This window comes from Cryobacterium sp. MDB2-A-1 (assembly GCF_004402675.1).
Lineage (GTDB): Bacteria > Actinomycetota > Actinomycetes > Actinomycetales > Microbacteriaceae > Cryobacterium > Cryobacterium glucosi.
This window is the reverse complement of sequence record NZ_SOFK01000026.1, coordinates 1-56,484: the sequence shown is the minus strand read 5'-3', so window position 1 is coordinate 56,484 and position 56,484 is coordinate 1. Positions and strand designations below refer to the sequence as shown.

Sequence of the window (56,484 nt, the reverse complement as noted above, 5' to 3'; positions counted from 1 at the left end):
AACGACCTGGTCGGGGCGGGCGCCACCATCGTGAAGGTCGGCGTCGGACCCGGCGCGATGTGCACGACCCGGATGATGACCGCCGTCGGCCGGCCGCAGTTCTCCGCCGTGCTCGAGACCGCAGCCGCCGCGCGCGAACTCGGCGCGCACGTCTGGGCGGACGGCGGGGTGCGCTACCCCAGGGACGTGGCGCTCGCACTCGCCGCCGGCGCGGCATCCGTCATGATCGGCTCGTGGTTCGCCGGCACCATCGAGGCGCCTGGCCTGCTCGACACGGATGCCTCCGGCGCGGTCTACAAGGAGAGCTGGGGCATGGCATCGACCAAGGCCGTTCAGGAACGCTTCGACAGGCTCGACCCGTACGAGCTCGCACGGAAGACCCTCTTCGCAGAGGGCATCTCGAGCTCGAAGATCTACCTCGACCCGCTCCGTCCCTCACTCGAGGACCTGCTCGACATGATCACCTCCGGTGTGCGCAGCTCGTTCAGCTACGCGGGCGCGACCAACCTCGACGAATTCCACGAGCGCTCCCTCGTCGGGATCCAGTCGGCCGCCGGCTACGAGGAGGGCAAGGCCCTCCCCGTCTCCTGGTAGCGGTCGCTTCCTGACAATCGGGTCCGGGTGTGCCACGCGCACCCGGTCCCGCACGGGACCTGCACGGTATAGTTGGATGAATAATGGACGACCCTCCTCCTGCGAATTCGCCCAGTGACCGTTCTCCCCGTGAGAACGGTTTTCCCCTTGTGACGACAGCTGCAACGACAGCTGAAACGACAGCGGACGCCGGGCCCCGCGATGTTTGAGTGGGTCATGCTCGGCGTCGGCATCATCCTGACCATCGGCACCGGCCTCTTCGTCGCGAGCGAGTTCTCCCTCGTGAATCTCGAGCGCAGCGACCTCGAGGCCAGGCAGGCCCGCGGAGAGACGCGGCTCGCGAAGACCATCGCGGCCCTGAAGATCACCTCGACGCATCTCTCGAGCGCCCAGCTCGGCATCACCCTGACCACGCTCCTCACCGGCTACGCTCTCGAGCCCGCGATCAGCAGCCTGCTCGCGCCGCCGCTGCTGGCTGCGGGGTTCCCGAAACTCGTCGTGCCCGTCGTCGCCTCGACGGCCGCGATCGTGATCGCGACCCTCGCCTCGATGATCATCGGCGAGCTGGTGCCGAAGAACTTCGCCCTCGCCCTGCCGATCAAGACCGCGAAGCTCGTGATCCCGTTCCAGACCCTGTTCACGACCGTGTTCCGCCCGGCCGTGACCGTGCTCAACGGCAGCGCGAACGCCGTGCTCCGGTCGATCGGGATCGAACCCAAGGAAGAGCTGTCCGGAGCGCGCACCGCAGAGGAGCTCTCCTCGCTCGTGCGGCGTTCTGCCAGTGCCGGCCTGCTCGAGAAGGACACGGCGACGCTGCTGCACCGCACCCTGCTCTTCTCCGGCCACACCGCCGCCGACGTCATGACGCCCCGCCCGCGCGTCGCGAGCATCCAGCGCAACGCCTCCGCCCAGGCCGTGATCGACCTCACCCGCCAAACCGGGTATTCGCGGTTCCCCGTCGTCGACGAGGGCGTCGACGACGTCGTCGGCATCGTGCACGTGAAGCAGGCCGTCGCCGTGCCGCGGCACCGCCGGGCGGATGTCCCGGTGTCCGCACTCCAGTCCGAGGCCGTTCGCGTGCCGGAGACCATGAAACTCGACGGCCTCCTCGTCGAACTCCGCGGCCGCGGCTACCAGATGGCCGTCGTCGTCGACGAATACGGCGGAACCGCCGGTGTCGCGACCCTCGAGGACCTCGTCGAGGAACTGGTCGGCGAGGTCGCCGACGAGCACGACCGCACCAGGGCGGGGGTCGTGCGTTCGCCGGACTCCCTGACCTTCCCCGGAATGCTCCGCCCGGACGAACTCCTCGAACGCACCGGCGTCGTGGTTCCTGAGGACGGCCCGTACGAGACGGTCGCGGGTTTCGTGATGAGCGAGCTCGGCCGTTTGCCCGTCGTCGGCGACGTCGTCGGCATCGCAACGGGAGAGCTCTCGGTCGAACGTCTCGACGGTCGCCGGATCGACCGCATCCGCTTCACGCCCACGTCGGAGCCGGAACCGGAGACCGAGTCCGAGCCGGGGACCACGGTCGCGGTCGCACCCGTACCGCTGGCGACGCCGGCGACGGCACCCTCTGCGCCCACCCGACCCACCGCGGCGAAGCCGAAGGAGCGCCGTCATGAGTGACTGGGCAGGAATCGTCTGGCTGTTCGTGCTGCTCGCCGGAAATGCCTTCTTCGTGGCCGCCGAGTTCGCGGTCATCTCCGCGAGGCGCTCCCAGATCGAGCCGCTCGCAGCCGTCGGCCGGATGGGCGCCCGGACGGCGCTCTACGCGATGGAGCACGCGACGCTCATGCTCGCGACGACCCAGCTCGGCATCACGGTGTGCTCGCTGCTGATCCTGAACGTTTCTGAGCCGGCGATCCACCACCTGCTCGAGGCGCCGCTCGCCCTGACCGGGCTGCCGGACGAGGCGCTCACCGCGATCGCGTTCATCGTGACGCTTCTGCTCGTCTCCTACCTGCACGTCGTGTTCGGCGAGATGGTGCCGAAGAACCTGTCGTTCTCGATCCCCGACAAGGCCGTGCTCGTGCTCGCGCCTCCGCTCGTGTTCTTCGGACGCCTCGTCAAGCCCCTGATCGTGGCGCTCAACTCGACTGCCAACGGTGTCCTGAGGCTGTTCCGGGTCGAGCCCAAGCACGAGGCGAACAGCACGTACACGCTCGAGGAGGTCGCGACGATCGTGTCGGAGTCGACCAGGGAGGGCGTGCTCCGCGACGGAACCGGTGCGCTCAGCGCGACGTTCGAGTTCACCACCCGCAAGGTGCGCGACGTCGCGGTCCCGCTCGCGGACCTGATCAGCCTGCCGGAGTCCGCAAGCCCGGCCGACGTGGAGAAGGCCGTCACCAAGCACGGTTTCTCGCGCTACGTGCTCGTGACCGCCGAAGGGGAGCCGACCGGCTACGTGCACCTCAAGGACGTGATCGACCTCGACGGCGACGCGGGAATCCCCGTCACGGGCAGCACCGCCGGGAACGGCCTCGGCAGCTACGCCGATCCCATCCCGGCCAAGCGCATCCGCCAGCTCGTGTCGATCTACGAAGGCACCGACCTCGAGGACGCGCTCGCGACCATGCGCCGCTCCGGGGCACATCTCGCCCGCTCGTTCACCGCAGTCGGGGCGACGACGGGGGTGCTCTTCCTCGAGGACATCATCGAAGAGCTCGTCGGCGAAGTGCAGGACGCGACCCGGCGTCTCTGAGCGGCGTCGAGGTACCGGGTTCGACGGACGCTGCGGGCAGGCCGGGACCTCGACGGCGGGTGCTCGAGGGCGTAAAATGTGCGCCGAAAGAAAGTGAGGCAGACTCATGTTGAGCCAGTTGGAAGCTTATTCGGTACTGCCGGCGAAGGACCTGAAGCGCGCGAGGGAGTTCTACCGGGACAAGCTCGGGCTCGAACCGGCGGAGGAGCACGAGCACGGGCTCGTCTACCGCACGCCGTCCGGGGCCAGGGTGCAGGTCTACGAAACCGAGAACGCCGGCACGGCCAGGAACACCGCGCTCGGCTGGATGACAGACGACCTCGAGGCCGAAATGGCCGCGCTGCGCAGCCGCGGAGTTGTGTTCGAGGAGTACGACGTGCCGGGACTCAAGACCGAGAATGGCATCGCAACGGACTCCGAGGGCAAGGCTGCCTGGTTCCGGGATTCGGAAGGGAATTTCATCTGCGTGTCCCAGTCGGTGTGAATGGCCAGACGGCGTGAAGGGCCAGACGCCCTGAGCGTCTGGCCGGAGTGAGCGCCGGGTCGGTGGGGCGCTCAGGCCTCCGGCCAGCGGGCGCGCAGGTACTGCGGCGGCCAATAGTCGATCGTCGCCCCGAGTTCGTGGGCTGCCCGCAACGGGAAGTGCGGGTCGCGCAGGAGTTCCCTCGCGAGCATGACGGCGTCGGCCTGCCCGCTCGCGAGGATCTCCTCGGCCTGCGCCGGGGTCGTGATGAGTCCGACCGCGCTCACCGGGACATCCGCTTCGCCCTTCACGAAAGCGGCGAGCGGCACCTGGTAGCCGGGACTGAGCGGGATCTGCACGCCCGTGACGTTGCCGCCGGAGGAGATGTCGAAGAAGTCGGCGCCCGCGGTGCGCGCCCAGCCGGCGACGATGGCGGTCTCCTCCGGGGTCCAGCCTCCCGGGGCCCAGTCGGTGGCCGAGAAACGCACGAAGAGCGGATGCGACTCGCCGACCGCCGCGCGGACGGCCGCGACGACCCGCAGCAGCAGCCTGGCGCGGTTCTCGAGGGAACCGCCGAACTCGTCGGTGCGGTCGTTGCTGAGCGGGGAGAGGAACTGGTGCAGCAGGTACCCGTGTGCCGCATGGATCTCGAGCACGTCGAAGCCGGCTTCGATGGCGCGGACGGCCGCGGCGGCGAAATCGTCGACGACCATGTCGATGCCGCGGGCGTCGAGGGCGACGGGAGCCGCGTAGCCGGGGAACGGGATGGTCGACGCCGACAGCGTCGGCCAGCCGCCCTCCGCCGCGGGGACGGTGCCGTGCCGGACGGCGCCGTGGCTGTCGGTGCCCCAGGCCGGCCAGGTCGATGCCTTGCGGCCGGCGTGCGCGAGCTGGATGCCGGCGCGTGCGCCCTGTCCGTGGATGAAGCGGACGATGCGGGCCCAGGCGTCGGCCTGCTCCGTGTTCCAGATGCCGGTGTCTCGGGCGGTGATGCGACCCTCCGGGCTCACCGCGCTCGCCTCGGCGATGACGAGGCCGGCCCCGCCCGCCGCGAGGCCGCCGAGGTGCACGAGGTGCCAGTCCTCCGGCACGCCGTCCTCTTTCAGGATCGAGTACTGGCACATCGGGGCGACCCAGAGCCGGTTACGCACGGTCAGGCCCCGGACGGTCAGGGGGCGGAAGGCGAGGGGCTGGGCGGGCTGCTGGGCGGGGGTGGGCTGGGTCAGTGGCACGCAAACCAATCTATCGTGGGGTCATGAGTGGTTTCGCGGGATGGCAGGCCTGGGACGATGAGCGGGCGCGAGAGTGGATCGCCGTGCCAGGGGCATCCGCAGACAAGTACAGCAGGGGGGTTCTCGGCGTGCGCACGGGCTCACGCGCCTACCCGGGCGCCGCCGTGCTCGGGGTCGAGGCGGCCATGCGCACGGGGCTCGGGATGGTGCGCTACCTCGGCCCGCGCCGGGCCACGAGCCTCGTGCTGCAGCGCAGGCCCGAGATCGTCACAGCGCAGGGGCGGGTGCAGGCCTGGTTGCTCGGCTCCGGGATGGACGCCTCCGAGCGCTCGCCGGCGACGCTCGAGGCGCTCGAGGGCGCGTTCGCCGAGGGGGTTCCCGTCGTGTGCGACGCGGGCGCCCTCGACCTCGTCGGCAGTCACAGCGGCCCGACCGTGATCACCCCGCACTACCGGGAGCTCGCCGGGCTGCTCTCCGGCGCGGGCTCCGGGCGGCGTGTCGACGTGACGCCCGCGGAGATCGCGGCGGACCCGGGGGAGTGGGCCGTGCGCGCTGCCGACCTGCTCGGCGTGTCCGTTTTGCTCAAGGGGGCTGTGACGTACGTCGCCTCGCCCGGCGGTGCCAGGCTCACGGTGACCGGTGCCCCGCCGTGGCTCGCGACGGCCGGCGCGGGGGACGTGCTCGGGGGCATCCTCGGCGCACTCTTCGCCACCCACGCCGCGGCGCTCGAAGCGGATGCCGAGGCCTGCGCCGTCCTCGCGGCGACCGCGGCGCTCGTGCACGGCCTCGCGGCGGCCCGGGCGTCCGCAGGCGGCCCGCTTGTGGCCCTCGATGTCGCCGAGGCCATCCCCGCGACGATCGCGGCCCTCCTCCGCCCCTGACCCGGACCGAATCAGCGGCGCGGGATGCGGGCGAGGAAGGCGCGGGTGCGGGGCTCGCGCGGGGCGTCGAAGACCTGCTCCGGCGGCCCGAACTCGAGGACCCGGCCGGCGTCGATGAACGCGACCCGGTCGGCGACGTCCCGCGCGAAGCCCATCTCGTGGGTCGCCATCACGATCGTCGTTCCCGACTGCTTGAGCTGCCGCACGAGGTCGAGGACCTCGCCGACGAGCTCGGGATCGAGCGCGCTCGTCACCTCGTCGAGGAGGAGCAGTTCGGGGTTCGTCATGATCGACCGCACGATCGCGGCACGCTGCTGCTGGCCGCCGGACAGTCGGTCGGGGAAGTCGCGGGCCTTCGCGGACAGGCCGATCTGGTCGAGCAGCTCGAGGCCGCGCGCCTCGGCCGTGCGGCGCGGCACCCGGTGCACGATCCGGCTGGCGAGGGTGACGTTGTCGAGCACGCTCAGGTGCGGGAAGAGGTTGAACTGCTGGAACACCACGCCGATCCTGGCGCGCACGGCGTCCCCGTTCGCGCGCGGGTCGCTGATGTCCCGGCCGGTGAGCCAGACCTGCCCGTCGTCGACGCGCTCGAGCAGGTTGATCACGCGGAGCAGGGTCGACTTGCCGGACCCGCTCGCCCCGATCAGTGCGACGACCTCGTGTTCGTGCACGACGAGGTCGATGCCGCGGAGCACGGGAACCGAGCCGAAGCTCTTGTAGACGTCGTCGACCCGGAGGACCGGAACGACGGCATTCGCTGCCTCGCTCATACGACCCCACCGACCTGCTCGCGGCGGCGCATCCGGGCGGACAGCCAGTCCGTGAGGCGGATCATCGGCAGGGCGAGCAGCACGAAAAGCAGCCCGGCGAGCACGTACGGCGTGAAGTTGAAGCTCGCCGCCGTCTCGATCTGGGCGGCCCTGACCGCGTCGACGGCGCCGAGCACGCTGATCAGGCCGACGTCCTTCTGCATCGCGACGAAGTCGTTCATCAAGGCCGGCGTCACCTTGCGGAGCGCTTGCGGCAGCACGATCGTGCGCAGGGTGCGGCCGTGGCTGAGGCCGAGCGAGCGACCGGCGAGCACCTGCGAGGGGTGAACCGCCTCGATCCCGGCGCGCCACACCTCGGCGACATAGGCCGAGTACGTCAGGACGAGTGCGATCGTGCCCCAGACATACGAGGGCAGCTTCGGGAACACCCCGAGGCCGGGCAGCCCGAAGCCGACGAGGTAGAGCACGATGATGAGCGGCAACCCGCGGAACAGGTCGGTGTACCCGGCGGCGAGGGCGCGCAGCGGGAAGAAGACCGCGCCGCGCAGGGTGCGGAGTGTCGCGAGCAGCAGGCTCACGATCAGCACGCCGACGGCGGCGACGAGCAGCACGCGGATGTTGAGCAACAGTCCCTCGAACACGCGCGGCCAGGCCTTCACCGCGACGGCGGGGTCGAAGAAGGACTGCTGTACCCGGGTCCAGCCCGGCGTGTTGACCACGAACACCCAGATCACGATCGCGAAGAGGACCGTGCTCACCGCGCTCAGCAGCACAGACCGGGCGGTCTGCGTGCGCCGGTACGCCCGGCGGCCGAGCTCGACCGCGCTCGACGGCCGCGTCGGCCGACCGGTGTCGGTGACCGTGTCGGTGACCAGGTCGGGACCGGCCACTGGACCTTCCTCCGGTGTCACTTCAGGACGGGCGCGTCCGCGTTGCCGGCGAGCCAGGTATCGGCGAGGTTCGCGAGGGTTCCGTCCGCGCGCAGGGCGTCGACGGCGGCGCTCACGGCGGCGGTGAGTGGGCTGTCCTTGGCGAGGACGAGGCCGAATGCGTCGGTACCCGCCTGGGCGCCGGGCGTTGCGCCGGGGGTGGGGGTCTGGCTGCTCGACCCCGCTGCGGCATCGGGCAGCTGCCCGATGATCGTGCCGCCGTCGAGTTCGACCCCGGTGAGGTAGAACGCTGTCGGGAGGTCGACGACGATCGCGTCGACGGTGCCGTTCTGCAGTGCGAGCTTCGCGTCGTCGTTCGTGTTGAACGCCTGCACGCCCTGGGTCGGTGCGATCAGCTTCTCCGCTTCCGTGAAGCTCGTCGTGCCGGTCGCGGCCCCGATCAGGAGACCCTTGAGTCCGGCGAGCGAGGTCACGGCGGCCGCCGGAGAGGTGCTGACGGTGATCACGGCCTGGGTGGTCTCGTAGTACGGAGAGGAGAAGTCGACCTGCTGGGCGCGCTCGGCCGTGATCGAGAACTGCTGCAGGTTGAAGTCGAAGGCCTTCGGCCCCGGAGCGATCGCCTCGTCGAAGGTGCTCCGCACCCAGGTCACGTTCTCCTTCGCGAAGCCGAGCTTGCCGGCGACGGCGTAGGCGACGGCGGCTTCGAAGCCCTTGCCGGATGCTGGTGAGTCGTCGATAACCCAGGGGAAGTACGCGGGTTCCCCGGTTCCGATCGTGAGCTTGCCCGGTGTGAGGTACGACGTGGGATCGGGGGAGCTCAGCGATTCCGCGTTCGTGGACGGGGCGCTGCCCTGGGTGGGGCTCGCTGCCGAACAGGCGCTCAACAGGAGCGCACCCGCCACGGAGAGGGCGAGCACAAAAATGTGACGGGACCTGCGGCGATTCACCATATTGACCACTCCTCGAGATGACTGTCTCTGGCCATCATGACGCATGTTTTCGCGGTCGTCGGCACCCACCAGCGAATGTGACGGTCTCGTTAAGAACACCGGGGTGTGGGAAAGTGGAACGTGCCCGATTCCCTCCCCCCGAAACCACCGGTGCGGTTCGCGTCGGGGCCGAGCCTGCGCATCCTGCTCTGGGCCGGATTCATCGCTGTGCACGCCTGGCTCGTCTACATCTGCTTCGCCGCGATCGGCTGGCCGCTCGGCGATGTCGACGTCGTCTACCTCGGCTGGGCGACCGACGCCGCGAGCGGAGTGGCCCTCGTCGGCATCACCGCGCCCTTCGTCTACCCCCTGCTCGCCGTCGTGCCGATCTTCGCGGCCCTCGCCTTCGGCACCGCCTCGTACACGGCGACCTGGCTCGGCATCGTCACCCTCCTCAACGCGGTCGCATTCGCGGCCCTGACCGGCCGGCGCCGCGGGCCGCGCGCGCTCCTCGCCGCGGGCTGGTGGCTGGCCTTCCTCCTGCTGCTCGGTCCGATCGCGCTCGCCAGGATCGACTCGATCACGGCCCCGCTCGTCATCCTCGCCGTTTTGTGGCTGCGGACCCGGCCGGTCTGGGGCACCGTGATCCTCACGCTCGCGACGTGGGTGAAGATCTGGCCGATCGCTGTCATCGCGGCGCTTGTCATCGCATCGAAGCAACGGATGCGCGCCGGCTACGCCTTCCTCGCCACGAGCGCCGTCATCGTGGTCACGGCGCTCAGCCTCGGCAGCGGCCTCCGCGTGTTCAGCTTCATCTCCGAGCAGGCCAACCGCGGCATCCAGATCGAGTCTCCCGTCGGCGCCATCTGGATGGTGCAGGCCGCGCTGCGGATCCCGGGCAGCTACATCTACTACGACCACGACATCCTCACCTTCCAGGTCGTCGGCCCAGGATCTTTCATCGCCGTCGCGCTCATGACGCCGGTCCTCGCGCTCTGCATCGCAGCGGTGCTGCTGATCGCGGTGCGGGCGACACGGGCAGGGGCGAGCTTCGAGAGGCTGTTCCCGCCGCTCGTCCTCGCGCTCGTCGTGACGCTGATGGCCGTCAACAAGGTCGGCTCTCCGCAGTTCGTGATCTGGCTCGCCGCGCCGACCATCCTCGGCATCCTCCTGCGAGGGCGCGGCTGGCGTACCCCGACCATCCTCGTCACGGTCATCGCCGGGCTCACCCAGGTCGTCTACCCCTACCTGTACGACTGGCTGCTCGTCGCCAACCCGCTGATGGTGCTCGCCCTCTCCATGCGCAACGTGCTCGAGTTCGTCGTGCTCGCCTGGGCCGTCCGCGAGGTGTGGACCCTCGGCAGCAGCTCCGCCCAGCACGGCAGCCGCCACGGGAACGGCAACGCCGCCCCGCACGACCCACCGGCGGCCGGCCTCGACCGCCCGATCCTCATCCCCAGGGAGTAATCATGCTCGTCGCCTTTTCCGTCTCGCCCTCCGGAGCCCAGGATGCCGAGGGTTCCGTGCACGACGCCGTCGCCGCGGCCGTCCGGATCGTCCGCGACTCGGGCCTGCCGAACCACACCGACTCGATGTTCACGACGATCGAGGGCTCCTGGGACGAGGTCTTCGCCGTCGTCAAGGCCGCCACGGAGGCCGTCGGCGCCTTCGGGCCGCGGGTGTCCCTCGTGCTCAAGGCGGACATCCGCCCCGGTCGCACCGGCGAGCTGACCGGCAAGGTCGAACGCCTCGAGGTCGCGCTCGAGAACGCACGGGCGGCCGGAGGCGCGGCATAGCAGGCACCGCACGGGCAGGCGGATGCTGCCGGGCGCTTCCCGCCGCAACCGTCCGGCCCTAGGCTGGACCGCATGCCCCCACCCACCGACGGGTCGGCGATTCTGTCTCCGGCCCGCATCCGCCTTGCCCTGCTCTCCCTCGCCCTCGGCGGCTTCGGCATCGGCGCGACCGAATTCGTGGCGATGGGGCTGCTGCCGAACCTCGCGCGGGATCTCCTGCCCGGCCTCTACGCGACAGCGCCGGACGCTGCGAACGCCCAGATCGGCTGGCTGATCTCGGCGTACGCTCTCGGCGTCGTCGTCGGAGCCCCGACGATCGCGGCCGCAGCGGCACGCTGGCCGCGCAAGCAGCTGCTGCTCGCCCTGCTCGCCGCGTTCACCCTCGCGACGATCGCCTCCGCCCTGCTGCCGACGTTCGGGCTCGTGCTCGTGGCCCGGTTCGTGGCCGCGCTCCCGCACGGCGCCTACTTCGGCATCGCCTCGCTCGTCGCTGCCGACCTGATGGGCCCGGGCAAGCGGGCGCGCGGCGTCGCGCTCGTGCTCAGCGGCCTGACCATCTCCAATGTGATCGGCGTGCCCGTGATCACCTGGATCGGGCAGGTGTCCGGCTGGCGGGTCGCCTACCTCGTCGTCGCCGCCGTCTTCGCGGTCACCTTCCTCGCCGTGATCCTGCTCGTGCCGTTCCAGGCGGGTAACGCGCTCGCGACGATGCGCAACGAGCTGAAGGCGTTCGGTCGGCTGCAGGTCTGGTTCGCGCTCGGTATCGGGGCGATCGGCTTCGGCGGCCTCTTCGCCGTCTACACCTATGTCGCCCCGCTCGTCATCGAGGTGACCGGCCTCGGCGCGGGCGCCGTTCCGCTCGTGCTCGTGGTCATCGGCCTCGGCATGACCGTCGGCAACCTGCTCGGCGGCCACCTCGCCGACAAGAGCGTCCGCCGTACCCTCTACGGGTTCTTCGCAGTGATGATCGTTGCCCTGGTGGGACTTGCCCTGTCCGCCCAGTTCCTGCCCGGACTCCTGGCCGGCGTCTTCCTCGTCGGCGGCGCGGCGGCCGGGCTGTCCCCGGTCATCCAGACCCGGCTGATGGATGTCTCGCACGACAGCCAGTCCATTGCGGCTGCGCTCAACCACTCGGCCCTCAACATCGGCAACGCGCTCGGCGCGTTCCTCGGCGGCCTGGCCATCGCCGGCGGCCTCGGCTACGTCGCCCCGGTCTGGATCGGCGCGGTCCTGAGCGTCATCGGACTTTCGCTCGCGGTCGTGAGCTTCGCGATCGACCGGTCCTGGCGCCGCAACGGACGGCACGTGCCGTACGGCACCGCCCTCATCGAGGTCGTCACGGACGCCGTTTAACGCCGAAGTCGGAACCTTTCGCGACTCGGGTCGGCGCGGTCTGCGCCTGCGACGGTCACGGAAGACTCCGACAGAGGGTCGGGAGCTCGAGCTCAGTCCGTCTGCAGCAGGATCCCGTCGTGAATCGCGCGCTTCCGCAGCGCGACCTTGGTTCCGACGTCGAAGCCCGCAAGACGGTACTTCTCGCGGATCCGCTTGAGGTAGGACTTGGCGGTCTCCTCGGAGATGCCGAGCTGGTGGGCAACGGCCTTGACGGGCTCGCCGGCACCGTAGAGAGCCATCACGCGGCGTTCCTGTGCGCTCAGTCTCGGCGAACCGCCGCCCGTTCCGGCGCTGAGCGCTTCGTCGAGTTCAGCGGAGATGTACGACTCCCCGTCGAAGGCTGCCCGGATCGCGTCGACGATCATGCCGGCTTCTTCGCTCTTGACGAGGTAGCCGAGTGCCCCGGCGGCGAGTGCCTCGCGCACGAGGCCGGGCTCCGAGTACGTGCTCATCAGGACGGTCTTGACACCGGCCGTCTTGAGGGTCGAGATCTTGAGCGAAACCGGGATGTTGTCCTTGAGATCGAGGTCGAGGAGAACGACGTCCACCGGGAATTCGGGGTGGGTGAGAAGTTCCGGCCACGTCGTCACAGCGGCGACCATGTTGATGTCGTCTGCGGCGCCGCGGATCCACTCCGTCAACGCCCCCAGCAGCATCCGGTGGTCGTCCACGAGAGCAAGCCGGATCGGATTCTCCCGACTGGGCGCCGCCGCCCGGGTCGTCGTGCTGATGTTCGTCACTGTTGCCTCCTATTGCCTGTGCATCCGACTGGAAGCCCGGCGATGCCGGACCAGAAAATTTCACGCATCTGCGGGATTGTCAATGCTGCACTCGATCTCCACGTGGAGACTGCCACCCCGGCTCGACGCGATGTGCGGGCCAACTACCCGGATAGCTTGCCACGTCTCGGGGTCGACCCGGCGCCGAGGCACACCCGTGGTGGCCAATTCGATGGGGAATCGTAACTTCTGCCGGTCGATCAGGCCATTCGTCGGGCGGATCGGACCGAGGGAGAGGGCGACGGATGCCTCGGGGCGCTGGGTGTCGCTGATCAGGAGCCAGATGGTGCGCAGCAGGGCGTCGCGCTGGGCGGGATCGAGCAGCCCGGCGAGCCCGGCCGGGTCGTTGAGGCTCACCGAGGGGCCGAGGAACTCGGACTCCGTGATGGCGTGGTACAGCCAGGTCTCCCTGCGGCCCTGGATGAGGTGCAGCCGCAACTGGGTCGCGAGCGAAGACGCGGTCGTCGACTTGGCCGCGTTGAGGGGGAGCGCGGTGCGGCCCTTGGACACATCGTCGAGCAAGGTCTCCGCGTCGAGGTCGATCCGCGCGAGTTCCTCGGAGGCGAGCATGCCGACGGCGAACCGCGGCTGGGAGACCGTGCTCTGTACGAGCACGAGGTCCAGTTCGCGCTGCACCATCCGGTGGAACGAGCGGACGATCGCGACGCCGAGGAGCGGGGGTATCACCGCGAGCCCGAACGCGACGAGCTCCGGCGCGAAGGACAGCGGGTTGCTGCGCGGCTCTGTGATCGCGAACACGGCGAGGAGCGTTCCGAGGACGGCTGTGGAAGAGACGACGTCCCTGCCTCGCCGAACGGTCACGAGCGCGATCAGCAGGCTCCCGACCGCGGCGGCGGCGGTCGGGAAGACCCCCCGGTCGGCGCCGGCGTGCGAGCCGGCCAGGTCGAGTGCGATGACGACCGCGCCGGACGCGAGGGCCGCCGCGAACAGCCAGTCGGGCATCCGTGCGGAGAGTCGCTGAACGACGGCGATCGCGAACGCCGTCGCCGCCACGAGGATCACCCACGCCACGAGGGTCGGGACGGGAATCGTGTACCGGGGCCACTGCTCGACGTACTCCCAGAACAGGTAGGCCGCGACGATGCCGCCGGCGACGGAGAGGCCGATCCCGAGGTGGCGTCCACCGAGGCCGCTCTGGTTGGCGCGCGTCGTCTTGACCGTTCGCTCCGGCCTGCGGAAGCTGCGGCGGCGATCCTGGCGCTCCTGGCGTCCGTGTTCTGCGAGCGGGCCGGCTTCGGTGACGGCGCGCCTGGCCGGTCGACGGATGCCGCGCTCCGGCTGCACGGTCACGCCGCGGGTGCTCACTTGGGCACCTCGAGTACGACCGTCGTTCCCGAACCCGGGGACGAGAACAGCCGGGCGTTGCCGCCGACGTCGCGGAGCCTGGCGACGACGGACTCGGCGAAACCGAGGCGTTCCGGGCTCACCGCCGCGAGGTCGAAACCGACGCCGGCGTCGGTCACCATGGCACGGACTGTCGTGTCGTCGTCCGTGATCGTGACGTCGGCGCGGGCGACCCCTGCGTGCCTGCGCACGTTCTCGAGGCACTCGCCCAGGGCGAGCAGGAAGGAGTCCAGAACGGTGCTCGGCAGCAGGACCTGGCCGCTCCCGTGCCAGTCCACGTCGAGCCCCATCCGCTTGAAGCGCTGTTTCACGGACTCGAGGGTGCTGCCGAGGGTCGACTCCGACGCGGGTTCGAGCGTGTAGACGCCGGAGCGGTGCGGGGTCGGGAGCCCGCCGAGCCGGAGCTGCCTGAGCAGCCGGGCGTCATCGCCGGCCTGCTGACGCAAGGCGGCGGGGCTCACGCCGACGCCCGAGTGCGCGAGCAGGGTGAGGGTCGCGAGGACGGTGTCGTGCAGGAGCCTGGCGTCCTGCCGGCGTTGGGCCTCGAGCTCGCTCGCGTGCCGTTCGGCGAGGTGCGCACGGCCGATTTCGGCGATGCGCTGCATGACGCGGGGGATGCTCTGCGCGATCCACCATCCGGCGATCGCGATCGCGAACCAGCCGGTGATCGTGAGCATGACCGGGACGAGTGCGTCGGTGCTGAGCCGCGCGGCAGCGAGCACGCTCGCGAGCGTCGCGCCGAAGGCGACGCCCAGCATGATCAGCCGGCGCGAGGTGGTGACGAGTACCAGGGCGATGGAACCGATGGCGGGCGAGGCGACGCACGCTATCACTGCCTGTTCGCCGAGGTTGAGTCCCGATGTTCCCGTGCCGACGAAGCCGATCACGAGGATCATGGCCACCCCGCAGACGACGAGGAGTGCCGCCCATCGCAGGTGACCGTTGCGGCCGAGCAAGTACTGGGCGCCGACGATGACAAGGAGCAGGGGAAGGCTCAGGGTGAGCGCCAACCGGTCGAGGCCGCCCGGTATCAGAAGCGCCAGGAACGTGGCGATGGAACCAGCGAGCCCCGTCAGCTGCGCGCCCCTGCGCAGCAGTCGATCCCGTTCCTTGAAAATGCGTTGCATACCCGTCGCATTACCCCTCGTCGTGCTCCAGAAAGCACCATATCCGGATGCGGCCGGTTTCGACGCGCGCGTGGCGCTCAGTTTCACGAATGTGCCTTGTTTACGGGCCACGCGTGCGGGGGGTTCGCCGGGAACGGGGCGAACCGGGGGTATTTGGGCGCGTGCAGGGGGAACAGTTAGGCGCCTCGAGCTTTGTCGGGTCAGCATCCGTGATTCCTCAGGTCGTTTTCACCCTAGCAGCCTCGTCGATTCCCCCCGGTCCGGTGCCCCCCGTTTCGGTCCCGCCCTGGTCGAGGCGGAACGGTGGATAGTCGTCCCGGAAGAGTCCGGTGTACACCACCACACGGAACACCCAGCGGTCGATACCGAGGATGAAATCGAACAGGGACTGCCGGTAGTGGCCCGTGAACAGCAGCATCAGCCCCGCAATGAGCACGAGGAGACCGAGGAGTGATACTCCGGTCGTCGTCGAATAGGTGGTGTCCCCGATCGTGTAGCGAGCGGTCGGGGTGCTCGTCAGGGCGGACACGATGAGGATCTGTGGAATCGCGAGCAGCCACCACTTGACCAGGACAAGCCCCCGGGACAACCGCTCGGGGTAGTCGATGTCGAGGTCGGCTGGGTAGTCGGCCGGGGCGAGAGTGAACGGCGGGTACCTGTCGGTGCCGAGCGCCGAATACGCGTAGAAGGCGACGCGCCAGCTCCAGCGCAGCACGCCGACGTTGAACGTGAAGAGGGCCAGGGGATACCGGCCAGTGAACAGGATGGCGAAGCCCGCGACGATCGTCGTCACGAACGTGGCGAACCAGAGGAAGAACAGCACCACGACGTGCGGGAAGATCAGGATCCATTTCACGAGCCACAATCCCCTGGACACGTCGGGCTGCAGTGTGCCCTCGAGGCGCGCGGGGTAGACCGGACCAGGTGGACCCGTCGCTGCGACAGCGCCCATCGCTCCGGCAGCGCCCATCGCTCCGGCAGTGCCCGTCGTTCCGACAGCGCCGTCGTGGTCGTCCGGCCCCTGTGCGGAGTCGCGCCTCCCGAGGCCCAACGCGCCGAAGACCACGAGGAGCACCCCGGCCACGAGCAGCAGCCCGCCGCCGAGCAACAGGGCGACCGCCGCAGGCACGAAGAGGCCGGACCGGACGCCGGCCCGCGCCTCTACGTCAACGCCCTGCGTCGCATCCGCGTTCATGACGACGACGGCCCAGTCGCCGCTCACGACCGGCCAGACCAGGCGCTGCGTTCCCGGCCCGGAGGCCGCGACCGTCCACCAGGTCTGGCTGCCCGGACGGGCAGGACGTCTGCTGCCGGGCACCTCGCGGTACTCGGTGCGGAATGGCGTGGAGTTCACGGAGGTGAGCTCGCTGTGCGCGACGGAGGCGAGGTAGCGTTCCACCTCCGCCCGCGGTGCGATGCCGATGAAGACCCCGGTGCCGCGGACGCTCGTCGCCTCGAGCATCACGGTCGCGAGCCCGGAGGGCATCCCGCCGGACCCCGCCTGGGTGCTGGTCCCGGTGCCTGAGTCGCTCTCGATCGTGAGGTTCGGTGAGGTGATCGCATACGAGGCCACGGAGAATGAGCCGCTCGGCGTGGTCAGGAACCCGTCCCTGCCCTGTTGTGCCGCGACCGTTGCAACGGCGACTCCGCCCGCGAGCAAGCCGATGCCGGACACGGCGAGCAGCGTTCCGACGATGACCATGACGACGTAGCCGGCTTTCATCACGGGACTCCTCTTCGCTGGGCGGTCTGTACAAGGCAGGCAGTGGCCGGGCTCCCTGTCAGGGTCGTCCGGAATGCCTGCCCTGTCAATCGCAGGGCGGTAGCGGAAAAGTCGGTGTGATAGCCGGCGGAACCGGCCGACGTCCAGCCGTCGTGAAGGTCAGCGGAGCAGGCGGCCGAGTTGCTCGCCGACGGCGGCATTCTCGATCAGAAAGCCGTCGTGGCCATAGCTCGAGGAGAGCACGACGGGTTCGGTGCCGTCGAGGCCGTTGCGGAGGTGTGCCGCGATCCGGCGTTGGCCCTCGACGGGGAACAGCCGGTCGCTGTCGATTCCGACGACGAGGGTGGTTGCTTCGATCGAGGAGAGGGCCTCGGCGAGGGAACCCCGGCCGCGGGTCACATCGTGGGAGTTCATCGCCTCGACGAGGACGATGTAGCTGTTCGCGTCGAAACGTCGGGTGAACTTGTTGCCGTGGAAGTCGAGGTAGGACTCGACGGCGAACCGGCCGCCGGAGCCTAGCGGGGAGATCCGGCTCTGCCAGCCGCGCTCGAAACGCTCGTTGAGCTCGGACGGGCTGCGGTAGTTCAGCAGGGCCATCCGCCGGGCCAGGGCGAGCCCGCGGGTCGGACCGTCGCCGTCGACGGCGTCGTAGTAATCGCCGGACCGGAACAGCGGGTCGCTGCGGATGGCTTCGATCTGCACCGAATTCAGGGCGATCTGATCGGCCGTCGTCACGGGCGGGGCCGCGAGGATCGCGAGCCTCTCCACCCGGTCCGGCCGGTCGATCGCCCATTCGAGGGCGTGCATTCCCCCCATCGACCCGCCGACCACGAGGGCCCAGGCGTCGATCCCGATCCGGTCGGCGAATGCGACCTGGGCGGCGACCTGGTCGCGGATGGTCAGGTAGGGGAAGCGGATGCCCCACTCCGAGCCGTCAGGGGCGAGGGACGACGGGCCCGTGCTGCCCTGGCAACCGCCGAGCATGTTCGGTGCGACGACAAAATAGCGGTCGGTGTCGATGGCCAGGCCGGGGCCGACGATGCCGCCCCACCAGCCGGCGGTCGCGTGGCCGGGCCCTGCCGCGCCGAGCAGGTGGCTGTCCCCGGTGAGGGCGTGCAGCACGAGCACCGCGTTGTCCCGCGCGGGGGAGAGTTCGCCCCAGGTCTCGTAGGCGATCCGGACGGCGCCCAGTCGCCCGCCGGCCTCGAGGTCGAGTGCGCCCACGTCCTGGAACCTGCGGTTGCCGACGGGGTCGCCGTCGCGCCACGCGCCCGTCGCCGGGGGCTTGCCGAACAGCGAGCGCGCCTGAGCCTCGGTGATGAAGCTGGACGGGACCGTGTCCGCCGAGGTCTGCCATTCCATATGCCCTCATTCTGCCCGGTCTGACGCGCCAACGTCCCTTTGTTACGCGCGGCTTGTTTCGTGCGGCTGGAGACGTGCGGTTGGAGACGTGCGGTTGTTGCGGCGCTCATCCGGCCCCCTTGCCCACTTCTCGGACAGGTGTCCGAGAAGTGCTAGACTGTCCTGATGACCCGCACCGAGTATGTCCGAGAAAGCGTGGTGCGCGGTACAATCAGCGCCGTGCGTGCCTCGGACCCCCGGGCGGAACGCACCAGGCAGGCCATTTTCACAGCGGTCCGCACGCTCATGACCCAGCGCGTCGCATCCGTCTCGGTCAGCGACATCGTGCGCACGGCCTCGATCAGCCGCAGTTCGTTCTACGCGCACTTCAGCAGCCTCGACGATCTCGCGACCGGGTTCCTCCGCGAGCAGTTCGCCGAGATCGGCGTGACCGGGTTCGACCTGCTGAGCGACGACCTCACCGGGGCCCAGGCCGCACGGGTCGGTTACCAGCGGCTCATCTCCCACATCGTGGAGCACTACCCGCTGTACTCGAGTGTGCTCGACCTGCCGATCACCCGCACGGCATACGACGACGAGATCGAAGCGTACTCGCGCCGCCTCGTCGAATCGCTCGTCGTGCTCTCCGGCACGCCCAGGGTCGTGCACCCCGAGTCCTTCGCCACCTACGTGGCCGGGGGAGCGCTCACCCTGATCAGCGCCTGGATGCGCGGCCAGCTCGACGTCACGGACGACGAGATCGTCGACCAGCTGGTCGAATTCCTCCCCGAATGGCTGGTCGACGCGGCCTGACGCCGCGAACCCGGCACCCCACACACCACCACACAACCGACCGACGATGGTCGCGAGAACCCCGCATCACCAACGAACAGAGGCAGCATATGAATTTCACCGTGGGAGAAACCCTGGTCTACCCGCACCACGGCGCGGTCACCATCACCGAAATCACGACCCGCGCCGTGAAGGGGATCGAGAAGAAGTTCATGACCCTCACCGTGCACGCGAACGACCTGACGATCAAGCTGCCGATCGAGAACGCCGAGCTCGTCGGCGTGCGCGACGTCATCGACAGCGCCGGCGTCCAGGCCGTGTTCGACGTTCTCCGCGAATCCTTCGTCGAGGAGCCGGGGAACTGGTCGCGCCGGTACAAGGCCAACCAGGAGAAGATGGCGAGCGGCAGCGTCTACCGTGTCGGCGAGGTCGTCCGCGACCTGTGGCGTCGTGACCAGGAGCGCGGCGTGTCCGCCGGCGAGAAGAACATGCTCGTCAAGGCCCGCCAGGTGCTCGTCTCCGAACTCGCACTCGCCCAGAGCTCGACGAGCGAAGAGGCATCCGCCGTCCTCGACACCGTGCTCGCGAGCTCGATCCCCGCGACCGGCACCACGGCGGCCTAGGGATCACTCCGGCTCGCCGGTCCAGCCGAGGTTGCGGGCCACCCGCTCGAGGGTGGCCAGGGTCGTGGCGTAGTCGGCAGGGCTGACGTCCTGGGTCGCGGCATCCCGGTTCACCGATACGACCTCGGCGAGGCGCTGGTAGGCGAGCCTGCCGCGGTCGGTGATCGCGTACCCGGACTCCGACACCGTGACCCAGCCGCTCTCGACGAGTTCGGCGAGGTGTTCGACGACGGTCTCACCCTCGGTGTCGAGGAACGGGGCGACCCCGCTCGTGAGCTGCTCGACCGAGGCCGGTCCGCGGGACAGCATCCCGAGCAGCTGCCACTGCCGCCTCGTCACCCCGTGTTCCTCGAGGGTCGTCGCGAATTGCTCGTTGATCAGTTGGTCGACGAGTTTGAGCCAGTATCCGATCGGTCGCAGGTCAGTCATACCGACAGGATATTCACGGACCCGTCATCCGGATCGTTCTCTGAACCAATTCGACGGAGATTGTGCCTCGCGCGGCCCGAAAACGGCCTGCAACGTACAATTCCGGCAGAATCTCCGTCGAATCGGTCAGGGGTGCTGCGGTGCGGGTCAGGCGTTCGCGCGCGAGGCCTCGACTACGGCGCGGGCGGCGGCGAGCCCGTGCTCGAGGTCGGCCTTAAGGTCGGCGATGTTCTCGATGCCGACGGACAGGCGCACGAGGCCGGGGGTCACGCCGCTCGTGAGCTGCTGCTCCGGCGTGAGCTGGGCGTGGGTTGTCGAGGCCGGGTGGATCACGAGCGAGCGGACGTCGCCGATGTTGGCCAGGTGGCTGAAGAGCTCGAGGTTGTCGACGAGCGCGCGGCCGGCATCCACCCCGCCCTTGAGCTCGAAGGAGACGACCGCGCCGACGCCCTTGGGCGCGTATTTGTTGGCGGTCGCATACCAGGGGCTCGACGGCAGGCCGGCGTAGTTGACCGAGGCGATGTCGGGGTGGCTCTCGAGCCATTCCGCGATGTCCTGGGCGTTCTGCACGTGGCGCTCGATGCGCAGGCTCAGGGTCTCGATGCCCTGGATCAGCTGCCAGGCGCTCGCGGGGGCGATCGCGCTGCCGAGGTCCCTGAGCAACTGAACGCGTGCCTTGATGATGTACGCGATGCCGTCGCCGACAGCGCCCGTGTAGCTGACGCCGTGGTAGGACGGGTCCGGCTCGGTGAGGCCGGGGAACTTCTCGACGTTCTTCGACCACTCGAAGGTGCCGCCGTCGACGATGACGCCGCCGATGATCGTGCCGTGGCCGCCGAGGAACTTGGTGGCGGAGTGGACGACGATGTCGGCGCCGTGTTCGAAGGGGCGGATCAGGTACGGGGTCGCGATGGTGCTGTCGACGATGAGCGGGACGCCGTTCTGGTGGGCGACGTCGGCGACGAGCGAGATGTCGAGCACGTTGATCTTGGGGTTGCCGATGGTCTCGGCGAAGAACAGCTTGGTGTTCGGGCGCACGGCGCGGGCCCACTCTGCTGCATCGTCCTGGTCCTCGACGAAGGTCGTCTCGATGCCGAGCTTGGCGAGGGTGTACTTGAAGAGGTTGTAGGTTCCGCCGTAGATCGAGCTCGAGGAGACGATGTGGTCGCCGGCCTGGGCGATGTTGAGCACGGCGAAGGTCGATGCGGCCTGGCCAGAGGCGAGCAGCAGCGCCGCCGTGCCGCCTTCGAGCGCGGCGATGCGCTCTTCGACGACGGCCTGGGTCGGGTTCATGATGCGGGTGTAGATGTTGCCGAACTCGGCGAGGGCGAAGAGGTTCTGGGCGTGCTGCGCGCTGTTGAACACGTAGGACGTGGTCTGGTAGATCGGGGTGGCGCGTGCGTTGGTGACCGGGTCGGGGTGCGCGCCAGAGTGCACCTGCTTGGTTTCGAACTGCCAGGCGGCCGCGTTGTCGCTCATGAAGAACTCCCTGTAATCCGTGACGAGCGTGGACCGTCCATCGCTCTTGGGTGCGAGTTTAGGCACGCGCTCGCGGGGTCGGCAATGTCGCCGAAACACGGCGTCATCTACGGGTGTGCCCCGGTCCGCCGCTCGTGTACACAGCGGGGTGGCTCAGTCACCTCGAGCTCAGCTGGCAGCTGCCCGAGGAGCGGGCGTTCTACGAGAGTCTGGCGGCGGACCGCCGGCTCATCCGGTACGACCGCGCCGGATGCGGCCTGTCGGCTCCGACGAGCCGGCCGCCGTCGATGGACTTCGAGCTGGAGCAGCTCGCCGCGGTCGTCGCGAAGCTCGGTCCGGAGCCGTTCGACCTCATCGGCACGTCGATGGGTGCGCTGGTCGCTGTGGCGTGGGCGGCGGCGCATCCGGATACCGTGCGACGGCTGGTGCTCCACGGCGGCGCGTCCGTCGCCTGTGCGGAGACGCTCACGTCGATAGCGGATGGGTGACGGGAGTCGCCCGCCCGATCCATCTCGGTGCACGAGTCCAGGTCTGGGAGGTGAGGATCAGCGACGGCCGCGACCGTCTCGTCTGCGTTTCGCGGTGCACGCTCGCGGTGATCGACAGGCCGAGCGACTACGTATCACCGCAGCTGCGCCCCTCGAGGAGCGGATCGCCGAACTGAGCGCGCAGGCGAGCGATGGCCGGGCGAACGACAGGGAAGCACGGCGTCATCTACCGGGTGTGCCCCGGGTGTGCCCCGACCGCTGCTCGTGCCGCCAGAATAGGACCATGGCAAACAAGCGAGTTGTAGTGACCGGTGCGAGTTCGGGAATCGGGGCGGCCACGGTGCGACTGTTCCGGGCCCACGGCTGGGACGTCGTCGGCGTGGCCCGGCGTGCCGACCGGCTCGCGGCCCTCGCAGCGGAAACCGGCGCCGATGTCTTCACGGCCGACCTGACGGTGCAGGCGGACGTCGACGCCCTCCGCGACTATCTCGCGGCATCCGGCCCCGTGCACGCCCTCGTGAACAACGCCGGCGGTGCCCGCGGCCTCGACAGCGTCGAGACCGCCCCTGTCGAAGACTGGGCCTGGATGTTCGAGATCAATGTGCTCGCGGTCAAGCGGGTCACGAGTGCCGTGCTCCCGCTGCTGCGGGAGACACTCCGAGAGGAGGCCGCAGGCCTCCGCACGGATGCCGCTGGCAGCGCGGACATCGTCACGGTCACCTCCATCGCCGGGCACGTCGCGTACCTCGGCGGTGGCGGATACAACGCCGCCAAGTTCGCGGCCCACGCCCTCGTGGAGGTGCTGCGGCTCGAGCTCAACGGCGAGCCGATCCGGGTGATCGAGATCGCGCCCGGCATGGTCAAGACCGAGGAATTCGGCCTCGTCCGCTTCGGCGGCGACACGGAAAAGGCCGCTGCCGCATACGCCGGCGTGGAGCACCCGCTCACCGCGGAGGACATCGCCGAGACGATCGTGCTGAGCGTCGAACTGCCCGCCCACGTCAACCTCGACCTGATCACGGTCAAGCCCGTCGCCCAGGCGGCCCCGACGCGCGTCGCGCGCGGCCCCCTCGTCCCGAAGGACTGACCCGCTGCATCCGCTGGCCCGGCCAGACCCGGCCCGTGAACCGCACTCTTCCGGTCGAGAGTCACCCGTGGAGCGGGAACTCTCGACCGGAAAGGTAGCTGCGGGCTAGTGCTCGACGGCCTTCTCGGCGCCGTGGCCGGTGAGGGAGCGGACTGACATCTCGGCGGCGAGGAGAGGGTCCTCCTTGCGGGTGCTCGTGACGGAGCCGAGCCAGCCGAGGAAGAAGCCGATCGGGATCGAGACGATGCCGGGGTTGCTGAGCGGGAACCACGCGAAGTTGACCCCCGCGCCGAACATCGACGTCGGCGTGCCGGAGAACACCGGGGAGAAGATGATCAGGATCATCGCAGCGGCGAGGCCGCCGTACATGCTCCAGACCGCTCCGCGGGTGGTGAAGCCGCGCCAGAACAGCGAGTAGAGGATCGTCGGGAGGTTCGCGCTCGCCGCGACGGCGAAGGCGAGCGCCACGAGGAACGCGATGTTCTGGCCCTGCACGCCGATGCCGCCCGCGATCGCGAGGATGCCGATCACGATGACGGTGCGGCGGGCGACCTTCACTTCGCTGTCCGGGTCGCCCTTGCCCTTCTTGATCACGCTCATGTAGATGTCGTGCGCGAACGAGGTCGCCGCGGTGATCGTGATGCCGGCGACGACCGCAAGGATCGTCGCGAAGGCGATCGCCGAGATGAAGCCGAGCAGGAGCGGTCCTCCGAGCGCGAGCGAGAGGAGCGGCGCCGCGGAGTTGACCCCGCCGGGAGCCGCCGCGATGACGTCCGCGCCGACGAGCGCCGCTGCGCCGAAGCCGAGCACGAGGGTGAAGAGGTAGAACGCGCCGATGAGCCAGATCGCCCAGACCACGGAACGACGGGCCTCCTTGGCGCTCGGGACCGTGTAGAAGCGCATCAGCACGTGCGGCAGGCCCGCGGTGCCGAGGACGAGCGCGATCGCGAGGGAGATGAAGTCGAGCGGATTGTGCCCGTACTTGAGCCCCGGCACGAGGATGGCCTCAGCGGGCTTGCTGATCGAGGCCGCGACGGCAGAGTCGAGCAGTCCGGAGAAGTTGAAGCCGTTGATCGCGAGCACCCAGATCGTCATCCCGAGGGCTCCGATGATCAGGAGGAACGCCTTGATGATCTGGACCCAGGTGGTGCCCTTCATCCCGCCGATGAGCACGTAGAGGATCATCAGGCCGCCGACAACGACGACGACGACCGACTGGCCGAGCTTGTCGTTGATGCCGAGCAGCAGCGACACGAGGCCGCCGGCGCCGGCCATCTGGGCGAGGAGGTAGAAGAAGCACACGGCGAGGGTCGTCGTGGCTGCCGCGACCCTGACCGGGCCCTGCTTGAGCCGGAACGAGAGCACGTCGGCCATCGTGTACTTGCCGGTGTTGCGCATCAGCTCTGCGACGAGCAGCAGCGCGACGAGCCACGCGACGAGGAACCCGATCGAGTACAGGAAGCCGTCGTACCCGCTGATCGCGATCGCTCCGACGATGCCGAGGAAGGACGCCGCCGAGAGGTAGTCTCCCGCGATCGCGAAGCCGTTCTGCGGTCCGGTGAAGGACCGGCCGCCGGTGTAGTAGTCCGCGGCGGAACGGTTGTTGCGGCCGGCCCGGATCACGACGATCAGGGTGACGGCCACGAAGGCGAGGAAGATCGAGATGTTCAGGACGGGGTTGGTCTCCGTGGCCTTCACGGCGGTCTGGACGATCATGGCGCCGGCGCTCATTTCTGCTCCATCTTTTCGAGCTCTGCGCGGAGCGCTGCGCCCATCGGGTCGAGGGTCTTGTTCGAGAAGGACACGTACCACATGGTGATCGCGAAGGTCGTGACGAACTGGCCGAGGCCGAGCACGAGGCCGAGGTTGACCGATCCGACGACCGGGATGGCCATCACGGCGGGCAGGTAGGCGGCGATGAGCACGAACCCGAAGTACCAGACCAGGAAGAACACGGCGAGCGGGATCACGAACCGGTTCCTCCTCCTCTTCAGCTCGAGGAAGCGGGGCGATTGGGCGAAAGCGACGTAGTCGATCGACGACGGCGTCGCTCCCGGTCGTGCATCTCTCAGTGATTCCGTCATGGGGGCTCCTTTGCTCCGGTGAGGATGGTGCTGGGTAGTGCGGTCTGGGGGGAGAGGATTCAGTTGGTGTGGGCGGTGCCGTGCACGGCGAGCTTGAGCGCGTCGAGCACGGCAGGGTCCTCGATCGTCGGGGGAACCGTGTACGGCTCGCCGTCGACGATCTGGCGGATCGTCTTGCGCAGGATCTTGCCAGAGCGGGTCTTCGGCAACCGGTCGAGGATCGTCACGTCACGGAAGGCGGCGACCGGGCCGACGTGCTCGCGCACGAGTCCGACGAGTTCCTTGGCGAGGGTGTCGTGGTCGATCGTCGCCCCGGCCTTGAGCGTCACGAAGCCCGCGGCGCGCTGGCCCTTGAGCGGGTCGTGCACTCCGAGCACGGCGCACTCCGCGACCGACGGATGCAGGGTGAGTACCTCCTCGAGGGATCCGGTCGACAGCCGGTGCCCGGCCACGTTGATCACGTCGTCGGTGCGGCCCATCACGTAGAGGTAGCCGTCGGCGTCGAAATGGCCGGAGTCGCCCGTCGCATAGTAGCCGGGGAAGGCGGAGAGATAGGCGCTCGCATACCGCTCCGCGCTGCCCCAGACACCGAGCAGGGTTCCGGGAGGAAGCGGCAGGCGGATGGCGATGTTGCCCTCCTTGCCGACCTTCGTCACGGGCCGGCCCTTCGAGTCGAGGATCTCGATGGCGTAGCCCGCGACCGGGAACGTCGCCGATCCCGGCTTGGTCGGGATTTCCTCGATGCCGCGCGGGTTCGCGCAGATCGCCCAGCCTGTCTCGGTCTGCCACCAATGGTCGATCACCGGGCAGTGCAGCCCGTCGTTCGCCCAGTGGTACGTCTCGGGGTCGAGTCGTTCCCCGGCGAGGAAGAGGCCGGTCAGGCTCGAGACGTCGTACTTCTGCAGCTCGGCGAGCTCGGGGTCGACCCGGCGGATGGCCCGGATCGCGGTCGGGGCGGTGAAGAGCACGGTGACCTTGTAGTCCTCGACGACCCGCCAGAAGGCGCCGGCGTCCGGGGTGCCGATCGGCTTGCCCTCATAGATGACGGTCGTCGCCCCGACGAGGAGCGGCGCGTAGACGATGTAGGAGTGCCCGACGACCCAGCCGACGTCCGAGGCCGCCCAGAAGACGTCTCCGGGCCCCGCGGCGTAGATGTTGCGCATCGACCAGGCGAGCGCGACGGCGTGTCCGCCGTTGTCGCGCACGATGCCCTTCGGATTCCCGGTCGTTCCCGAGGTATAGAGGATGTACAGCGGGTCCTCAGAGCGGAGGCTCACGGGTTCGGCAGGGGTCGCGGCATCCTCTTCGGTCGCCCAGTCGAGCCAGGTGACGGCGTCCGTGCCCGTGTCCGTGTCCGTGCCCGCGACGGCGTAGTCCGCCGCGCTCCCGGGGATCGACTCGCGGTCCCGCACGATGACGGTGCGGACCGAACCCTGCGACCGGTCAAGAGCCTTCTTCACGAGCGGCAGGTATTCGACGACGCGGCCGGGCTCGAGCCCGCCCGACGCGGTCACGATCACGGTGGGCCGGGCGTCGTCGATCCGCACGGCGAGTTCGCTCGCCGCGAAGCCGCCGAAGACCACGGAGTGCACGGCGCCGATCCTGGCGCACGCGAGCATGGCCACGATCGCCTCCGGGATCATCGGCAGGTAGACGATCACCCGGTCGCCGACGCCGACGCCCTGGGCGCGCAGCACCCCGGCGAACCGGGAGACGCGGTCGAGCAGCCGGCTGTAGCTGATGCTGACCCGGGTGCCGCTCATCGCGGAGTCGTAGATGACCGCGGCCTGGTCGCCGCGGCCGGCGAGCACGTGCCGGTCGAGGGCGTTGTAGCTCGTGTTGAGCTCGCCGTCCGGGAACCAGCGCCAGGTCCCGGGCTCGCGCTCCTCGAGCGCGGTGCGCGGGGGCACGGTCCAGTCGATGAAGGCGGATGCCTCGAGCCAGAAGTCGGCGCGGGTCGCGGCATCCGTCGAGCGCAGCCAGGAGTCGCGGTAGCTCCCCGCCGTGCCTGTCGCTGTGTATGTCACTGTGAACCTCCCCATTGAAGCTCCTATGTATACATAGAATTCAGGAAGTCTTGCACACGCCGGGTAAAAAGGGAATAGCATGGCGTCTGTGTATACAGAAACCCCAACGTCGGGGAACACCACTCCGGTGGGTACCCGCACGGCCGCACCGCCGGTCGCCGTCGTCAGCGCGAGCGAACGCGCCTACCGCCAGCTGCGCGACGAAATCCTCGACGGAGTCCTCGCCCCGGGCGCCGGCCTCCTCGAGGTCGAGCAGTCCGACCGCATCGGCGTCTCGCGCACGCCGCTCCGGTCCGCCATCGCCCGCCTGATCGCCGACGGGCTCGTCGCCGGCCGCGCCGGCCGCGGCTTCATGGTCACGGAGATGTCCGTCGACAGCATCCACGAACTGTACGAACTCCGCCGCGCCCTCGAGGAGCACGCGGCCAGGATCGCGGCGACCCGGCGCGACCCCCACGTCTTCCTCGAGCTGCGCGACCAGTTCCGCACGGCACCCGAACTGCTGCTGCTGGGCGAGGCCGGACTGCACCGGTACTACGAGCTCATCGACGACTTCGACGACGCGCTCGACGCGGCAGTCGGCAACCCGTTCCTCGTCACCGCGCTCGCCAACGTGCGCACCCACCTCGCCAGGATCCGCAGGCTCGCCAGGCAAAACCCGGCGCGGCTGCGGGCGGCGGCGGCCGAGCACCTGCTCATCATCGAGGCCATCGTCGCCGGTGATACCTCGCTCGCCGCCCACGCCACCCACGTCCACCTCCACCAGAGCCTCAGCAACGTCCTCGCCGCGCTCGAGGCGAACCCGGCCGCCCAGGCCGACTGAAGCAACAGCGCCCACCCGAACCAGCGCCCACCCGAACTACCGCCCACCCGAACCACCGTCCAACCGAACCACCGAAGGGAACCCTGTGCAGCTTCACGATGTTCGAGTCCACCGCAGCGACGAAGACCTGGCCCGCACGGATCAGCTCGCCTGGAAGATCGCCGAGTGCGCGTCCGACCCGGTGGAGGTCTCCGCCGAGGTGACCGAGATGATCATCAACCGGGTCATCGACAATGCCGCCGTCGCAGCGGCCTCGCTCACCCGGCGACCGGTCGTCGCCGCGCGCTCGCAGGCGCTCGCGCATCCGCGCTCCTTCAACGGCGTCGGCGCGACCGTGTTCGGCGAACAGCGTTCCCGCCGGGTCTCGCCGGAATGGGCGGCGTGGGCCAACGGCGTCGCCGTCCGCGAACTGGACTACCACGACACCTTCCTCGCCGCCGAGTACTCCCACCCCGGCGACAACATCCCGCCGGTCCTCGCCGTCGCCCAGCACCTCGCCGTCACCCGCGGCCTGAGCGGGCGGGACCTCGTGCGCGGGATCGCGACCGGCTACGAGATCCAGATCGACCTCGTGCGGGCGATCAGCCTGCACGCGCACAAGATCGACCACGTCGCCCACCTCGGCCCGTCGGCCGCCGCCGGGATCGGCACCCTGCTCGGCCTCGACACCGAGACGATCTTCCAGGCCATCGGCCAGGCCCTGCACACCACAACGGCCACCCGGCAGTCCCGCAAGGGTGAGATCTCGAGCTGGAAGGCGTACGCGCCCGCATTCGCCGGCAAGATGGCCGTCGAATCCGTCGACCGCGCCATGCGCGGCGAGACGAGTCCGACCCCGATCTACGAGGGCGAAGACGGCGTCATCGCGTGGCTCCTCGACGGTCCGGAGGCTTCCTACCAGGTCGCCCTGCCGGGCCGGGGCGAGGCCAAGCGGGCCATCCTGGACAGTTACACGAAGGAACACTCCGCCGAGTACCAGGCCCAGGCCCTCATCGACCTCGCCCGCAAGCTCTACCGCGAGCACCCGGAACTCGCCGACCCGGCCAACATCACCCGGATCGTGATCCACACGAGCCATCACACCCACAACGTGATCGGCTCCGGTGCGAACGACCCGCAGAAGTACGACCCGAGTGCGACAAGGGAGACCCTCGACCACTCGATCCCGTACATCTTCACCGTCGCACTGCAGGACGGCAGCTGGCACCACGTCGACTCCTACCGGCCGGAACGCGCGAGCCGCGCGGACACCATCGCCCTCTGGAACAAGGTCACGACCGAGGAGGACGTCGAGTGGACCCGGCGCTACCACTCACTCGACCCCGCCGAGAAGGCCTTCGGCGGCCGGGTGGAGATCGAGCTGGCCAATGGCAAGCGGATCGTCGACGAGCTCGCCGTCGCCGACGCGCATCCGCTCGGCGCGCAGCCCTTCGGCCGGGCGGAGTACATTGACAAGTTCCGCACGCTCGCGGCGGGCGTGCTCGAGGAGGGTGAGATCCTGCGCTTCCTCGACGCCGCCGAACGCCTGCCCGACCTCGCCGCCGACGACCTCGACCAGCTCACCATCGTGGCCCGCAACGGCCTGCTCACCTCGGTCCCCATCCCGAATGGAATCTTCTGATGTTGTATTCGACACGCACCCCCGCCGCCAAGCGCGAGGGTTTCCGCCGCGACCTGGCCAGCGGACGCCTGCTCCGGTTTCCCGGGGCATTCAACCCGCTTTCCGCCCGCCTGATCGAGGCGAAGGGGTTCGAGGGCGTCTACATCTCCGGCGCCGTGCTCTCCGCAGACCTCGGCCTGCCCGACATCGGCCTGACCACCCTCACCGAGGTCGCCGGGCGCAGCCAGCAGATCGCCAGGATGACCGACCTGCCCGCGATCGTCGACGCCGACACCGGATTCGGCGAGCCGATGAACGTCGCGCGCACCGTGCAGACCCTCGAGGACGCCGGCCTCGCCGGAATGCACATCGAGGACCAGGTCAACCCGAAGCGCTGCGGCCACCTCGACGGCAAGCAGGTCGTCGACCTCGACACGGCCAGCAAGCGCATCCGCGCGGCCGTCGATGCCCGCAGGGACCCGAACTTCCTCGTGATGGCGCGCACCGACATCCGTGCCGTCGACGGTCTCGCCGCGGCCGTCGACAGGGCGAAGGCACTCGTCGACGCGGGCGCCGACGCGATCTTTCCCGAGGCGATGGCGTCGCTCGCCGAATTCGCGGCGATCCGTGCGGCCGTCGACGTGCCCGTGCTCGCGAACATGACCGAGTTCGGCAAGGGGGAGCTCTTCACCGTGCAGCAGCTCGCCGATGTCGGGATGAACCTCGTGATCTTCCCCGTCTCGCTGTTGCGCCTCGCGATGGGCGCCGCAGACCGCGGCCTCGACGCGATCGTCGAACACGGCTCGCTCGAGTCGATGCTGCCAGAGATGCAGCACCGCTCGAAGCTCTACGAACTGCTCGACTACGAGTCGTACAATCACTTCGACTCCGGCGTTTTCAATTTCACCCTCAACCCCACCCTGCCCGCGTAACCACGCACTCACCGCACGCGAAGGAGCGACATGAGTCAGAACGAACCAGCCGTCACCGAACCGACGGTCTACAAGGGCCTCGCCGGAATCGTGGTCGACCGCACCCGCGTCTCGAAGGTCAACGACCTGTCGAACTCCCTGCTCTACCGGGGCTACCCGGTGCAGGAACTCGCCGCGCAGAAGAGCTTCGAGGAGGTCACCTACCTGCTCTGGAACGGCGAACTCCCGACGCCCGACGAGCTCGCCGCGTTCGAAGACGAGGAGCGGTCCCTCCGCCACCTCCAGCCCGCCGTGCGCCGCGTGATCGACGAGCTTCCCCTGACCGCGCACCCGATGGACGTCGTGCGGACCGCCGTGAGCCTGATCGGCGCCTTCGACCCGCAGGTCGACGACGCCTCCCCGGAGGCGAACAAGGCCAAGGGCCTGCGGCTCTGGTCCCAGATGCCCGCGATCGTCGCCTACGACCAGCGCCGCCGCCACGGGCTCGAGCCGATCGAACCGCGCGACGACCTCGGCTACTCGGCGAACTTCCTGTTCATGACCTTCGGCGAGGTGCCGGAACTCGTCGTCGTCGAGGCCTTCGACGTGTCGATGATCATGTACGCCGACCACTCCTTCAACGCATCCACCTTCACCGCGCGCGTGATCACGTCCACGATGAGCGACCTGCACTCGGCGATCACCGGGGCGGTCGGCGCCCTCAAGGGTGCGCTGCACGGCGGCGCCAACGAAGCCGTGATGCACACGTTCGAGCAGATCGGCCTCGGCGAAGGCTCCGGCGAACGAGCGGATGCCTGGCTCAAGGAGACCCTCGACGCGCATCACAAGGTGATGGGTTTCGGGCACCGCGTCTACAAGCACGGCGACTCCCGGGTGCCGACGATGAAGACCGCGCTGCTCACCCTGGTCGAGCACTACCAGCGCCCGGACCTGATCGAGCTCTACGAGCGCCTCGCGGCGGGGATGAAGGAGCGCACCGGTATCCTGCCGAACCTCGACTACCCGTCGGGACCGGCGTACTACCTGATGGGCTTCGACACCCTGACCTTCACGCCCCTCTTCGTGGCCTCCCGGATCGCCGGCTGGACCGCGCACATCATCGAACAGACCGCTTCGAACTCCCTGATCCGGCCGCTCTCGCTCTATGACGGGCACCCGGAACGGCACCTCGCCGCTGAACCGGAACCCGACCTCCAGCCGGCCGGTGACCTACCATTGGACAATGGCATTCGAAGCAGACGACTCAGCAACTGACACGACCGGCATCCAGCGGGAAATCCTCGGCTGGGAGGACTTCGCCGCTGCCTCGCGGCAACTGGCCGTCGACGTGCTGTCGAGCGGATTCCACCCGGACGTCGTGATCGCGATCGCGCGCGGCGGCCTGCTGCTCGCGGGCGCGATGTCGTACGCGCTCGGCACGAAGAACTGCGGCAGCATCAACGTGCAGTTCTACACCGGGGTCGACGAACGCCTGCCCGAGCCGGTGCTCTCCGGTCCGATGCTCGACGCGCCGGCACTTGCCGGACTCAGCGTGCTGCTCGTCGACGACGTCTCCGACTCGGGGCGCACCCTCGCGCTCGTGCTCGCGATGTTGCGGGAGTCGGCGGCCGAGGTGCGCTGCGCGACCCTGTACACCAAGCCGCGCACGGTCCTCGTCCCGGACTACACCTGGCGCGAGACCGACGACTGGATCGTGTTCCCGTGGTCGGCGCTGCCGATCGTCGACGCGCCTGAAGTGACGGCCCTGCTCGCCCCCATCGTCGCGACCGTCGTCGCCCCCTCCGCAGTGGAGAATGTCGTCGTCGCGCCTGCCGTTGCGGGCGTCGTCGCATGAGCATCCACCTCGTCGGCGGCGGCTGGGCCGCCGAACACAGCGCGGCCGTGTTCGGTCCGTTCCTCGCCGAGGCGACCGTGCGTGCCACGGCGGCCGGTCGCGACGAACCCCGGATCGCGATCATCGCGGTGCGTGCGCCCGGCACCGCTGCTGTTGACGACGCTGTTGACGACGCCGCCCAGCACGCCGCGAAGCTCGCCGAGGCGCTCGGTGCGGCCGGGGTCTTCGAGGCGAAGATCACCGAACTCGCACTGAGCGACGCGGCGACCCTGCCCGCGATCGCGGACGTCGACGGCATCATCGTCGGCGGTGGGCTCACGCCCGCCTACCTTGCCGCACTCACCCCGATCGCAGGCGAGATCCGCCGCCAGGTGTCCGCCGGCGTGCCGTACCTCGGCTACTCCGCCGGTGCCATGATCGCCGCAGAGCGTGCCCTCGTCAGCGGCTGGCGCCTGGGCGAGGTCGAGGTCAGCGCGGAAGCAGCCTCTGAAGGCCTCGACGAACTCACCATCCAGCCCGGCATCGGCCTGCTCGACGTCACCGTCGACGTGCACGCCGCCCAGTGGGGAACCCTGTCCCGCCTCATCGCCGCAACGGAAGCCGGCCTCATCGACGGCGGCCTCGCTGTCGACGAGAACACCGCGCTCATCGTCGGGGAGGGCGCCCTCCGCGTCGTCGGCTCCGGCAGCGTCTGGCGGGTCAGCCAGTCCGAGAACGGCGTGCTCGTCAGCACCTTCGGCGCCTAGGCCGTGATCGACCCGTCGTCGATCGACCCGTCATCGGTCGACCCGTCATCGGTCGACCCCGGCTGGGCAGCGGCCCTCGCCCCCGCGGCGGGCGCGCTGGCCCAGGCGACCGGTTTCCTCGACGCCGAGTCGGCCGCCGGGCGACCCTGGCTGCCGGCGCCGGCGACCGTGCTGCGCGCCTTCCGCGAACCGTTCCGGGCGGTACGCGTGCTCCTGGTCGGCCAGGACCCGTATCCGACGCCGGGGCATCCGCTCGGCCTCGCCTTCGCGGTCGATCCCGCCGTGCGGCCCTTGCCGCGGAGCCTCGTGAACATCGGTGCCGAGCTCCAGTCGGACGTCGGGGTGACCCTGCGCACCGGAGACCTCTCGGCCTGGTCGGCCCAGGGAGTGCTGCTGCTCAACCGGGTGCTCACCGTGCGCGCCGGTGAGCCGGGTTCGCACCGCGGGCACGGCTGGGAGGCCGTCACGGACCAGGCCATCCGTGCCCTCGTCGCCCGCGGCACGCCCCTCGTCGCGATCCTCTGGGGGAAGGACGCCGCGAGGCTGCGGCCGTTGCTCGGCAACACCCCGGTGATCGAGTCGGCGCATCCGAGCCCGCTGTCCGCGCGGCGGGGCTTTTTCGGGTCGAGGCCCTTCAGCCGCGCGAACGCGCTCCTCGCCGAGCAGGGCGCAGCGCCCGTCGACTGGACACTCGGGTAATCTGGAAGTCCGTGGGAGGAGCCAGCCATGCTTGAAGAGGAATACCAGCCGCGCCGGCAGTTGCCCAGGCACCTGCGCCCGGCGCCGGAGACCGAGGCTCCGTTCGAGTACTCGATGCGGGACGCGCTGATCACCGACCTGCCGTACATCCGCGAGATCTACAACTACTACGTCGCCAACAGCACGGTCACCTTCGACGTCGACCCGATGACCCTCGCCGCCTGGCGCAGTAAGTTCTACTACCTCGGCAAGCTCGGCATGCCCTTCATCGTGGCCGTGTCGCCCGCCGGTCAGATCCTCGGCTACGCGCTCGTGACGCCGTGGAAAGAGAAGCGCGCGTTCCGGTTCACCGTCGAGAACTCGATCTACCTCGGAGCGGCCTCGACAGGCAAGGGACTCGGCCGGGTGCTGCTCGGCGAGCTCATCACGCGCTCCAAGGATGCGGGCCTCAAGGAGATCATCGCCGTGATCGCCGACCAGGGCGCCGACGCGTCGATCAAGCTGCACCTCGACTTCGGGTTCAAGGAGATCGGCCGGATGGGCAAGGTCGGCTTCAAGTTCGACCGCTGGCTCGGAACCGTGCTGCTCCAGAAGAGCCTGAAGTAACCCGTGACCGATCCGGAGGTCTCGTTCGAGCTGCCGCCTCGACACACCGTGCTGCGGTCCTTCGCTGGGCACCTCGAAGCGCCGCCGGAGACCGTGTTCGTGCGGCTGCTCGCGGCGCTGATGCCCGCACCGAGCGAGGGGGTCGCCACGATCAACCGGCATTTCCGGGCCGATCCCGCCGAGCGCCTGATCGTGGTGCAGGGGGACTGGTGGTACCGAGGCGAGTACCGCGTGCTCGCGGAGGAGGAGGGTTCGCTCGTGCAGTACGAGATCATCAACGTCGCCCAGGCCTTCCACGCCGCCGGTGCACTCACGGCCCGCTCGGAGCTCCGGGCGGCACCCCGCGCGTTCCAGACGCTGCTGACCAAGGTCGGCGGCCCGCTCGCCCGCTGAGCAGCACTGCCCCGTCCGGGGGCGCGGGTCAGGGCGTGAGATGCAGCGTGAACTCGGGTCCGCCGAGAAGCACGGCGAGCACGGATGCCCCGAGCCCGCCGGCGAGGAGCAGCCCCGGGTGGGCGAGCCCCACGATCGTGAATCGTAAGCGCGGGCTGGTCCGCAGGAAGTCCTCCGGAACCGCGTGCGCCTCCGGCAGCTCGCGCCAGCCGCGCAACCGCCGCAGGAACCAGCTGCACCGAACGACGAAGGCCATCCACAGTACGAGCAGTACCACCGGGATCGCCGCGAGCATGAGCGTGAAGCCGAGCCCGGTCACCTCGGCGTCATTGTCGTCGGCCGCGGCCTGGATCGCCGTCGAGATCGACGAACTCGCGACCACGGACACCCCCCAGACCAGGAATGCCGCACACAGCGCGAGGAATCGCACGAAGAAATGGCCGAGCACCGAGTCGTTCGCGGGCGGAAGGTGGTCGCGCGGTGTGGCCGCGAGCAGCCACACTGTCGCCGCGAGGGCCGGCAGCGCGGCGAGCAGCACGACCGCGTACCAGCCGGGACCGGGGACCCAGGGCGAGAGGGCGTCGGAGGCGACCACGACACCCCAGAGGGCCAGCCAGGCCCAGCCCGACCGCAGCGGATGCCGCACGAGCCACGCCGGCAGCATCCGCTCGAGCACCGCAGTCATGCGGACACTGTACTCGCGAGGTCTGCCGGCGCTCGGCGCCCGGCGCTCGGTGCCCCGCTACTCGCGGAGTGCCGGGTGCGACGGCCACCAGAACCGGTCGCCGGTGAGGAACACGAGCGCGGGAACCACGAGGGTGCGGACGAGCAGGGTGTCGAGCAGCACGCCGAGGCAGACGATCACGCCGATCTGAGCGAGCGCGACGACCGGGAGTACCCCGAGCACGACGAAGACCGCTGCGATCAGGATGCCGGCGCTCGTGATCACCGCTCCGGTCGAGGAGAGGGCGCGCACCATGCCCTCCCGGGTGCCGTGCAGCCGGGCCTCCTCCCGCGCCCTCGTCGTGAGGAAGATGTTGTAGTCCACCCCGAGCGCGACGAGGAACAGGAACGCGAACAGCACGACGTTCGTATTGAAAGCCGGGAAGCCGAGCAGGTTCTGGAAGATCAGGTTGGAAGCGCCGAGGCTCGCGAAGAACGTCGCGAGCACGCTCAGGATCAGCAGGACCGGCGCGACGAGGGAGCGGAGCAGCAGGGCGAGGATGCCGAAGACGATCGCGAGGATCATCGGCAGGATCAGGTCCTGGTCGCGCTGCGAACTCGTGCGGGTGTCGAGGGCCGTCGCGTCTGTGCCGCCGACGAGGGAATCCGCGACCGCGCCGCCGGCATCCGCGTATGCGGTGCGCAGCGCGGTGATGGTGGCGAAGGTCGTCTCACTGCCCGGTTCGCTCGAAAGCGACAGGTTGAGCCGGGTGCGCCCGTTCGCGCTCTCGCCCGGCTGCACCGTTGCGACGCCCGCTGTCGTTGTGGCGAGGCTCGCGGCCTCTGTCGCCGAGGCATCCGGTGCGAGCACGATGGTCTGGCTCGTGAGCCCCGACGAGAACGAGGCGTCGACGATGGCCTGCGCCTGCACCGATTCCGGGTTGCCGAGCAGCTGGTCCGCCTGCGAGAGCCCGACGGATGCCCCGACCAGTCCCAGACTCAGGGCGCCGAGCCCGAGCGCGGAGGCGACGATGATCGCCACAGGGCGCCGGGCGACGCCGCGGCCGAGCCGGGACCAGAATCCGGTGTGCACGCGGGGCGACGCGGGGTCGTAGCGCGGCACGAACGGCCAGAACAGCCCGCGGCCGCAGACGACGAGGGCGGCGGGAAGGACGATCAGGGCGAACAGGATCGCGATGACGACACCGATCGCGCAGGCGAAACCGAGCGCGCGGTTGCCGGAGAGCTCGGCGAAGAGCAAGGTCAGCAGGCTCAGCGCGACGGTCCCTCCGCTCGCGGCGATCGCGGGGCCTGCGCTCCGCACGGCGATTCGCATCGCCTCGTTCCTGCTCTCGGTGTGCAGCAGTTCCTCGCGGTAGCGGGCGACGAGCAGCAGTGCGTAGTTGGTGCCCGCACCGAAGACGAGCACGGACTGGATGCCCGAAACGCTTGCGTCCAGGGTGATGCCGAACGGCCCGGCGAGGGCGCTCACGACGACGCCGGCGAGCCCGTCGGCCAGTCCGACGACCACGAGCGGCACGATCCAGAGCACGGGGCTGCGGTAGGTGATGATCAGAAGTACCGCGACGACGATCACGGTCACGAGCAGCAGCCGGAAATCGGCGCCCGCGAAGGCGTTGGAGATGTCGGCCTGGAACCCGACCGGCCCGGTCACGTAGGAACTCAGGCCGGAGGGCAGGTCGCTCGAGGCGGCCGAGCGGATGTCCGCGGCCGTGCCCTTGACGTCGGCGCTGACGGCGGCGGCCTCGAGCGGCACGACGCTGATCGCCGCGAGCCCGTCGTCGCTGAACCGGGGCGTGGTCGCCCGCGGGGCGGTCGACAGTGCGCCGAGTTCGGCGGCCTGCGCGGTGATCGCGGCCTTGTCCGTCTCCGTCAGCGCGCTCTCCGCGCCGGTCGTGTCGCCACCGCGGTTCCAGACGACGATCGCGGAGGTCTGCTTCGCCGAGGGGAAGTCGGCGAGGAGGGCATCGACCCTGGCCGCCTGGCTCGACGTGGGCAGCCCGGACGTCGGGAAGTCGTTCCCGGCGCTCTTCGGCAGCAGTGCGAACAGCAGTCCGACGGCGATGACGGCGCCGACGAGGACGACCCAGGCCGTGCGCCGACCCGTGATGATGCGCACAATCCCGAGCACTTTTCCTCCAATAGTCCTGATTGCTAAGCATCCTAGCAATGTCAGGACTAGTATGGCGGTCATGGCAGAGCCTCGCAAGTCCCCGCTCCCGGCTGGTGCACCAAGCGGTGCGCCGACCGGCGCCGTCCAACCCCTTGTCGGCGACAACGACATCGGCCTGCCCTATTCCGGCGAGATCGGCACCCAGCTGCGGGAATTCGTAGTGCTGTCCCGGGCGTTCGAGCGCCAGGTCGGACAGGCCCTCGCGGTGAATCCGACCGACCTGTCCGCAATGGAACACCTGATCACGGCCGGTTCGCTCACACCGAGCGAACTCTCCCGGCGGCTCGACATCTCGACGGCAGCGACCACCCTTGTGGTCGACCGGCTCGTCGCACTCGGTCATGCCCGGCGCGAGGCGCACACCTCGGACAGGCGGAAGGTCGTCGTCCTGCCCGCAGCGAAATCGGTGGAGAAGGCCGTCGGAGCGCTCATGCCGGTGATCGGGGGAGTCGCCACTGTCACCCGTGACCTCCCCGCGGAGGAGCGCGAGGTCATCGCGGCCTTCCTGTCGCGGGTGCTCGACGTCTACCGCGGCGCCCTCGCCGGCGGCGCCGATGGTGACGGCGACACCGCTCCCCGCTCCTGACCCTCGCTCCTGACCCCCGCTTCCTGAACATCCGGCGTTTCTGAACATTCGGTGAATTGTTTTGAGGAAATCAAAACAACTGTTAGCGTGAGGGCATGACGACGACCGGGACGCCGAGCAAAAACCCGGGATTCTCGCGGCCGGGCGAGCCAGGGCAGCTCGGTGACAGCATCCGCCGATCGGGACTCAAGGTCACCGCGCCGCGCCTCGCCGTGCTGCGGGCCCTCGACGATTCCCCGCACGCGAGTGCCGAGCGGCTCTTCGCCGTGGTGCGGACCGAGTTGCCCGGAACGTCGCTGCAGGCGGTCTACGGCGTGCTCGCGGCCTTCACCTCGGCGGGTCTCACCCGCAGGATCGAACCGTCCGGGTCTCCTGCGCTCTACGAGCGCCGGGTCGGCGACAACCACCACCACGTGATCTGCTCGCGCTGCGCCGCCGTGCAGGACGTGGACTGCGCCGTCGGCGAGGCGCCCTGCCTCGAGCCGAGCGACGCGGCCGGTTTCGCCGTGCACGCCGCGGAGGTCACCTACTGGGGGCTCTGCCCCGACTGCCAGGCCGCGGGCGCAGAGCCCCATCTCCCGGCCGGCCATCCACCCACTCATCCCTGACCTACGCAGTGCACATGTAGTCGAACAAAGGAGCAGCATGACCACCGAGTCCAACAGCGAGTCGAACACCGGGCCGATCAAGCCGACCACCACCCAGACCGGAACCCCCGTCGCGAGCGACGAGCATTCCCTCACCGTCGGGACGGACGGCGTCGCGGCCCTGCACGACCGCTATCTGGTCGAAAAGCTCGCGCAGTTCAACCGCGAGCGCATCCCGGAGCGGATCGTGCACGCCAAGGGCGGCGGAGCGCACGGCGTGTTCGAGGTCACCGGCGACGTGTCCGCGTACACCCGCGCCGCGGTCTTCCAGCCGGGCACGAGCACCGAGACGCTGCAGCGATTCTCGAGTGTCGCCGGCGAGCAGGGCAGTCCGGACACCTGGCGCGACGTGCGCGGCTTCTCGGTCAAGTTCTACACGACGGAGGGCAACTACGACATCGTCGGCAACAACACCCCGGTGTTCTTCATCCGAGACGGCATCAAGTTCCCCGACTTCATCCACTCCCAGAAGCGGCTGCCCGGCTCCGGCCTGCGCGATGCCACGATGCAGTGGGACTTCTGGACCCTCTCGCCGGAGTCCGCGCACCAGGTCACCTACCTGATGGGCGACCGCGGCCTGCCGCGCTCCTGGCGCGAGATGCCCGGCTTCGGCTCGCACACCTACCAGTGGATCAATGCCGCCGGCGAGCGCTTCTGGGTCAAGTATCACTTCGCCTCCAACCAGGGCAACGTCGAGATGGAGGGCTCTGAGGCCGAGCTCATCGCCGGCGCAGACGCCGACTACTACCGCCGCGACCTGCACGACGCGATCGAGGCAGGCAACTTCCCGTCCTGGACCGTCTCGGTGCAGATCATGCCGTACGAGGACGCCAAGACCTACCGGTTCAACCCCTTCGACCTGACCAAGGTCTGGCCGCACGCCGACTACCCGCTCATCGAGGTCGGTGTGCACACGCTCAACCGCAACCCGCAGAACTTCTTCGCCGAAATCGAGCAGGCCGCGTTCTCGCCGGCCAACTTCGTGCCCGGCATCGCGGCGAGCCCCGACAAGATGCTGATGGCGCGCATCTTCTCCTACCCGGATGCCGCGCGATACCGGGTCGGCACGAACTACGCTGAGCTGCCCGTCAACGCCCCGCACGCAGCCCCGGTGAACAACTACTCGCAGGACGGCGCCGGCAGGCACCACTTCAACGCTCCAGAGGCCCCGAACTACGCGCCGAACTCGCTCGGCGGCCCGGTGGCCGACCCGCTGCTCGCGGGCGAGGGCAGCTGGGAGAACGACGGCGAGCTGCTCCGTGCCGCCGCCGTGCTGCGCAGCGAGGACAGCGACTTCGGCCAGGCCGGGACGCTCTATCGCGACGTGTTCGACGACGCGGCCAAGGCCCGCTTCCTCGACACCATCACGGGTGCGATCAGCGGCGTGCAGCGCCCTGAGGTCACCGAACGCGCGATCTGGTACTGGACGAGCGTCGACGCCACGCTCGGCGCTGCACTGCGCGCGAACCTCGCGACGTGGGCAGAGGCGGACATGCTCGCAGAGGCATCCGCCCAGTACTCGGAGTAACGCGGTACTCGGAGCAAGCGAGCGGATGCCGTAGCGGCTATTCGAGGGTGGGTGCGGCCTGGGCGGTCGCAGCCACCATCGCCCCGCTGCGCTCCCAGAGGGCTGCGGCGAGCGCCGGGTCGTAGGCGAGCTTGTTCGCCTTCGCGACCAGGCGCTTGTCGTAGTACTCACCGGAGATCCATTCGTCCAGGGGAGCCGTGGCGAGCCAGACCAGGGTGTCTGAGCCCTGCTCCGGTGTGATCAGCATCCGCTTGAGCGGGGTCTGGTAGATGAAGCGCATCACGCTCGTCGAGTTCGACGAGAAACTCGTCGCGACGACGCCGGGGTGGAACGCCGCAGTCGTGAGGCCCTGCTCGTGGTAGCGGTGGTGCAGCTCGCGGGTGAAGAGGATGTTGGCGAGCTTGGCGTTGCCGTAAGCCCGGTTGGGTGAATACTTCGCGCTCGCATCGAGGTCGTCGATGTCGAACCGGGCGTAGACGCTGTTCGCCACGCTCGCGGTGTTGATCACCCGGGCGTGGCTCTCCAGCAGCCGGTCGGTGAGGAGCGTCGTGAGCAGGAACGGCGCGAGGTGGTTGACCTGGAAGGTCTTCTCGTGGCCGTCGACGGTGAGGACCCGCTTGCCCATGATGCCGCCGGCGTTGTTGGCGAGCACGTCGATGCGCGGGTAGCGCTCGAGGAGGGTCGCGGCGAGAGCGCGCACCTCGTCGAGGCTGGCGAAGTCGGCGGTGAACGAGTCGGCGCCGAGCGGTGCTGCGACGGCGGCGGTCTTGGCCGCCGAGCGTCCCACGATGACGACGGATGCGCCGGTGCGGCTCAGCGCGCGGGCCGCGGCCGCGCCGATGCCGTCGCTGCCCCCGGTGATGATGATGGTGCGAGCGGACGGTGCGGATGCTTCGGACGTGTCGGTCATGACTTCCCTTTGGTCAGGTAGCCGCCCTTTTCCAGGCCGGCCTCGATTTCAAAACGGTTGGTGAGCGGGTTGCTGCCGGCCGCACGGTAGAACAGCGGGAACAGCATGCCGTAGCGCTGCCACTGCCGTTTGTGCACGGCCTCGTGTTCGAGGATCGCGTCGGAGACGTTGTCCCGGGTGAGGTAGCAGCCGCCGACGCAGGACCCGCCGCGGCCGAAGGCCCAGTTCGGCAGGCCGCGGAAGACGATCAGGCCGCCGCGCCGCTCGACGCGCCCGGTGCTGAGGAGCCCTCCCCAGACCAACCCGACGGCCGTCGCATAGAGATACCCGGCCCTGCTGAGGGGGGAATCGAAAAGGATCCGGAGCATCACTCAAGCGTATGCCGCCTGACCGGCACTTAGAGTTAACCCCGTGCGAATTCGACTGCTGGGCGGACTGAGTGTCGAGCACGACGGACGGCAGGTTCCCGTGACGGGGTCGATGCAGCTCGCCGTGCTGTTCCGGCTTGCCGTCGACGCGGGAACGGCGGTGAGCTACCGGGCGATCTCCGAGGACGTCTGGTCCCGCGATGCGCCCGAGAACCAGCGGGCCGCCCTCCAGTCCATCGTCTCCCGGCTCCGGGCCCAGCTCCCTCCCGGAGTGATCGAGTCGACGGTCGGCGGCTACCGTCTCCTGCTCGCCAGGTCCGATGTCGACGCACTCCGTTTCGAAGACCTCGTGGCCGAGGCGGTTGCCGCGGCGGGGACTGCCTTGCCGGCGGATGCCCGACGCGCCGCGCTCGCGGCCCTCGCGCTCTGGGCTGGCGAACCCTGGATCCCGTCCCCGGACTTCGACTGGTTCCTCCGCGACCTCGCCCGCGACCGGGCCAGGGCACTCGAACTCACAGCCCTGGATGGCGCAGCCCCGGATGGCTGCGCACCCTCCGTGGCCTTCGCACCCTCCGCGGCCCGCGGCATCCCGGTGTCCCTCACCCGCCTCGTCGGCCGGGAGCGTGAACTCGCGGCGATCGAGGAGCAGCTCGCCGTGTCCCGGCTGGTCACGATCGTCGGAACCGGGGGAATCGGGAAGACGCGCCTCGCGCTCGAAACGGCAGCGGGCATCCGTGGTGCCGTGCTCGTCGAGCTCGCCCCGGTGGGTCCGGGCGAGGTGCTCGCCGCGGTGCTCGCGGCCACCGGGCGCGAACTGCGCACCTCGGACGCGCCCGTCGAGCCCGTCGGCAGCCTCGAGCGGGTCGTCGAGGCGCTTCTCGGGCGCGCGGTCGTGCTCGTGCTCGACAATTGCGAGCACGTCATCGACGCGGCCGCGCGGCTCGCGGAGAGCCTGCTCGGCGTCCTGCCCGCACTGACGATTCTCGCTACGAGTCGCGAGCCGCTCGGAATCCCCGGCGAGTCCTTCGTCACCGTCGGGTCGTTGCCGCACCCGAGCGAGTCAGAGCTCGAGGCCGCCATCGACACTCCGGACGCGCCGGGGTCGCCGGAGCGCCTGCGCGAGTTCGCCGCTCTCGAGCTGTTCGGCCAGCGGGCCCTCGCCGCGCGGGGCGCCGGCCTCGCTACCGGGGAACTGGCCGGCGCCGCCCGGATCTGCGCGCGCCTCGACGGGCTGCCGCTCGCCCTCGAGCTTGCCGCGGCGAAGCTCCGCACGATGACCCTCGACGAGGTCCTCGACGGCCTCGACAATCGCTTCACCCTCCTCACCGGCGGGTACCGCACGGCACTGCCGCGGCACCAGACCCTCCGCGCCCTGATCGACTGGAGCTGGAGCCTGCTCTCGGCGGACGAACGCACGGCGCTCGGCCGGCTCGCGGTGTTCCCCGCCGGGATCGACACCCGGGATGCGGCCGACGTCGCCGCCACGGCCGGGCTCGTCGGGGCATCCGTCTTCGAGAGCCTCGTGGACAAGTCGCTGCTGCACCGCGAACGCGGACGCTACCGGCTGCTCGAGACCATCCGCGAATACGGCATCGAACGGCTCGCGGAGGCCGGGACCCTCGCGGCCGAGCGCGCGGCGCAGGCCGGATACATCGCGGTGCGGGCGGAGGCCGCCGATGCGCTGATGCGCGGGCCGCGGATCCGCGAGGCGATCGCGTGGTTCGACGCCGAAGACGACAATGTGACTGCGGCGCTCCGGTACACAACGAGCGCGCGTCTCGCCGAGCCCGCGGTCCGGGTCGCGCTCGCCTGCGTGTGGTACTGGGGGATCCGGGAGCGGAGGGACGAGCTCGGCGTCTGGCTCGGCGCGGTGAGCGAACTGGCCGCAGAGGTCGACAGCGATGAAGCACGCGCCATTGTGCTGTTCACGCCGGTCGTCCGGGCCTTCTCCGCAGAGGAGGCCAATCCCGATGCCGCTCGTGACTCGGCACTCGTCCCCGAGGCGCTCGCCGAGGCCGCACGGCGTGCGTTCGACGCGTGGGCGCAGGACCCGCCGGGGAGGGGCGGCGAACTGATGCAGCTCGCCTTCCCGCTCCTGTCCGCGTTCCGGACCTCGTTCGGAGAGGAGGGCTGGATGCTGCGGGTGCGGATCCCGAGCGGCGAGGAACTCGGCCTTGATCCCTGGCCCGCGGCCATGCTGCACGTGATTCGGGCCGCCACGGCGCAGAACCGCGGCGACATCGCCGAGCTCGGCGAGGCATCCGCCCACGCCGTGCGCGCGTTCGAGGCGATCGGCGACCTCTGGGGCCTCGCCCTCGCGCAGCAGATGCGCGCGGAGTGGTTCAGCCTGCAGGGGCGCCTGGACGAGGCGCTCGACGTGACGGACGCGTCGACCGCGAACATGAGCCGCATCACCTCGAGCTGGGACCTCGCCCAGCAGCAGGCGCTCGCCGTGTCGATCATGCTGCGGCAGGGCAGGCTCGCGGCGGCGCGGGAGCGCGCGGTTGAACTCCTCGCAGGGGCTGCGGAGTCCGGCAATATCTTCACCGTGATCCAGGCCGAGGCCACCGCACTCGTGCTCGACCTGAACGACCGCGACACGGGAGCCGCGAGCGCCCGGCTCGCCAGGATCGAGGACCTCGCGTCCGGCTGGCCGAACATGCCCGCCCAGCTCGTCGCCATGATCGGGGTGCGCCGCGCGGAGCTCGAGCTCCTTCAGGGCGACGCGGATGCCGCGGAGCGGGCCATTCGCGTGGCCGCCGATGCCGCGATCGCGAGCCTCGACCACCCCGTGATCGGCCAGGTCGCACTGAGTCTCGGCGGCCTCGCGCTCGCCCGCGGGCAGGTCGAGGAGGCCGTGCGGGCGCTCGACCTCTCCTCGGCGATCATCGGGGCGTACGACCGCCTCGAACCGCGAGCGATCGCGATCGAACAGGCCGCCGCCGCCCACGGCATCGACCGGGCGACGCCGGCGCCCTCCTCGCGCCCGCACGCCCTCGCGACCCTCCGCGCCCTGATCGACCCGGCCGGCTGATCCCGCCCCCGCGCGCGGGAGGGAATCGCGCTAGAGCTTCGTGCGGTATGCGCGCATCGCCAGGGGGAAGAAGACGCCGACGAGGACGACGCAGGAGAGCAGCACCCAGAGGACTTCGCCGCCGACGCTTGTGCCCGGGGTCATGATCGAGTTGCCGACCAGGAGGCCGCGCATCGCGTCGGTGACGTGGGTGACCGGGTTGATCGCGACCCAGCCCTGGAGCCAGCCGGGCATGGTCGCCGCGGGCACGAACGCCGAGGAGCCGAAGGTGAGCGGAAAGACGATCAGGAACGACAAACCCTGCACGGCGCCCGAGCTGCGGGCGAGCATGCCGATGAACACGGATGTCCAGCACAGGCTCATCGCGAACACGATCATGAGCACGATGGCCGTCACAACCGAGTACCACGGGGTCAGGAAGCGGAAGCCGATCGCCGCGCCGAAGGCGAGGGTGACGCCGATCGCGATGCTGTGCCGCACCACGTCGCCAGTCACGGCGCCCATGAGGGGGGCGGACCGGGCGATCGGCAGGGACCGGAACCGGTCGAACACCCCGTTCTTCAGGTCGGAGTTGAGGTTGACGCCGATGGTCATCGCCGTGGTCATGATCGTCTGCACGATGATGCCGGGAAGCGCGAACTGGAGGTAGTCCTGGCTCGTCCCGGCGATCGCGCCGCCGAAGATGAACGCGAAGATCACCGTCATCACGATCGGCTGCACCGAGACGTCGAGGAACTGCTCGGGGTTCCGCACCATCTTGGTGACGGTGCGCTGGGCGAGGATCAGCGAGTCGCGGACGATCATGATGCGGCTCCTTCCGTGACGAGGCCGGTGGCGGAGGGTACTGCCGGCGTGTGACCGGTCAGGGAGTAGAAGACCTCGTCGAGGCTCGGGAGCCGCAGCGAGAGCTCGGTGACGGCGATGTTCTCGGCGTGCAGCCGGGCGACGGTCGCGGTGAGGGCATCCGCGCCGGCGACGGGGACCGAGACGAGGCTCGGGGCTGGAAACTCGGGGGCGCGGGTGCCGACGGAGGCGAGCAGGGCGGTGACGCGGTCCAGGTCCCGGTCGTCGGCCGGCCGCACCTCGAGGGTCTGCCCGCCGACCTGGCGCTTCAGGCCCTCCGGGGTGTCGTGGGCGATGACGAGACCGTGGTCGATGACGGTGATCTCGTTCGCGAGGGCATCCGCTTCTTCGAGGTACTGCGTCGTCAGCAGCACGGTCGTGCCCTGGCGAACGAGGGTGCGGATCATCTCCCAGACGTCGTCGCGCTTGGCGGGGTCGAGGCCCGTGGTCGGTTCGTCGAGGAAGACGACGCTCGGACGGCCGATGAGCGAGGCCGCGAGGTCGAGGCGGCGGCGCATGCCGCCGGAATAGGTCTTGGCGAGGCGGCCACCGGCGTCGGTCAGCTCGAATTCCTCGAGGAGCTCGGCGGCGCGGGCCTTCGCATCGGAGCGGGACAGCCCGAGGAGGCGCCCGATCATCACGAGGTTCTCGACGCCGCGCAGGTCCTCGTCGACGCTCGCGTACTGGCCGGTCAGGCCGATCCGGCGGCGCACGTCGACGGGGTGGGTGACGACGTCGAAGCCGGCGACCGTGACGGTGCCGGCGTCGGGCTTCAGCAGGGTCGCGAGAATGCGCACGGCGGTGGTCTTGCCCGCGCCGTTGGGGCCGAGGACGCCGAGCACCCGGCCGGGTCCGACGGTGAGGTCGATTCCGGCGAGTGCCTGGGTCGTGCCGAATCGTTTGGTGAGCCCGCGGGCTTCGATTGCTGGGGTCATGGTGCCTCCTGGGTAGGACACCAGTAGACAATTCCCCCGCTGTCGCCCCGCTGTCGCCCCGCTGCCGCGCGCTGTCAGCGGCTGTCAGCCGCCGTCAGCGCCGGCTGCGGGCAGCGGATGCCGCGCTACGGCCTGCCGTATGCCTCCAGCAGGCGCAGCCAGACTTCGCTCATCGTGGGGTAGGCCGGGACCGCGTGCCAGAGCCGGCTGATCGGTACCTCGCCGACGACGGCGATGGTCGCCGCGTGCAGGAGTTCCGCGACGTCCTGGCCCACGAACGTGACGCCGATGAGCACTTCCCGGTCGAGGTCGACGATGGCCCTGGCCATGCCGGTGTAGCCATCGGCCTGCAGGCTCGCTCCGGCGACGCTTCCGATCGGATAGTCGAGCACCCGGATCCGGAGGCCGGCCTTCTCTGCCGCCGCCTGGCTGAGCCCGACCGAGGCGACCTCGGGATCGGTGAAGGTGACCTGGGGGACGGCGGAGTGGTCTGCGGTGGCGACGTGGGTGCCCCAGGGGGAGTCGTCGACGGCCCGGCCGGAGGCGCGGGCGACGATCACGTCGCCCGCCGCCCTCGCCTGGTACTTGCCCTGGTGGGTGAGGAGGGCCCGATGCGTGACATCGCCGGTCGCGTACAGCCAGTCGCCGGCGAGGTCCGCCGCGTCGCCCTGAACGAGCAGGGTGTCGTCTACGGTCAGCCAGCCGCCGTCGGGAAGCCCGACGGACGCGAGCCCGAGGTCGTCGGTGCGCGGTGCGCGACCCGTCGCGACGAGGACCTCTGTCGCGGTGACGGTTCCACCGCTCGCGAGGGTGAGTACGACGTCGCCGTCGGCAGAGCGCATCGCGAGAACGGGAGCCTCGCCGGTCAGAACCGTCGCTCCCGCCGCGCGCAGGGCCTCGATGACGAGTTCGCCGGCGAACGGTTCTTCCTTGCCGAGGAGGGAATGGCGCACGATGAGCGTGACCCGGGCGCCGAGCGACGTGTACGCCGTGGCCATTTCGGCCGCGGTGACACCGCCGCCGATGATGGCGAGGCTCTCCGGGATGTGCTGGACGCTCGTGGCCTCGCGGCTGGTCCAGGGGTCGACGGTGCCGATCCCTGGGATGTCGGGCAGCACGGCGGAGGACCCGGTGCTCACCACGACGGCGTGCCGGGCCGTGAGCACAGTCGTCGTTCCGTCCGTGCCGGTGACGGTCACCTCGCGCACGCCGCTGAGGCGGGCATGCCCGCGGACGAGGGCGATTCCCGCGGAGTCGAGCCAGCCGACCTGGCCGTCGTCCGCCCAGTGGCTCGTGAACGAGTCCCGGCGACGCAGCACGGCGGCGACGTCGAGCTCACCGGTCGCGGCCTCGGCGGCTCCGCCGACCCGGCGTGCGGCGGAGAGTGCCGCTCCGCTCCGCAGCAGGGCCTTGGACGGCATGCACGCCCAGTACGAGCACTCGCCCCCGACGAGTTCGCTTTCGACGATGATCGTGCTCAGCCCGCCCTGAACGGTGCGGTCTGCGACATTCTCTCCGACGGCGCCGCCGCCGATCACAATGACGTCGTAGGTCGTGGTCTGGTCGTTCATGGTGTCTCCTGTCGTCGATGAGTCACGTGGTTCAGCGCCCCACGAATTCCGCGGCGGTTCTGGTGCGGAATGCTTCCATGCCGATCCGGGCATCCTCGCTCGCGGCGAGCACGCCGAGGGTCGGCTGCAGCCCGGCCTCCGCGACGGCATCGCCGAGTCGCACGGCGTCTCGCGCACTCGCGAGGGTCGCCTGCACCGCGAGCGGGGCCTGGGCGGCGATCCGCCCGGCGAGCTCGAGCGCCCGGTCGAACTCGGTGCCGTCGGGAACGACCTCCTGCACGAGCCCGATCCGCAGGGCCTCCGCGGCATCGAACATGTCACCGGTGAGGATCCAGCGCATCGCATTGCCCCAGCCGACCGCGCGGGGGAACCGGATCGTGGCTCCGCCGAACGGCAGGATGCCGCGGGCCACCTCGATCTGCCCGAACCGCGTCGAGGCGGCAGCGACCGAGATCTCGCTCGCGAGCATGAGCTCGATCCCGAGTGTGAGGCAGGTGCCCTGCACGGCCATCACCACCGGCTTCGAGACCGCTCGGCCGTCGACTTGCCAGGGGTTGACCCCGCCGTCCGGCACCATGTCGATGCCGTCCGGGCCGAGGCGCGGGCCGATGTCGGCGAGGTCGAGGCCGGCCGTGAAGTGCTCGCCGACGGCGTAGACGAGGCCGACCCTGAGCCCGGGGTCGCGATCGAGCTCGCCGTAGGCAAGGGACAGCTGCTGCAGCATCAGCAGGTCGGCGGCGTTGCGCTTCTCCGGTCGGTTCAGCCCGATCAGGAGCACGTGCCCGCGCCGCTCGGTCAGCACCCGGAGTTCCTGGTGGGCGCGGTCCTGCCCGCCGGGGTCGTGCTCTGTTCGGCTCTGTTCGGTGCTGCGCTGCTCGCTCACGGATGCCTTCCTGGTGCTGGTGGGTTTCGGGGCGTTGTCCGCGGTGCAGGACAACGCAACGTCGGAGTTTTGCGCGACCCGCGGCATCCGCTGCCCGGATTCACGGCGTGTGGCGAAAATCTCCGACGTTGCGGTGCGCGGGTCAGCGGGTGAGGGCGCCGATGATCCGGAGGATGCTCGGCAGGTCGTCGTTCGCGGCCTCGGGGGAGGCGGGCGCGAAGCCCGCGATCGTGGCACCGGCGAGCTCGAACTCGGCCCTGAGCGCGGTGATCGTGCGGCCGAGGGTCTCGACGCTCAGTCCGAAGGGAAGGAGGTTCGAGAGCCCGGTCAGCACGGAGGGGTCGAGCACGTCGAGGTCGAGGTGGATGTAGAACGCGGTCGCCCCCGTCGCGCGGACCGCGGCGAGAATGCCGTCCGGCGTCTCGAGCTCCTCGATCGACAGGCAGCGGATGCCCGCCGCACCGATGAGCTCGGCTTCGGCCGGGTCGATGTCGCGGGCTCCCGCGATCACGATCCGGTCGAACGGCACCCGTTCGTCCGCGCCGAGCACGAGCCCGTCGACACCCTCGCCGGCGATCGCCCGGAGCACCATGCCGCCGAAAGCTGCGGAGGGCGATGAATCGGGGGTGTGCAGGTCGGGGTGGGCGTCGAGCCAGACCACGGCAAGGCCGCCCGGATGCCGCGCCGAGGCGTGGCCGACGGCCGCGAGCGAGACGCCGCACTCGCCGCCGATCGTGAGGACGGGGGTGACGCAGTCGCGCAGCGCACGGGTGAGGCGCTCGCGCACCATGACGAGGCTCGAGAACCGGTCGATGCCGGTGTCCTGCGCGTCGCCGGCCTCGACCGGAACCGGGACTTCGACGGTCGCGGAGGACGGGAGATCACCCCGGATCGCCTCCGCACCATCGCTGAGGCGCATTGCGCGCGGAGAAACCGAACCCTGCCATTGCGGCACGACAACGAAGGAGGGAGCCATACTCCAGTATGCGCCTCGCGGCTTGTCGCGCGCGAGGGCATCGCGCACGTTCTCCGAACTCAAAAGTGTGCCCTCTCGGCGGTTTAGCGCCGTGGGCTACTTCTCGATCTCGCTCGCGCCGGAGGACTTGAGCGCCGCCAGGCGGGCGTCGACCTCGGTGAGTTCGCCGAGGTCTTCGAGGCTTTCGAACTGGGCGTCGAGGCTCGACGCGGCGAGCTCGTTCGCCCCGCGCACCTTGGCCTCCTCGCGGCGGATCTTGTCCTCGAACCTGCTGACCTCGCTCGTGGGATCCATGATGTCGATGCTCTTGACGGCGTCCATGACCTTGGTCTGCGCCGCGGCCGTCTTCGAGCGGGCGATGAGCTCGTCCCGCTTGGCGGACAGCTGGCCGAGCTTCTCCTTCATCGCGTTGAGACCGGTCTTGAGCTGTTCGACGACGGTGGTCTGCGAGGCGATCTGCGGCTCGGCGGCCTTCGCCTCTTTCTCGGACTGCAACTGGCGGCCGAGCGCGACCTTGGCGAGGTTGTCGAATTTGTCGGCGTCCACGGCGTTGCCCGCTGCGCGCAGCTCGTCGGCCTTGCGGCTCGCGGCGAGTGCCTTCCCGCCCCACTCCGCCGCGGCCTCGACGTCCTCCCGGTGGTCGTCCTCGAGGAGGCGCAGGTTGCCGATCGTCTCCGCGATGGCACCCTCGGCATCCGAAATGCTGTTGCTGTAGTCGCGCACCATCTGGTCGAGCATGAGTTTCGGGTCTTCTGCCGAGTCGATCAGGGAGTTGATGTTCGCCTTGGCCAGTTGTGCGATGCGGCCGAAGATGGATTGCTTGGTCATGACAGTGTCCTTTCGAGTGATTCTGCGGGCGGGTCCAGTGTGGCGCGTGTCTGTGTGCTTCCGCTGTATGGGGTGAAGTGAGTCAGAACCTCCCGCCCCCGCCGCGGCGGGACCGGGTGCCCGCACCGCCGAAGCCGCCCGGCAGGCCGAACCCGCCGCCACCGCCCCGGCCGCGCGAACCACCGAAGGGGCCGCCGCCGAATGTGCCGCCGCCGAAGAGACCGCCACCGCGGTTGCCGGAGAGAACCGAGTTGATCAGGATCCCGCCGAGGACGGCGCCGAGCATGCCTGACCCGGTGCCGCCTTGACCTCCGCCCTGCCCGAGGCCGGTACCGGGGCCGGGCCCGCCCGCGAAACCGTCGACATCCGCTCGTGCCAGGGTGATCGACTCCGCGGCGAGCGAGCCGGAGCGCTGCGCGGCGGTGAAAGCGGAGCCCGGGTCGGTCGCGCGGGTGCCGTCGGCCTGGGCGAGCAGACGTCCGGCTTCGGCGAGCCGGGTGCGCGCCTCGGCACCGACGGCGCCGCGCCTGGCCGTGATGAAGTCCTCCGCCGCCGAGACCTGGCCGTGCGCGGAGAGCAGGGCCTGGTCGAGTGCGGCCTCGGTGCGCTGCGCCTGGGCGGCCGCGTCCCGCACCCCCTGCAGCGCGGCATCCATGCGCGCGTTGGTCGCCTCGAGCCGGCCGAGCAGTTCGAGCGGGTTGATCGGTCCGGCGCCGAGCCGGGCGGAGACCTCGGCGACGGCGCGTTCGGTGTCGGCGATGACGCCGGCAGGGGTGGCGGGCAGCGCGCGGGCCGCGGCGAGATCCCCCTGCAACTCCGCGAGTGTGGCCGAGACCCGGTCCGCCGCCGCGGAGAGGTCGGTTCCGAGCCGGTCGACGGCATCGAGCAGCAGCCCGGCCTGGTCGACCGATTCCTCCGCCGCACGGATCCCGACGGCTGCTCCCGGCGGGTCGCTCTCGATCCGTTTGCCGGCCTCCGACAGTGCCGTGCGTGCGAAGGCGATGCGCTCCCTGGCCTGGTCGGCATTGTCGGCGACGGTCCCGAGTGCGGCCGCGGTATACCGGCCGGCGAGTTCGGCGATACGGGCGGCGGCGGGCGCGATCCTGCTCTCGGCGGCGTCGGCGTCGCGGGTAGCGGATGCCGCGGCGGCCGGAGCGTTCTTCTCCAGCTGGCGCAGCGCGGCGAAGTCCGCCGCCTGGTCGTCGAGGGTCGTGTTGGCCTGCTCGCAGCCGTCGAGGATGGCGAGGAACCAGTCCCTGCGCTGCTCCTCGGTGTCGGGGACGGCGTCGTCGAGCTTCTGCTGGAGGGTGAACGCGGCCCGGAGCGCGGCCTTCGCGGAGTCGAGGGCCGTGCGGAACGCCTCCGTGGCCTCCTGGCCGTACTGGGCGAGGGCGAAGCCGAGCTCCTGCTCGCTCGACGTCACGGCGTCATCGGTCTGGACGAGGGCGGTCGCCGCCCGCCGGGAGAGCTCTTCGGTGGAGAGGGCGGCGGGCTGCCCGGTTCCGACGGGAGGCGCTGCACCGGCTGCACCGGCTGCACCGGCTGCAGCCACCGCCGCGCCCCGCCGTCTGCGAGCGAAGAACACGATCGTCCCCGCGACGATCGCGATGAAAACGACGAGCGCCACGAGGATCACCGTGAGGAGGCCGCCCCCGGAGGCCCCTCCTCCGGGATTCGCGGTACCGGGGGTGAGCGAGGGCGCTGGAACCGGCTGGCCGCCGATCGTCGCCGCGAAGCCGTTCGCGGCGCCGATCGCCGCCCCGGCCCAGTCGTTCACGCGCAGGGCCGGTTCGATCGCGACGGTTTCGACCTCCAGAAGTTGCGCATCCGTCAGGGTCGAATTCTGCGCGACCGAGAGCTGGTACTGGCGGTCGCTTGTTGCGACGGCGAGCAGCACATCGTTGGTGCCGAGCCCGTTCTCGTCGGCGGTCTGGTCTGCCCACTGCTGGCGGTCGGCGACTCCGGTGAAGCTGTCGACGTAGGCGACGAAGAGGTCGGTGCGGGTCTCCGCGTAGAGCCGGTCGAGGGCGGCGGTCACCTCCGCGGTGCGGGAGCCGAGGGCGCCGACCCTGTCGACCACGTGGCTCGACCCGAAGCTCGGGGGATCCTCGGCGGATGCCGGAGTCCCCGGCCCTGCCCCGAGGCCCACGACCGCGAGGACGACCCCCAGAAGCAGCAGGCGTCGTGACCGCATGGACTCGCCTCCTTCGGCGCGGGAATGGCAGGCGAGGGCGGGTGCCCGGTGCCCTCCTGCCGCGAGCATAGAACGGCCAGACCCGCCCGTCTACGAACCTTCTGTTGCGGACTGTGACGGCCCCGTTCGCGTCCGGAGCCGGCAGTGCCCACACTGGGAACACCGCACACGATGAAACAGCCTGGAGGGCAGCATGGCCGAGACCACCGCCCCGCGCCTCGCGGTCGTCGAGGTCACCGGAAGCCGCCCGGACCGCCCCGCGTACCACGCCAAGGTCCAGGTCCTCAACGGAACCGTCGTGGCCGCAGCCGAACAGGGCGGCTGGGCCGTCACCCGCCTCGCCGCGGCCGACATGACCATCGCCACCCTGCTCACCGCGACAGCGGATGCCGACGCGATCGTCATCCTCGGCGGGGAAGACATCACTCCCCGTTTCTACGGCGGCGTCTCCGGTTACCCGGAAGAAACCCTGCATTTCCCGGTCGCCGACGACGGCCAGCTTGCGCTCGTGCGCCGCGCCCTCGAGCACGGCACCCCGCTGCTCGGCATCTGCCGCGGCCTCCAGATCATCAACGTCGCCCTCGGCGGCAGCATCGTGCAGCACATCGACGAAGGCATCCACCGCAACGTCGACGTGCCGATCGACCGGATCCTCCGCGAACACACCGTCGAACTGCTCGAGGGTACCGTACTCGCCGACAGCCTCGGCGGCGCGTTCGCCGCCGTGCAGAGCGCGCACCACCAGAGCGTCGACCGCCTCGGCACCGGCCTCCTCGCCGCAGCGGTGGCCCCCGACGGGCTCATCGAGGCCGTCGAGCACGAGTTCGCGCCGATCACCGGCGTGCAGTGGCACCCTGAGGCCCCCGACGCTCCAGCCGACCAGCTCCCGCTGCTGCTGAAGAGCCTCGAGCGCCAGCTCGCGGCCATCGAAGCGGCCGGTCGTATCGCGGCCTGAGCTGAGCCGAGCCGACCCGAGCCCGGCATCCGCTCGGGTAGAGTGTGGGCACCTGTCGAAAGGACCGCACCATCGCAGACGACACCCTTTCCGGCAGCATCATTCCGGGCAGCACGCACCCCGACGACGCGCTCACCCGCGCCACTGTCGACCTGCTGCGCGACCTGATCCGCAACGCCTGCGTCAACGACGGCACAGCGGACTCCGGCGGCGAGATCCGCAGTGTGCGCACCCTCGAGGGCTTCTTCGCCGGCTCCGGCCTCGACCTCGAGGTCGTCGAACCGCACCCGGGCCGGGCCTCCCTGATCACCCGCATCCACGGAACGGACCCGGGCGCGCCCTCCCTCGCCCTCGTCGGCCACCTCGACGTCGTCCCCGTGCACGAGGCCGGCTGGAGCCGCGACCCGTTCGCGGCGGAGATCGTCGACGGCGAGATCTGGGGCAGAGGCGCTCTCGACATGCTCTGCCTCACCGCGAGCTACGCCGCCGTCACACGTGCCATCGCGACCGGTTCATTCCGACCCCGGGGCGACCTCGTGTTCGCGGCCGTCGCCGACGAGGAGGCCGGCAGCGGCCTGGGCGTCGAGTGGCTCACCGAGAACCGCCTCGACCTGATCGACGCCGACTTCGTCCTCACCGAGTCCGGCGGCGTGCCCGTCGGCCCCACCCCCTCCATCTCCACGACGATCGGCGAGAAAGGCCTCGCCGGCCGTCGCCTCGTCGTGCACGGCACCCCCGGGCACGGTTCGGCGCCCTGGGGTGCCCGCAACGCCGCCATCATCGCAGCGGATGCGGTGTACCGGCTCTCCCGGTACCACGCGCCCGTGCAGATCACCCCGGACTGGCGCCGCTACGTCGCGGCGCTCGACCTCGACCCGGCGCTCGCCGCCCGGCTCCTCGACCCCGTGCGCATCATCGACGCCCTGCACGAACTCGGCACCCTCGCCGGCTTCGCGCACGCCTCGACCCACACGACCGTTTCGCCGAACGTCGTGCGGGCCGGTGACAAGGACAACGTCATTCCCGCCCTCGCGACTGTGACCCTCGACATCCGGGTGCTGCCCGGCATCGCGGCGGCGGATGTCGACGCATACCTCCGCGAGGCGCTCGGCGAGCTCATGGCCGACGTGACGATCGAGGGCGAGGGGTTCGAAGCCGCGACCCGCTCTCCGATCGACACACCGCTCTACGACGCCCTCGGTGCGGCCGCCCGCCGGGCGTACCCGAACGCCGACCTGCTGCCGATGCTGAGCGTCGGCGGCTCAGACGCCCGGTTCTACCGCCGCCGCGGCATCCCCGCGTACGGTTTCGCCCTGCTCAGCCGGCGCTGGGACTACGGAATGTTCCGCCAGCTCTTCCACGGCAACGACGAGCGGATCGACGTCGAGTCCGTCTCACTCACGGTGAACGCCCTCGACGCCGTCGTGCGGGACCTGCACGGCTGATCGCTTCACGCGGGGAGTCCCGGGGTCGAGCCGCTCGCAGTTGATAAATTGCATGCAATGCTGCACTGTAAGTAGCAGTTGACGTCCGTCGTCACCTGCTCCGGACCTGCGCTGAGGATGGCCAGTGCATGCACGGGCGGCCGCCGGGGCGACGACCCGGACGAGAGGTCGATTCAGGTGGCACAGCGCGGGTCCGCCAGCGTCGCTTCTCTCCTGCCCGACGCGCCGGGATCGATCCGGGTCTCGTTCATGGCGATTCTCATCGGGACCGTCGCATACGCCGCGTCGACGTTCCTCGTGACCGGCCCCGGCCGCCCCGGGTGGCTCGACGGCTGGTTCTACATCGCGCTCGAACTCGGAGCCGCGACCCTGGTCGGAGCTCGAGTGGTCCTGCGCCCGATCGAGCGCCCCGCCTGGGGAGCGCTTGCCGGCGCACTGTACGCCGTCGCGCTGTCGGACGCGGCCGGCACGGCGGCGGCCGCAACGGACCATGACGCCGCCGGCGTGCTGGATGCGTTCGCCTTCGCACTCGACGCAGCCTTCTTCGGGCTCGCCTTCGCCGGGCTGGTCCTGCTGGTGCGGAAGCGGCTGCCGCCGTCAACGGCCTCCGTGTGGCTCGACGGTGTGATTGCAAGCCTGGGTCTGCTGTCGATCGCGTCTGCGCTCTTCTATCGCGCTGCCGACGAGATCACCGTCGACAGCCTGATCTCCCTCGTCTACGCGGTCGCCCCGCTCGTGCTCGTCGCCATCCTTGTCGGCACGGCCGCCGCCCTCGGCCGGCGCCCGAGTCAGATCTGGGCGCTGTGCACAGCTGCATTCTCGTTGATGGCCCTGGGCAACCTCATCCAGGCGACCGGCCTTCCCGGGCTCGATCTGCCGGGAGCGCCGGTCAACGCGCTCTGGCCGCTCGCCGCCCTGCTCCTCGTGGCCGCGGCCTGGCGGTCCCGGAGCACCCCGAGGCCTGTCGGGTCGGATTCGGCGTTCGTACTGGCGATTCCCTCGATATTCACTCTCGGCGCCCTTGCGGTTGCCCTGGTGAATCAATTCACCTCCCTGTCGTACTTCTCGATCGTCACCGCCGTCGTGACCGTGATGGCTGGTGCGGTGCGCCTGTTGTTCGCGGTGCGGGATGCTGATCGGTTGCGGGTGCGGCAGGTGGAGTTGAATGTGAGTCTGGGGTTGGCGCGGGATGCGGCGTTGGCGGCGACGACGGCGAAGTCGGCGTTTCTGGCGACGATGAGTCATGAGATTCGGACGCCGATGAATGCGGTGATCGGGATGACGGGGTTGTTG

Annotated in this window: 53 protein-coding genes (1 of these 53 only partly in view); 28 read left to right on the top strand and 25 right to left on the bottom strand. The window is 69.9% G+C overall.

The window, feature by feature from the left end; genetic code table 11:
- The 4 genes from E3O39_RS08940 to E3O39_RS08925 form a co-directional block, all read left to right on the top strand.
- Positions 1–594, top strand: partial view of a GuaB1 family IMP dehydrogenase-related protein gene (locus E3O39_RS08940; RefSeq protein ID WP_134449772.1) — the final stretch only. It extends 846 nt beyond the left edge of the window; 594 of the gene's 1,440 nt are visible here — the last part of the coding sequence; the start codon falls outside the window, past its left edge; its stop codon occupies positions 592–594.
- Between the two features lie 201 nt (positions 595–795).
- Positions 796–2,223: a hemolysin family protein gene (locus tag E3O39_RS08935; protein WP_134449773.1), complete on the top strand. Its 1,428-nt coding sequence runs from the start codon at positions 796–798 to the stop codon at positions 2,221–2,223.
- Positions 2,216–3,298 carry a hemolysin family protein gene (locus E3O39_RS08930; protein ID WP_134449774.1) on the top strand — a complete coding sequence of 361 codons (1,083 nt, stop codon included), beginning with the start codon at positions 2,216–2,218 and terminating at the stop codon, positions 3,296–3,298. Before E3O39_RS08935 ends, E3O39_RS08930 begins: the two co-directional genes overlap by 8 nt.
- A 106-nt stretch (positions 3,299–3,404) precedes the next feature.
- Positions 3,405–3,782, top strand: a complete 378-nt coding sequence (locus E3O39_RS08925) for a VOC family protein (protein WP_134449775.1) — start codon at positions 3,405–3,407, stop codon at positions 3,780–3,782.
- A gap of 71 nt (positions 3,783–3,853) precedes the next feature.
- Here E3O39_RS08925 and E3O39_RS08920 read toward each other — a convergent pair whose 3' ends face one another.
- Positions 3,854–4,993 carry an NADH:flavin oxidoreductase/NADH oxidase gene (locus E3O39_RS08920; protein WP_370294765.1) on the bottom strand — a complete coding sequence of 380 codons (1,140 nt, stop codon included), beginning with the start codon at positions 4,991–4,993 and terminating at the stop codon, positions 3,854–3,856.
- Positions 4,994–5,016: 23 nt separating this feature from the next.
- On the opposite strand from E3O39_RS08920, the gene E3O39_RS08915 reads away from it, so the two are divergent.
- Positions 5,017–5,874 carry an ADP/ATP-dependent (S)-NAD(P)H-hydrate dehydratase gene (locus tag E3O39_RS08915; RefSeq protein WP_134449776.1) on the top strand — a complete coding sequence of 286 codons (858 nt, stop codon included), beginning with the start codon at positions 5,017–5,019 and terminating at the stop codon, positions 5,872–5,874.
- Positions 5,875–5,885: 11 nt separating this feature from the next.
- On the opposite strand, the gene E3O39_RS08910 is transcribed toward E3O39_RS08915, so the two are convergent.
- The 3 genes from E3O39_RS08910 to E3O39_RS08900 are packed head-to-tail and all read right to left on the bottom strand — an operon-like array spanning position 5,886 to position 8,484.
- Positions 5,886–6,644: an amino acid ABC transporter ATP-binding protein gene (locus E3O39_RS08910; RefSeq protein ID WP_134449777.1), complete on the bottom strand. Its 759-nt coding sequence runs from the start codon at positions 6,642–6,644 to the stop codon at positions 5,886–5,888.
- Complete coding sequence (locus E3O39_RS08905) at positions 6,641–7,534, bottom strand: amino acid ABC transporter permease (RefSeq protein ID WP_370294764.1); 894 nt, start codon at positions 7,532–7,534, stop codon at positions 6,641–6,643. Before E3O39_RS08905 ends, E3O39_RS08910 begins: the two co-directional genes overlap by 4 nt.
- Positions 7,535–7,551: 17 nt before the next feature.
- Positions 7,552–8,484 (bottom strand): ABC transporter substrate-binding protein, encoded by a 933-nt coding sequence (locus E3O39_RS08900; protein ID WP_134449778.1) that lies wholly within the window; start codon positions 8,482–8,484, stop codon positions 7,552–7,554.
- Between the two features lie 120 nt (positions 8,485–8,604).
- Between E3O39_RS08900 and E3O39_RS08895 the strand changes: the two genes are divergently transcribed.
- The 3 genes from E3O39_RS08895 to E3O39_RS08885 all read left to right on the top strand — a co-directional run bounded on the left by E3O39_RS08895 (position 8,605) and on the right by E3O39_RS08885 (position 11,612).
- Positions 8,605–9,930, top strand: coding sequence for a glycosyltransferase family 87 protein (locus E3O39_RS08895; protein WP_166787412.1), 1,326 nt, complete (start codon positions 8,605–8,607; stop codon positions 9,928–9,930).
- Positions 9,931–9,932: 2 nt separating this feature from the next.
- A complete protein-coding gene (locus tag E3O39_RS08890) occupies positions 9,933–10,259 on the top strand; it encodes a thiamine-binding protein (RefSeq protein WP_134449780.1) in 327 nt (108 codons plus the stop codon).
- 72 nt (positions 10,260–10,331) lie between these two features.
- Positions 10,332–11,612, top strand: a complete 1,281-nt coding sequence (locus E3O39_RS08885; protein ID WP_134449781.1) for an MFS transporter — start codon at positions 10,332–10,334, stop codon at positions 11,610–11,612.
- Positions 11,613–11,704: 92 nt separating this feature from the next.
- Here E3O39_RS08885 and E3O39_RS08880 read toward each other — a convergent pair whose 3' ends face one another.
- The 5 genes from E3O39_RS08880 to E3O39_RS08860 form a co-directional block, all read right to left on the bottom strand.
- The gene (locus E3O39_RS08880; protein ID WP_255454140.1) at positions 11,705–12,385 is read right to left on the bottom strand and encodes a response regulator transcription factor; all 681 of its coding nucleotides are present in this window, start codon (positions 12,383–12,385) and stop codon (positions 11,705–11,707) included.
- Positions 12,386–12,454: 69 nt separating this feature from the next.
- Entirely contained in the window at positions 12,455–13,759 is a 1,305-nt protein-coding gene (locus E3O39_RS08875) for a hypothetical protein (protein WP_134449782.1), read from the bottom strand.
- On the bottom strand, positions 13,756–14,925 hold the full coding sequence (locus E3O39_RS08870) for a sensor histidine kinase (protein WP_134449783.1): 1,170 nt from the start codon (positions 14,923–14,925) through the stop codon (positions 13,756–13,758). Before E3O39_RS08870 ends, E3O39_RS08875 begins: the two co-directional genes overlap by 4 nt.
- A gap of 217 nt (positions 14,926–15,142) precedes the next feature.
- On the bottom strand, positions 15,143–16,648 hold the full coding sequence (locus tag E3O39_RS08865; protein WP_241985029.1) for a DUF4389 domain-containing protein: 1,506 nt from the start codon (positions 16,646–16,648) through the stop codon (positions 15,143–15,145).
- Positions 16,649–16,807: 159 nt separating this feature from the next.
- Positions 16,808–18,010, bottom strand: coding sequence for a homoserine O-acetyltransferase (locus E3O39_RS08860; RefSeq protein WP_134449784.1), 1,203 nt, complete (start codon positions 18,008–18,010; stop codon positions 16,808–16,810).
- A 165-nt stretch (positions 18,011–18,175) separates the two neighbouring features.
- Between E3O39_RS08860 and E3O39_RS08855 the strand changes: the two genes are divergently transcribed.
- A complete protein-coding gene (locus E3O39_RS08855) occupies positions 18,176–18,802 on the top strand; it encodes a TetR/AcrR family transcriptional regulator (RefSeq protein ID WP_134449785.1) in 627 nt (208 codons plus the stop codon).
- An 89-nt stretch (positions 18,803–18,891) separates the two neighbouring features.
- Positions 18,892–19,404: a CarD family transcriptional regulator gene (locus E3O39_RS08850; RefSeq protein ID WP_134449786.1), complete on the top strand. Its 513-nt coding sequence runs from the start codon at positions 18,892–18,894 to the stop codon at positions 19,402–19,404.
- 3 nt (positions 19,405–19,407) lie between these two features.
- On the opposite strand, the gene E3O39_RS08845 is transcribed toward E3O39_RS08850, so the two are convergent.
- Positions 19,408–19,833, bottom strand: a complete 426-nt coding sequence (locus E3O39_RS08845; protein ID WP_134449787.1) for a MarR family winged helix-turn-helix transcriptional regulator — start codon at positions 19,831–19,833, stop codon at positions 19,408–19,410.
- A gap of 147 nt (positions 19,834–19,980) precedes the next feature.
- A complete protein-coding gene (locus tag E3O39_RS08840; protein WP_134449788.1) occupies positions 19,981–21,312 on the bottom strand; it encodes a bifunctional o-acetylhomoserine/o-acetylserine sulfhydrylase in 1,332 nt (443 codons plus the stop codon).
- A gap of 134 nt (positions 21,313–21,446) precedes the next feature.
- Between E3O39_RS08840 and E3O39_RS08835 the strand changes: the two genes are divergently transcribed.
- Positions 21,447–21,800, top strand: coding sequence for an alpha/beta fold hydrolase (locus tag E3O39_RS08835; RefSeq protein WP_241975498.1), 354 nt, complete (start codon positions 21,447–21,449; stop codon positions 21,798–21,800).
- 283 nt (positions 21,801–22,083) lie between these two features.
- The gene (locus E3O39_RS08830) at positions 22,084–22,887 is read left to right on the top strand and encodes an SDR family oxidoreductase (protein WP_134449790.1); all 804 of its coding nucleotides are present in this window, start codon (positions 22,084–22,086) and stop codon (positions 22,885–22,887) included.
- Positions 22,888–22,992: 105 nt separating this feature from the next.
- Here E3O39_RS08830 and E3O39_RS08825 read toward each other — a convergent pair whose 3' ends face one another.
- From E3O39_RS08825 to E3O39_RS08815, 3 genes are read right to left on the bottom strand one after another with little or no spacing between them, the layout of a single operon-like run.
- Entirely contained in the window at positions 22,993–24,618 is a 1,626-nt protein-coding gene (locus E3O39_RS08825; RefSeq protein WP_241975499.1) for a cation acetate symporter, read from the bottom strand.
- On the bottom strand, positions 24,615–24,971 hold the full coding sequence (locus E3O39_RS08820) for a DUF485 domain-containing protein (RefSeq protein ID WP_134449791.1): 357 nt from the start codon (positions 24,969–24,971) through the stop codon (positions 24,615–24,617). The genes E3O39_RS08825 and E3O39_RS08820 overlap by 4 nt, the downstream gene beginning before the upstream one ends.
- Positions 24,972–25,030: 59 nt before the next feature.
- A complete protein-coding gene (locus E3O39_RS08815; protein ID WP_255454139.1) occupies positions 25,031–26,998 on the bottom strand; it encodes an AMP-binding protein in 1,968 nt (655 codons plus the stop codon).
- A gap of 127 nt (positions 26,999–27,125) precedes the next feature.
- Here E3O39_RS08815 and E3O39_RS08810 point away from each other — a divergent pair, with 127 nt between their 5' ends.
- The 9 genes from E3O39_RS08810 to E3O39_RS08770 all read left to right on the top strand — a co-directional run bounded on the left by E3O39_RS08810 (position 27,126) and on the right by E3O39_RS08770 (position 34,631).
- Complete coding sequence (locus E3O39_RS08810; RefSeq protein WP_241985026.1) at positions 27,126–27,821, top strand: GntR family transcriptional regulator; 696 nt, start codon at positions 27,126–27,128, stop codon at positions 27,819–27,821.
- 85 nt (positions 27,822–27,906) lie between these two features.
- Positions 27,907–29,442 (top strand): MmgE/PrpD family protein, encoded by a 1,536-nt coding sequence (locus tag E3O39_RS08805; protein WP_134449794.1) that lies wholly within the window; start codon positions 27,907–27,909, stop codon positions 29,440–29,442.
- Positions 29,442–30,353: a methylisocitrate lyase gene (gene prpB / locus E3O39_RS08800; RefSeq protein WP_134449795.1), complete on the top strand. Its 912-nt coding sequence runs from the start codon at positions 29,442–29,444 to the stop codon at positions 30,351–30,353. The genes E3O39_RS08805 and prpB overlap by 1 nt, the downstream gene beginning before the upstream one ends.
- A 30-nt stretch (positions 30,354–30,383) precedes the next feature.
- Positions 30,384–31,607: a bifunctional 2-methylcitrate synthase/citrate synthase gene (locus E3O39_RS08795; protein ID WP_134449796.1), complete on the top strand. Its 1,224-nt coding sequence runs from the start codon at positions 30,384–30,386 to the stop codon at positions 31,605–31,607.
- A complete protein-coding gene (locus E3O39_RS08790; protein ID WP_134449797.1) occupies positions 31,576–32,187 on the top strand; it encodes a phosphoribosyltransferase in 612 nt (203 codons plus the stop codon). The genes E3O39_RS08795 and E3O39_RS08790 overlap by 32 nt, the downstream gene beginning before the upstream one ends.
- Positions 32,184–32,933: a Type 1 glutamine amidotransferase-like domain-containing protein gene (locus E3O39_RS08785; RefSeq protein ID WP_134449798.1), complete on the top strand. Its 750-nt coding sequence runs from the start codon at positions 32,184–32,186 to the stop codon at positions 32,931–32,933. The genes E3O39_RS08790 and E3O39_RS08785 overlap by 4 nt, the downstream gene beginning before the upstream one ends.
- Before the next feature lie 3 nt (positions 32,934–32,936).
- A complete protein-coding gene (locus E3O39_RS08780) occupies positions 32,937–33,632 on the top strand; it encodes a uracil-DNA glycosylase (RefSeq protein ID WP_134449799.1) in 696 nt (231 codons plus the stop codon).
- A 27-nt stretch (positions 33,633–33,659) separates the two neighbouring features.
- Positions 33,660–34,238 carry a GNAT family N-acetyltransferase gene (locus E3O39_RS08775; RefSeq protein ID WP_134449800.1) on the top strand — a complete coding sequence of 193 codons (579 nt, stop codon included), beginning with the start codon at positions 33,660–33,662 and terminating at the stop codon, positions 34,236–34,238.
- Positions 34,239–34,241: 3 nt separating this feature from the next.
- Positions 34,242–34,631 (top strand): hypothetical protein, encoded by a 390-nt coding sequence (locus E3O39_RS08770; protein WP_134449801.1) that lies wholly within the window; start codon positions 34,242–34,244, stop codon positions 34,629–34,631.
- 28 nt (positions 34,632–34,659) lie between these two features.
- Here the strand turns inward: E3O39_RS08770 and E3O39_RS08765 are convergent, their stop codons facing one another.
- Together E3O39_RS08765 and E3O39_RS08760 are read right to left on the bottom strand one after the other, a co-directional pair.
- A complete protein-coding gene (locus tag E3O39_RS08765) occupies positions 34,660–35,316 on the bottom strand; it encodes a hypothetical protein (RefSeq protein ID WP_134449802.1) in 657 nt (218 codons plus the stop codon).
- Positions 35,317–35,373: 57 nt separating this feature from the next.
- Entirely contained in the window at positions 35,374–37,446 is a 2,073-nt protein-coding gene (locus E3O39_RS08760) for an MMPL family transporter (protein WP_134449803.1), read from the bottom strand.
- Between the two features lie 61 nt (positions 37,447–37,507).
- Here E3O39_RS08760 and E3O39_RS08755 point away from each other — a divergent pair, with 61 nt between their 5' ends.
- From E3O39_RS08755 to E3O39_RS08745, 3 genes are all read left to right on the top strand, one after another.
- Positions 37,508–38,074, top strand: a complete 567-nt coding sequence (locus E3O39_RS08755) for a MarR family winged helix-turn-helix transcriptional regulator (protein ID WP_134449804.1) — start codon at positions 37,508–37,510, stop codon at positions 38,072–38,074.
- A gap of 95 nt (positions 38,075–38,169) precedes the next feature.
- Complete coding sequence (locus E3O39_RS08750) at positions 38,170–38,682, top strand: Fur family transcriptional regulator (RefSeq protein ID WP_134449805.1); 513 nt, start codon at positions 38,170–38,172, stop codon at positions 38,680–38,682.
- Positions 38,683–38,719: 37 nt separating this feature from the next.
- Positions 38,720–40,249 (top strand): catalase, encoded by a 1,530-nt coding sequence (locus E3O39_RS08745; RefSeq protein WP_134449806.1) that lies wholly within the window; start codon positions 38,720–38,722, stop codon positions 40,247–40,249.
- Positions 40,250–40,286: 37 nt separating this feature from the next.
- Here the strand turns inward: E3O39_RS08745 and E3O39_RS08740 are convergent, their stop codons facing one another.
- Together E3O39_RS08740 and E3O39_RS08735 are read right to left on the bottom strand one after the other, a co-directional pair.
- Positions 40,287–41,159, bottom strand: coding sequence for an SDR family NAD(P)-dependent oxidoreductase (locus tag E3O39_RS08740; RefSeq protein ID WP_134449807.1), 873 nt, complete (start codon positions 41,157–41,159; stop codon positions 40,287–40,289).
- Positions 41,156–41,527 carry a Fe-S oxidoreductase gene (locus tag E3O39_RS08735; protein WP_134449808.1) on the bottom strand — a complete coding sequence of 124 codons (372 nt, stop codon included), beginning with the start codon at positions 41,525–41,527 and terminating at the stop codon, positions 41,156–41,158. Before E3O39_RS08735 ends, E3O39_RS08740 begins: the two co-directional genes overlap by 4 nt.
- A gap of 43 nt (positions 41,528–41,570) precedes the next feature.
- Here E3O39_RS08735 and E3O39_RS08730 point away from each other — a divergent pair, with 43 nt between their 5' ends.
- Positions 41,571–44,561: a hypothetical protein gene (locus tag E3O39_RS08730; protein WP_134449809.1), complete on the top strand. Its 2,991-nt coding sequence runs from the start codon at positions 41,571–41,573 to the stop codon at positions 44,559–44,561.
- Positions 44,562–44,591: 30 nt separating this feature from the next.
- Here E3O39_RS08730 and E3O39_RS08725 read toward each other — a convergent pair whose 3' ends face one another.
- The 7 genes from E3O39_RS08725 to E3O39_RS19755 form a co-directional block, all read right to left on the bottom strand.
- Complete coding sequence (locus tag E3O39_RS08725) at positions 44,592–45,365, bottom strand: ABC transporter permease (protein WP_134449810.1); 774 nt, start codon at positions 45,363–45,365, stop codon at positions 44,592–44,594.
- On the bottom strand, positions 45,362–46,339 hold the full coding sequence (locus E3O39_RS08720) for an ATP-binding cassette domain-containing protein (RefSeq protein WP_134449811.1): 978 nt from the start codon (positions 46,337–46,339) through the stop codon (positions 45,362–45,364). Before E3O39_RS08720 ends, E3O39_RS08725 begins: the two co-directional genes overlap by 4 nt.
- Positions 46,340–46,464: 125 nt before the next feature.
- Entirely contained in the window at positions 46,465–47,910 is a 1,446-nt protein-coding gene (locus E3O39_RS08715) for an NAD(P)/FAD-dependent oxidoreductase (RefSeq protein ID WP_134449812.1), read from the bottom strand.
- A 31-nt stretch (positions 47,911–47,941) separates the two neighbouring features.
- A complete protein-coding gene (locus tag E3O39_RS08710) occupies positions 47,942–48,793 on the bottom strand; it encodes a crotonase/enoyl-CoA hydratase family protein (RefSeq protein ID WP_277612980.1) in 852 nt (283 codons plus the stop codon).
- Between the two features lie 142 nt (positions 48,794–48,935).
- Complete coding sequence (locus E3O39_RS08705; protein ID WP_134449814.1) at positions 48,936–49,769, bottom strand: arginase family protein; 834 nt, start codon at positions 49,767–49,769, stop codon at positions 48,936–48,938.
- 96 nt (positions 49,770–49,865) lie between these two features.
- Positions 49,866–50,597, bottom strand: coding sequence for a PspA/IM30 family protein (locus E3O39_RS08700; RefSeq protein ID WP_134449815.1), 732 nt, complete (start codon positions 50,595–50,597; stop codon positions 49,866–49,868).
- A gap of 82 nt (positions 50,598–50,679) precedes the next feature.
- Positions 50,680–52,791, bottom strand: a complete 2,112-nt coding sequence (locus E3O39_RS19755) for a TPM domain-containing protein (protein WP_134449816.1) — start codon at positions 52,789–52,791, stop codon at positions 50,680–50,682.
- Positions 52,792–52,984: 193 nt separating this feature from the next.
- Between E3O39_RS19755 and E3O39_RS08690 the strand changes: the two genes are divergently transcribed.
- The 3 genes from E3O39_RS08690 to E3O39_RS08680 all read left to right on the top strand — a co-directional run.
- Positions 52,985–53,746: a gamma-glutamyl-gamma-aminobutyrate hydrolase family protein gene (locus E3O39_RS08690; RefSeq protein ID WP_134449817.1), complete on the top strand. Its 762-nt coding sequence runs from the start codon at positions 52,985–52,987 to the stop codon at positions 53,744–53,746.
- 44 nt (positions 53,747–53,790) lie between these two features.
- The gene (locus E3O39_RS08685; protein ID WP_198413418.1) at positions 53,791–55,191 is read left to right on the top strand and encodes a M20/M25/M40 family metallo-hydrolase; all 1,401 of its coding nucleotides are present in this window, start codon (positions 53,791–53,793) and stop codon (positions 55,189–55,191) included.
- Positions 55,192–55,440: 249 nt separating this feature from the next.
- The coding region (locus E3O39_RS08680) for a HAMP domain-containing sensor histidine kinase (RefSeq protein WP_304990174.1) at positions 55,441–56,484 on the top strand (1,044 nt) is incomplete at its 3' end.

Excerpts from the sequence above, each read along its gene's own strand:
- E3O39_RS08935 (WP_134449773.1), top strand. The coding sequence starts at position 796 with ATGTTTGAGTGGGTCATGCTCGGCGTCGGCATCATCCTGACCATCGGC.
- E3O39_RS08930 (WP_134449774.1), top strand. The coding sequence starts at position 2,216 with ATGAGTGACTGGGCAGGAATCGTCTGGCTGTTCGTGCTGCTCGCCGGA.
- E3O39_RS08925 (WP_134449775.1), top strand. The coding sequence starts at position 3,405 with ATGTTGAGCCAGTTGGAAGCTTATTCGGTACTGCCGGCGAAGGACCTG.
- E3O39_RS08915 (WP_134449776.1), top strand. The coding sequence starts at position 5,017 with ATGAGTGGTTTCGCGGGATGGCAGGCCTGGGACGATGAGCGGGCGCGA.
- E3O39_RS08910 (WP_134449777.1), bottom strand. The coding sequence starts at position 6,644 with ATGAGCGAGGCAGCGAATGCCGTCGTTCCGGTCCTCCGGGTCGACGAC.
- E3O39_RS08900 (WP_134449778.1), bottom strand. The coding sequence starts at position 8,484 with ATGGTGAATCGCCGCAGGTCCCGTCACATTTTTGTGCTCGCCCTCTCC.
- E3O39_RS08890 (WP_134449780.1), top strand. The coding sequence starts at position 9,933 with ATGCTCGTCGCCTTTTCCGTCTCGCCCTCCGGAGCCCAGGATGCCGAG.
- E3O39_RS08885 (WP_134449781.1), top strand. The coding sequence starts at position 10,332 with ATGCCCCCACCCACCGACGGGTCGGCGATTCTGTCTCCGGCCCGCATC.
- E3O39_RS08870 (WP_134449783.1), bottom strand. The coding sequence starts at position 14,925 with ATGCAACGCATTTTCAAGGAACGGGATCGACTGCTGCGCAGGGGCGCG.
- E3O39_RS08865 (WP_241985029.1), bottom strand. The coding sequence starts at position 16,648 with ATGAAAGCCGGCTACGTCGTCATGGTCATCGTCGGAACGCTGCTCGCC.
- E3O39_RS08860 (WP_134449784.1), bottom strand. The coding sequence starts at position 18,010 with ATGGAATGGCAGACCTCGGCGGACACGGTCCCGTCCAGCTTCATCACC.
- E3O39_RS08855 (WP_134449785.1), top strand. The coding sequence starts at position 18,176 with ATGACCCGCACCGAGTATGTCCGAGAAAGCGTGGTGCGCGGTACAATC.
- E3O39_RS08850 (WP_134449786.1), top strand. The coding sequence starts at position 18,892 with ATGAATTTCACCGTGGGAGAAACCCTGGTCTACCCGCACCACGGCGCG.
- E3O39_RS08845 (WP_134449787.1), bottom strand. The coding sequence starts at position 19,833 with ATGACTGACCTGCGACCGATCGGATACTGGCTCAAACTCGTCGACCAA.
- E3O39_RS08840 (WP_134449788.1), bottom strand. The coding sequence starts at position 21,312 with ATGAGCGACAACGCGGCCGCCTGGCAGTTCGAAACCAAGCAGGTGCAC.
- E3O39_RS08830 (WP_134449790.1), top strand. The coding sequence starts at position 22,084 with ATGGCAAACAAGCGAGTTGTAGTGACCGGTGCGAGTTCGGGAATCGGG.
- E3O39_RS08825 (WP_241975499.1), bottom strand. The coding sequence starts at position 24,618 with ATGAGCGCCGGCGCCATGATCGTCCAGACCGCCGTGAAGGCCACGGAG.
- E3O39_RS08820 (WP_134449791.1), bottom strand. The coding sequence starts at position 24,971 with ATGACGGAATCACTGAGAGATGCACGACCGGGAGCGACGCCGTCGTCG.
- prpB (WP_134449795.1), top strand. The coding sequence starts at position 29,442 with ATGTTGTATTCGACACGCACCCCCGCCGCCAAGCGCGAGGGTTTCCGC.
- E3O39_RS08795 (WP_134449796.1), top strand. The coding sequence starts at position 30,384 with ATGAGTCAGAACGAACCAGCCGTCACCGAACCGACGGTCTACAAGGGC.
- E3O39_RS08790 (WP_134449797.1), top strand. The coding sequence starts at position 31,576 with ATGGCATTCGAAGCAGACGACTCAGCAACTGACACGACCGGCATCCAG.
- E3O39_RS08785 (WP_134449798.1), top strand. The coding sequence starts at position 32,184 with ATGAGCATCCACCTCGTCGGCGGCGGCTGGGCCGCCGAACACAGCGCG.
- E3O39_RS08775 (WP_134449800.1), top strand. The coding sequence starts at position 33,660 with ATGCTTGAAGAGGAATACCAGCCGCGCCGGCAGTTGCCCAGGCACCTG.
- E3O39_RS08765 (WP_134449802.1), bottom strand. The coding sequence starts at position 35,316 with ATGACTGCGGTGCTCGAGCGGATGCTGCCGGCGTGGCTCGTGCGGCAT.
- E3O39_RS08755 (WP_134449804.1), top strand. The coding sequence starts at position 37,508 with ATGGCAGAGCCTCGCAAGTCCCCGCTCCCGGCTGGTGCACCAAGCGGT.
- E3O39_RS08750 (WP_134449805.1), top strand. The coding sequence starts at position 38,170 with ATGACGACGACCGGGACGCCGAGCAAAAACCCGGGATTCTCGCGGCCG.
- E3O39_RS08745 (WP_134449806.1), top strand. The coding sequence starts at position 38,720 with ATGACCACCGAGTCCAACAGCGAGTCGAACACCGGGCCGATCAAGCCG.
- E3O39_RS08740 (WP_134449807.1), bottom strand. The coding sequence starts at position 41,159 with ATGACCGACACGTCCGAAGCATCCGCACCGTCCGCTCGCACCATCATC.
- E3O39_RS08735 (WP_134449808.1), bottom strand. The coding sequence starts at position 41,527 with ATGCTCCGGATCCTTTTCGATTCCCCCCTCAGCAGGGCCGGGTATCTC.
- E3O39_RS08725 (WP_134449810.1), bottom strand. The coding sequence starts at position 45,365 with ATGATCGTCCGCGACTCGCTGATCCTCGCCCAGCGCACCGTCACCAAG.
- E3O39_RS08720 (WP_134449811.1), bottom strand. The coding sequence starts at position 46,339 with ATGACCCCAGCAATCGAAGCCCGCGGGCTCACCAAACGATTCGGCACG.
- E3O39_RS08715 (WP_134449812.1), bottom strand. The coding sequence starts at position 47,910 with ATGAACGACCAGACCACGACCTACGACGTCATTGTGATCGGCGGCGGC.
- E3O39_RS08705 (WP_134449814.1), bottom strand. The coding sequence starts at position 49,769 with ATGGCTCCCTCCTTCGTTGTCGTGCCGCAATGGCAGGGTTCGGTTTCT.
- E3O39_RS08700 (WP_134449815.1), bottom strand. The coding sequence starts at position 50,597 with ATGACCAAGCAATCCATCTTCGGCCGCATCGCACAACTGGCCAAGGCG.
- E3O39_RS19755 (WP_134449816.1), bottom strand. The coding sequence starts at position 52,791 with ATGCGGTCACGACGCCTGCTGCTTCTGGGGGTCGTCCTCGCGGTCGTG.
- E3O39_RS08690 (WP_134449817.1), top strand. The coding sequence starts at position 52,985 with ATGGCCGAGACCACCGCCCCGCGCCTCGCGGTCGTCGAGGTCACCGGA.